Origin of the sequence: Pseudoalteromonas sp. BMB (assembly GCF_001709235.1) — a bacterium.
Lineage (GTDB): Bacteria > Pseudomonadota > Gammaproteobacteria > Enterobacterales > Alteromonadaceae > Pseudoalteromonas > Pseudoalteromonas maricaloris.
In genome coordinates this window covers 1-50352 of the sequence record NZ_MBQA01000137.1, presented here as the reverse complement: position 1 = coordinate 50352, position 50352 = coordinate 1, and the positions used below count along the sequence as shown (strand labels likewise).

At 45.1% G+C, this 50352-nt stretch carries 38 protein-coding genes; 8 read left to right on the top strand and 30 right to left on the bottom strand.

Features of this window, described 5'->3' with window-relative positions; translation table 11 throughout:
• Positions 1-528: 528 nt before the first annotated feature.
• The 18 genes from rplQ to BB427_RS09035 all read right to left on the bottom strand — a co-directional run bounded on the left by rplQ (position 529) and on the right by BB427_RS09035 (position 10371).
• On the bottom strand, positions 529-927 hold the full coding sequence (gene rplQ / locus BB427_RS09115; RefSeq protein WP_039493510.1) for a 50S ribosomal protein L17: 399 nt from the start codon (positions 925-927) through the stop codon (positions 529-531).
• A 39-nt stretch (positions 928-966) separates the two neighbouring features.
• Positions 967-1953 (bottom strand): DNA-directed RNA polymerase subunit alpha, encoded by a 987-nt coding sequence (locus BB427_RS09110; RefSeq protein ID WP_010378288.1) that lies wholly within the window; start codon positions 1951-1953, stop codon positions 967-969.
• A 24-nt stretch (positions 1954-1977) separates the two neighbouring features.
• The gene (gene rpsD, locus BB427_RS09105; protein WP_010378286.1) at positions 1978-2598 is read right to left on the bottom strand and encodes a 30S ribosomal protein S4; all 621 of its coding nucleotides are present in this window, start codon (positions 2596-2598) and stop codon (positions 1978-1980) included.
• Positions 2599-2619: 21 nt separating this feature from the next.
• Positions 2620-3006, bottom strand: coding sequence for a 30S ribosomal protein S11 (gene rpsK, locus BB427_RS09100; protein WP_010378285.1), 387 nt, complete (start codon positions 3004-3006; stop codon positions 2620-2622).
• Between the two features lie 13 nt (positions 3007-3019).
• Positions 3020-3376 (bottom strand): 30S ribosomal protein S13, encoded by a 357-nt coding sequence (gene rpsM / locus BB427_RS09095; RefSeq protein WP_010378282.1) that lies wholly within the window; start codon positions 3374-3376, stop codon positions 3020-3022.
• A 131-nt stretch (positions 3377-3507) separates the two neighbouring features.
• Entirely contained in the window at positions 3508-3621 is a 114-nt protein-coding gene (gene rpmJ / locus BB427_RS23855; protein WP_002959476.1) for a 50S ribosomal protein L36, read from the bottom strand.
• 22 nt (positions 3622-3643) lie between these two features.
• Positions 3644-4972: a preprotein translocase subunit SecY gene (gene secY / locus BB427_RS09090; RefSeq protein ID WP_010606805.1), complete on the bottom strand. Its 1329-nt coding sequence runs from the start codon at positions 4970-4972 to the stop codon at positions 3644-3646.
• An 11-nt stretch (positions 4973-4983) separates the two neighbouring features.
• On the bottom strand, positions 4984-5418 hold the full coding sequence (gene rplO / locus BB427_RS09085) for a 50S ribosomal protein L15 (protein WP_010378278.1): 435 nt from the start codon (positions 5416-5418) through the stop codon (positions 4984-4986).
• A gap of 4 nt (positions 5419-5422) precedes the next feature.
• Positions 5423-5602: a 50S ribosomal protein L30 gene (gene rpmD, locus BB427_RS09080; RefSeq protein WP_010378276.1), complete on the bottom strand. Its 180-nt coding sequence runs from the start codon at positions 5600-5602 to the stop codon at positions 5423-5425.
• 6 nt (positions 5603-5608) lie between these two features.
• Positions 5609-6115, bottom strand: coding sequence for a 30S ribosomal protein S5 (gene rpsE, locus BB427_RS09075; RefSeq protein ID WP_010606806.1), 507 nt, complete (start codon positions 6113-6115; stop codon positions 5609-5611).
• A gap of 9 nt (positions 6116-6124) precedes the next feature.
• Complete coding sequence (gene rplR, locus BB427_RS09070) at positions 6125-6475, bottom strand: 50S ribosomal protein L18 (RefSeq protein WP_010378271.1); 351 nt, start codon at positions 6473-6475, stop codon at positions 6125-6127.
• 9 nt (positions 6476-6484) lie between these two features.
• Entirely contained in the window at positions 6485-7015 is a 531-nt protein-coding gene (gene rplF / locus BB427_RS09065) for a 50S ribosomal protein L6 (protein WP_010378268.1), read from the bottom strand.
• A gap of 13 nt (positions 7016-7028) precedes the next feature.
• Positions 7029-7421 carry a 30S ribosomal protein S8 gene (rpsH, locus tag BB427_RS09060; protein ID WP_010378266.1) on the bottom strand — a complete coding sequence of 131 codons (393 nt, stop codon included), beginning with the start codon at positions 7419-7421 and terminating at the stop codon, positions 7029-7031.
• A gap of 20 nt (positions 7422-7441) precedes the next feature.
• Positions 7442-7747 (bottom strand): 30S ribosomal protein S14, encoded by a 306-nt coding sequence (rpsN, locus tag BB427_RS09055; protein WP_010378264.1) that lies wholly within the window; start codon positions 7745-7747, stop codon positions 7442-7444.
• A gap of 10 nt (positions 7748-7757) precedes the next feature.
• Positions 7758-8297 carry a 50S ribosomal protein L5 gene (gene rplE / locus BB427_RS09050; RefSeq protein WP_010378262.1) on the bottom strand — a complete coding sequence of 180 codons (540 nt, stop codon included), beginning with the start codon at positions 8295-8297 and terminating at the stop codon, positions 7758-7760.
• Positions 8298-8312: 15 nt separating this feature from the next.
• Positions 8313-8627, bottom strand: a complete 315-nt coding sequence (gene rplX, locus BB427_RS09045; protein ID WP_010378260.1) for a 50S ribosomal protein L24 — start codon at positions 8625-8627, stop codon at positions 8313-8315.
• Between the two features lie 10 nt (positions 8628-8637).
• Positions 8638-9006 (bottom strand): 50S ribosomal protein L14, encoded by a 369-nt coding sequence (rplN, locus tag BB427_RS09040; RefSeq protein ID WP_010378257.1) that lies wholly within the window; start codon positions 9004-9006, stop codon positions 8638-8640.
• 525 nt (positions 9007-9531) lie between these two features.
• A complete protein-coding gene (locus BB427_RS09035; protein WP_069020444.1) occupies positions 9532-10371 on the bottom strand; it encodes a polysaccharide deacetylase family protein in 840 nt (279 codons plus the stop codon).
• 167 nt (positions 10372-10538) lie between these two features.
• Here BB427_RS09035 and BB427_RS09030 point away from each other — a divergent pair, with 167 nt between their 5' ends.
• The gene (locus BB427_RS09030; RefSeq protein ID WP_069020442.1) at positions 10539-13091 is read left to right on the top strand and encodes a serine/threonine-protein kinase; all 2553 of its coding nucleotides are present in this window, start codon (positions 10539-10541) and stop codon (positions 13089-13091) included.
• Here the strand turns inward: BB427_RS09030 and BB427_RS09025 are convergent.
• Together BB427_RS09025 and BB427_RS09020 are read right to left on the bottom strand one after the other, a co-directional pair.
• Positions 13088-13552, bottom strand: a complete 465-nt coding sequence (locus tag BB427_RS09025; protein WP_069020440.1) for a hypothetical protein — start codon at positions 13550-13552, stop codon at positions 13088-13090. The genes BB427_RS09030 and BB427_RS09025 overlap by 4 nt on opposite strands.
• A gap of 239 nt (positions 13553-13791) precedes the next feature.
• Positions 13792-15735, bottom strand: a complete 1944-nt coding sequence (locus BB427_RS09020) for an AsmA family protein (protein ID WP_069020438.1) — start codon at positions 15733-15735, stop codon at positions 13792-13794.
• A 199-nt stretch (positions 15736-15934) separates the two neighbouring features.
• Between BB427_RS09020 and BB427_RS09015 the strand changes: the two genes are divergently transcribed.
• On the top strand, positions 15935-17101 hold the full coding sequence (locus BB427_RS09015) for a hypothetical protein (protein WP_069020436.1): 1167 nt from the start codon (positions 15935-15937) through the stop codon (positions 17099-17101).
• Positions 17102-17370: 269 nt separating this feature from the next.
• Positions 17371-18042 (top strand): TorF family putative porin, encoded by a 672-nt coding sequence (locus tag BB427_RS09010; protein WP_045987792.1) that lies wholly within the window; start codon positions 17371-17373, stop codon positions 18040-18042.
• A 140-nt stretch (positions 18043-18182) separates the two neighbouring features.
• Here the strand turns inward: BB427_RS09010 and BB427_RS09005 are convergent, their stop codons facing one another.
• Both BB427_RS09005 and purT read right to left on the bottom strand, forming a co-directional pair.
• Positions 18183-19076, bottom strand: coding sequence for an aldo/keto reductase (locus BB427_RS09005; protein ID WP_069020434.1), 894 nt, complete (start codon positions 19074-19076; stop codon positions 18183-18185).
• Positions 19073-20260, bottom strand: a complete 1188-nt coding sequence (gene purT / locus BB427_RS09000) for a formate-dependent phosphoribosylglycinamide formyltransferase (protein WP_069020433.1) — start codon at positions 20258-20260, stop codon at positions 19073-19075. Before purT ends, BB427_RS09005 begins: the two co-directional genes overlap by 4 nt.
• 161 nt (positions 20261-20421) lie before the next feature.
• Between purT and BB427_RS08995 the strand changes: the two genes are divergently transcribed.
• The 4 genes from BB427_RS08995 to BB427_RS08980 are packed head-to-tail and all read left to right on the top strand — an operon-like array spanning position 20422 to position 37084.
• Positions 20422-25404, top strand: a complete 4983-nt coding sequence (locus BB427_RS08995) for a non-ribosomal peptide synthetase (protein ID WP_069020431.1) — start codon at positions 20422-20424, stop codon at positions 25402-25404.
• A 2-nt stretch (positions 25405-25406) separates the two neighbouring features.
• Positions 25407-31718, top strand: coding sequence for a non-ribosomal peptide synthetase (locus BB427_RS08990; RefSeq protein ID WP_069020429.1), 6312 nt, complete (start codon positions 25407-25409; stop codon positions 31716-31718).
• Positions 31719-31721: 3 nt separating this feature from the next.
• Positions 31722-35834 (top strand): non-ribosomal peptide synthetase, encoded by a 4113-nt coding sequence (locus BB427_RS08985; RefSeq protein ID WP_069020427.1) that lies wholly within the window; start codon positions 31722-31724, stop codon positions 35832-35834.
• Complete coding sequence (locus tag BB427_RS08980; RefSeq protein ID WP_069020426.1) at positions 35831-37084, top strand: MFS transporter; 1254 nt, start codon at positions 35831-35833, stop codon at positions 37082-37084. Before BB427_RS08985 ends, BB427_RS08980 begins: the two co-directional genes overlap by 4 nt.
• A 34-nt stretch (positions 37085-37118) precedes the next feature.
• On the opposite strand, the gene BB427_RS08975 is transcribed toward BB427_RS08980, so the two are convergent.
• The 5 genes from BB427_RS08975 to BB427_RS08955 all read right to left on the bottom strand — a co-directional run bounded on the left by BB427_RS08975 (position 37119) and on the right by BB427_RS08955 (position 44532).
• Positions 37119-37781: a fumarylacetoacetate hydrolase family protein gene (locus tag BB427_RS08975; RefSeq protein ID WP_069020425.1), complete on the bottom strand. Its 663-nt coding sequence runs from the start codon at positions 37779-37781 to the stop codon at positions 37119-37121.
• A gap of 87 nt (positions 37782-37868) precedes the next feature.
• The gene (locus tag BB427_RS08970) at positions 37869-39065 is read right to left on the bottom strand and encodes an ABC transporter permease (RefSeq protein ID WP_039493475.1); all 1197 of its coding nucleotides are present in this window, start codon (positions 39063-39065) and stop codon (positions 37869-37871) included.
• The gene (locus tag BB427_RS08965) at positions 39055-40011 is read right to left on the bottom strand and encodes an ABC transporter ATP-binding protein (RefSeq protein WP_069020423.1); all 957 of its coding nucleotides are present in this window, start codon (positions 40009-40011) and stop codon (positions 39055-39057) included. The genes BB427_RS08970 and BB427_RS08965 overlap by 11 nt, the downstream gene beginning before the upstream one ends.
• Before the next feature lie 58 nt (positions 40012-40069).
• On the bottom strand, positions 40070-43639 hold the full coding sequence (locus BB427_RS08960) for an ABC transporter permease/M1 family aminopeptidase (RefSeq protein ID WP_069020421.1): 3570 nt from the start codon (positions 43637-43639) through the stop codon (positions 40070-40072).
• 11 nt (positions 43640-43650) lie between these two features.
• Positions 43651-44532: an ABC transporter ATP-binding protein gene (locus tag BB427_RS08955; protein ID WP_010378221.1), complete on the bottom strand. Its 882-nt coding sequence runs from the start codon at positions 44530-44532 to the stop codon at positions 43651-43653.
• Positions 44533-44683: 151 nt separating this feature from the next.
• Here BB427_RS08955 and BB427_RS08950 point away from each other — a divergent pair, with 151 nt between their 5' ends.
• Positions 44684-45361, top strand: coding sequence for a nitroreductase family protein (locus BB427_RS08950; RefSeq protein ID WP_069020419.1), 678 nt, complete (start codon positions 44684-44686; stop codon positions 45359-45361).
• A 17-nt stretch (positions 45362-45378) separates the two neighbouring features.
• On the opposite strand, the gene BB427_RS08945 is transcribed toward BB427_RS08950, so the two are convergent.
• From BB427_RS08945 to BB427_RS08935, 3 genes are read right to left on the bottom strand one after another with little or no spacing between them, the layout of a single operon-like run.
• Positions 45379-46425, bottom strand: a complete 1047-nt coding sequence (locus tag BB427_RS08945; protein ID WP_069020417.1) for an efflux RND transporter periplasmic adaptor subunit — start codon at positions 46423-46425, stop codon at positions 45379-45381.
• Entirely contained in the window at positions 46415-49720 is a 3306-nt protein-coding gene (locus BB427_RS08940) for an efflux RND transporter permease subunit (RefSeq protein WP_069020415.1), read from the bottom strand. The genes BB427_RS08945 and BB427_RS08940 overlap by 11 nt, the downstream gene beginning before the upstream one ends.
• 15 nt (positions 49721-49735) lie before the next feature.
• Positions 49736-50041, bottom strand: a complete 306-nt coding sequence (locus tag BB427_RS08935; protein ID WP_069020408.1) for an ArsR/SmtB family transcription factor — start codon at positions 50039-50041, stop codon at positions 49736-49738.
• Positions 50042-50352 lie beyond the last annotated feature (311 nt).

Sequence of the window (50352 nt, the reverse complement as noted above, 5' to 3'; positions counted from 1 at the left end):
GATTTTAGTGCAACCCTTTTTTAAAGAAAATTGCGAAAAAACGTTTGTTCGAGCAAAAATGAAGCGAAACGTCCATAAACCGCACTAAATGATGATAAAATGGACCTTCATAATGTCATTTTATGGCTGCTTTATACAGTTAACCCATTATCTGACGCTAGCACCTCTATATAGTTACCATATCGTAGCCCCGTTTCTCCTTAGATGTTTACGTGATTGGCTCATCTACACTCACCATCATCGTTAACTAAGCGACCCTTGTAACCAGAGGAGTTTATTCACCAAGTTTTGGTTAATCTGCACATTTAAATATACCTAATCAAAAGCTTGAACTTAGATAGTTCTTGATGGGAGGTTAATTTTGTAGAGTCTGAGTATTATGGTGTGGGTCTATTTGCTTATGTTCATCTGCATCTTTACGAAAATAAGCTGTGGTTTAAATCTAAGACTAGAGATTGTACTGTGCGGGTTATGAAAAAGAAAAAGCCGAGCTATGCTCGGCTTTTTTTGTGTCTTTAATAAGACTAATTACTCTGCAGACTGCGCGTCTTCTTGAACTTCTTCAGTCGCTGGGCGATCTAGTAGTTCAATGTAAGCCATTGGCGCATTGTCACCTGTACGGAAGCCACACTTAAGAATACGAGTGTAACCACCTGGACGATCCGCGAAACGAGGACCGATCTCAGTGAACAATTTACCAACTACTTCTTTATCACGCGTGCGAGCAAACGCTAAACGACGGTTTGCTACGCTGTCAGTCTTAGCCAGTGTGATTAAAGGTTCAATTACACGGCGCAGCTCTTTTGCTTTAGGCAAAGTAGTTTTGATGATTTCGTGCTTCACCAAAGAACCAGCCATGTTGCTAAACATCGCTTTGCGATGGCTGCTGTTACGGTTTAATTGACGACCACTCTTACGATGGCGCATGACCCTATCCTTCTAACTAAACTAATATAGTAACTTAGATTACTCAGCTAGACTTGCAGGTGGCCAATTTTCTAGGCGCATACCTAGAGATAGACCACGTGAAGCTAGCACGTCTTTAATTTCAGTTAGAGACTTCTTACCAAGGTTTGGTGTTTTCAGAAGCTCAACTTCAGTACGCTGTACTAAGTCACCGATATATTGAATTTGCTCGGCTTTCAGACAGTTTGCAGAACGTACAGTTAGTTCTAAGTCATCAACTGGACGAAGTAGAATCGGATCGAACTCCGGCTTCTCTTCTTTCTCTTCTGGCTCAGAAACATCACGTAGGTCTACGAATGCATCTAATTGCTCAGCAAGGATAGTTGACGCACGGCGGATCGCTTCTTCAGGATCTAAAGTGCCGTTCGTTTCCATATCGATGATTAGTTTATCTAAGTCTGTACGCTGCTCAACACGAGCTGACTCAACCGAGTACGCAATACGCTCAACCGGGCTGAATGATGCATCTAGCAACAAACGGCCGATTGGGCGCTCATCGTCATCAGAGGATAAACGACTAGACGCCGGTACATAACCGCGACCACGCTCAACACGAATGCGCATGCTGATTTCGCTATTGTCAGCCGTTAAGTGACAAATGACATGCTCAGGGTTGGCGATAGTCACATCTCCGTCGTGCTGGATATCAGCCGCAGTCACAGGGCCTACACCAGACTTAGTCAGGGTAAGGAAAACTTCATCTTTACCTTCTAGAGATACCGCTAGACCTTTAAGGTTTAACAGAATTTCAATGATGTCTTCTTGTACGCCTTCTTTCGCGCTGTACTCGTGCAATACGCCGTCAATTTCAACTTCTGTCACAGCACAACCAGGCATAGATGAAAGAAGTATACGACGTAGAGCATTACCTAGTGTGTGGCCAAAACCACGCTCTAGAGGCTCTAAAACTACTTTAGAACGCGTTGAGCTTACAGCGTCGATATCGACTAATCTTGGTTTTAGGAATTCGGTTACAGAACCCTGCATTTTATCCTCTCTTAACTCTTAACTTTACTTCGAGTAAAGTTCGACGATTAGTTGTTCGTTAATGTCCGCAGACAGATCAGAACGCTCTGGTAGACGCTTGAAAGTGCCTTCCATTTTCTTACCGTCAACTTCAATCCAAGTTGGCTTTTCACGTTGCTCAGCCAACTCTAGAGCAGCGATGATACGCGCTTGCTTTTTAGACTTCTCGCGAATTACTACTACATCTTCAGGAGTAACTACGAAAGAAGGGATATTAACAACACGACCATTAACCATAACCGCTTTGTGGCTTACTAGCTGACGCGCTTCAGCACGTGTGCTTGCAAAACCCATGCGATATACAACATTGTCTAGACGTTGCTCTAGAAGCTGTAACAAGTTTTCACCTGTGTTACCTTTAAGGCGAGCAGCTTCTTTGTAGTAGTTACGGAATTGCTTTTCTAGTACACCGTAGATACGACGAACTTTTTGCTTTTCACGTAGCTGTAAACCGTAATCAGATAGACGACCTTTACGTGCGCCGTGCTGACCAGGTGCTGTTTCTAGTTTACACTTAGAGTCAATTGCTCTTACGCCGCTTTTAAGGAACAGGTCAGTACCTTCACGACGACTCAGCTTGAGCTTAGGGCCCAAATATCTTGCCATGTTCTTTCTCCTAACCTATTGTTATACGCGACGTTTCTTCGGTGGACGACAACCATTGTGTGGAATTGGCGTCACGTCAGTGATGTTAGTGATACGGTAACCAGCAGCATTCAATGCACGAACAGCAGACTCACGGCCTGGACCTGGACCTTTGATGAATACTTCTAGGTTCTTAAGACCGTACTCTTGTGCAGCAACACCTGCACGCTCCGCAGCAACCTGTGCAGCGAATGGAGTAGACTTACGAGAACCACGGAAACCTGAACCACCCGCAGTCGCCCAAGAAAGAGCATTACCTTGACGGTCAGTGATGGTCACAATCGTGTTGTTGAAAGATGCATGAACGTGAGCCATGCCGTCAACAACCTGCTTTTTGACCTTTTTACGACGAATTGGTGCTTTTGCCATAACTTACCCCACCTTATTTCTTGATAGGCTTGCGAGGACCCTTACGAGTACGCGCGTTAGTCTTAGTACGCTGACCACGTAGTGGTAGCGAACGACGGTGACGTAAGCCACGGAAACAACCAAGGTCCATAAGACGCTTGATGTTTAGTGTAACTTCACGACGAAGATCACCTTCAACAGTGTACTTGCCAACTTCTTCACGAAGGATGTCAAGTGTTTCGTCATTTAACTCGCCGATTTTAGTAGTTTCAGCGATACCTGTCGCAGCTAAGATCGCCTTAGCGCGAGTTTTACCTACACCATAGATGCTTGTTAAACCGATAACAGCATGCTTATGATCAGGAACGTTAATGCCTGCGATACGGGCCACTAACATATCTCCTATAAATAAACTTGATTATCATCTTGCTGGAAAGCCCGTATAGGATACCCAACCGACATTCAAGTTTTACCAAAGAAACAGGCTAAGTAAAGTTACTCAGCCTGCACGACTTAATTTGCTTAGCCTTGCCTTTGCTTGTGCTTTGGCTCACTGCAGATCACACGTACAACACCTGCACGCTTGATTACTTTGCAGTTACGGCAAATTTTCTTAACGGAAGCACGTACTTTCATTACTCAACTCCGTAAACTGACCTTAACGGCCGTAGCCTTTAAGGTTCGCTTTTTTCAGCACAGAATCATATTGATGTGACATCATATGAGTCTGTACTTGTGCCATAAAGTCCATGATGACAACAACGATAATCAGAATCGATGTACCGCCGAAGTAGAATGGCGTTTGCCATGCCATAGTCATAAACTCGGGCACCAGACAGATAAAGGTTATATACAAAGCACCTGCCAATGTCAGGCGTGTCATCACTTTATCAATGTATTTAGATGTCTGCTCACCTGGACGAATGCCTGGAATAAAAGCGCCAGATTTTTTCAGGTTATCTGCTGTCTCACGCGGGTTAAACACCAACGCAGTGTAGAAGAAGCAGAAGAAGATAATAGCCGCAGCTAATACCATCGCATACAGTGGTTGACCTGGAGTCAATACTGCTGAGATAGCTTGTAGCACATCAGCGACCGGACCTTCACCTTGGCCAAACCAGCTTGCTATTGTACCAGGGAACAAAATGATACTGCTAGCAAAGATTGGTGGAATAACACCCGCCATGTTAACTTTTAGTGGTAAGTGCGTGCTTTGAGCAGCAAATACCTGACGACCTTGTTGACGCTTCGCATAGTTTACAACGATACGACGTTGACCACGTTCGAAAAACACAACTAGGTAAGTTACGGCGAATACGATTACCGCAATCAATAACAATGCTAAAATATGCAGATCACCTTGGCGCGCCATTTCTGCTGTCGAACCAATTGCAGACGGCAGGTTAGCTACAATACCAACAAATATTAGAACTGAGATACCGTTACCGATACCACGCTCAGTGATTTGTTCGCCCAACCACATAAGGAACATAGTTCCTGTGACTAAGCTCACTACAGCTGTGAAATAAAAGCCGAAGCCTGGATTCACAACTAGGCCTTCCATCATGTTAGGTAGACCAGTAGCGATACCTATCGATTGGAATGTAGCAAGCACAAGCGTACCATAACGCGTATACTGGCTGATTTTCTTACGCCCTTGCTCACCTTCTTTCTTAAGCTCTATCATCGCAGGATGTATGTGCGTTAATAGCTGCATAATAATCGAAGCCGAGATGTACGGCATAATACCTAGCGCCAATACCGATGCACGCTCAAGCGCACCACCGCTGAACATGTTGAACATCTCAACAATGGTGCCCTTTTGTTGCTCGAAGAATTCGGCAAGTACAGCGGCGTCAATCCCAGGGATTGGCACAAAAGAGCCCAGACGGTAAATAATGATAGCACCCAATACGAATAGTAATCGGCGCTTCAGTTCCGCAAGCCCACTTTGTGCACTTTGCATATCTTGACCTGGTTTAGCCATAGCGTACTTCCTTAGTCTTCTACCTTGCCTCCGGCAGCTTCGATAGCTTCGCGTGCACCTTTAGACACTTTCATGCCTTTAACAGTAACAGCGCGTGAAACTTCGCCAGATTTTACAACTTTTACGAACTGGATGTTCTTTTTAACGATACCAGCTGCCTGTAACGCGTTTAGATCTACCACATCGCCTTCAACTTTAGCGATTTCGAATAGATTCACTTCTTTAGACACAAGAGACTTGCGTGAAGTGAAACCAAACTTAGGTAGACGACGTTGCATAGGCATTTGACCGCCTTCGAAACCAACGCGTACTTTACCGCCAGAGCGTGACTTTTGACCTTTGTGACCACGGCCACCAGTCTTACCAAGACCAGAACCGATACCACGGCCAAGACGCTTACCAGCTGTTTTTGAACCTGCAGCAGGTGAAAGTGTATTCAAGTTCATCGAATTACCCCTCAACCTTAACCATGTAAGAAACTTGGTTGATCATACCGCGAACTGCTGGCGTATCTTCTAGCTCAACAGTGTGGTTGATACGACGTAAACCAAGGCCACGTAATGTAGCTTTATGCTTCGGTAAACGACCGATTGAGCTACGTACTTGAGTTACTTTTACTGTGTTTGCCATGGTGTCTTACCCCAAGATTTCGTCAACGCTAAGACCACGCTTCGCAGCAATACCTTCTGGAGAATTCATATTCTCTAGCGCTGCGATAGTTGCGCGAACGATGTTGATCGGGTTAGTTGAACCGTATGCTTTAGATAGTACGTTCTGTACGCCAGTTACTTCTAGTACTGCACGCATCGCACCACCTGCAATGATACCTGTACCTTCAGATGCAGGCTGCATGTAAACTTTAGAACCCGCGTGGCGACCCTTGATTGGGTGCTGTAGCGTGTTACCTTTAAGTTCAACAGTGATCATGTTACGACGTGCTTTTTCCATTGCTTTTTGAATAGCAGCAGGAACTTCACGTGCTTTACCATAACCAAAACCTACTTTACCAGCGCCATCACCAACTACTGTTAGTGCAGTGAAACTAAAGATACGACCACCTTTAACCACTTTAGACACACGGTTTACCGCGATTAGCTTTTCAGCCAATTCAGGCTGTTGTGCTTTTGCTTCTACGTTAGCCATTGTCTACTCCTAGAATTGCAGACCGGCTTCGCGCGCAGCATCAGCTAGCGCCTTCACACGGCCGTGATATTTAAAGCCACTGCGATCAAAAGCGATTTTTTCAACGCCTTTGTCAGCTACGCGCTCAGCGATTGCTTTACCAACTGCTTGAGCCGCTTCGATGTTGCCTGTGCCTTTAACTGTTTCAACAATTGCTTTTTCAACAGTAGAAGCAGCAGCCAGTACATTACCCTCAGCATTAATTACTTGAGCGTAAATGTGACGTGGCGTGCGGTGGATAACAAGACGTGTTGTGCCTTGTTCGATAATATTTCTACGAGTGCGCTTAGCACGACGTAGACGAGCTGTTTTCTTATCCATCGTCTTACCTTACTTCTTCTTAGCCTCTTTACGACGCACGTGCTCATCAGCGTAACGTACACCTTTACCTTTATAAGGCTCTGGTTCACGGTATGAGCGGATGTTAGCAGCTGTTTGACCAACTAACTGCTTGTCTGCGCCTTTAACAACAATTTCAGTCTGGCTTGGAGCTTCGATAGTGATACCTGTTGGGATCTCGAAGTTCACTGGGTGAGAAAAGCCAAGGGTTAAATCTAATGAATTACCCTTAACTGCCGCACGGTAACCAACACCTACTAGCTGTAGTTTCTTCTCATAACCATCGTTAACACCAACAATCATGTTGTTGATTAGCGCACGTGCAGTACCAGCTTGAGCCCAAGCATTAGCAACTTCACGAGGAGCTGTAGTGATAACGTTGTCGTTTAGTGAAACTTCAACCGCATCGTTGATTGTGCGAGTTAATTCACCGTTCTTGCCTTTAACTTTGATGTCCTGGCCGTTAATTGTAACTTCAACACCGGCAGGAACATTGATTGGAGCCTTCGCTATACGAGACATAGTTCCCCTCCGATTAAGCTACAAAGCCAATGATTTCACCACCAACGCCAGCGGTACGCGCAGCGCGGTCTGTCATCAGGCCTTTAGAAGTTGATACGATAGCGATACCTAGACCACCCATTACCTTAGGTAATTCGTCACGTCTCTTATAGATACGTAGACCAGGGCGGCTAACACGCTGGATGTTTTCGATTACAGCTTTGCCTTCGAAGTACTTAAGTTCGATAGTCAATTCTGCTTTTACGTCACCAGATACTGCGAAGTCAGTGATATAACCTTCGTCTTTAAGTACCTTAGCTACAGCTACTTTCAGCTTTGAAGTTGGCATTGAAACAGATACCTTCTTCGCAGACTGACCGTTACGGATACGTGTGAACAAATCCGCAATTGGATCTTGCAAGCTCATGTCTTACTCCCGTGATTCTATTACCAGCTAGCCTTTTTAAGGCCAGGAATTTCACCGCGCATCGCTGCTTCGCGAACTTTAATACGGCTTAAGCCGAACTTGCGAAGGTAACCATGAGGGCGGCCCGTGATGTTACAACGATTACGTTGACGTGAAGGGCTAGAATCGCGTGGTAAAGACTGTAGCTTTAACACTGCATCCCAACGCTCATCATCAGATGCATTAACATCGCTGATGATAGCTTTTAACGCAGCACGCTTTTCAGCATACTGAGTAACTAATTTAGCACGTTTTACGTCACGTGCTTTCATTGAATTCTTTGCCATAACCCTACCCTTACTTTTTGAATGGGAAGTTGAACGCTTCTAACAACGCACGGCCTTCGTCATCTGTTTTCGCAGAAGTAGTGATTGTGATATCCATACCGCGAACGCGGTCTACTTTATCATAATCGATTTCTGGGAAGATGATTTGTTCACGTACGCCCATAGAGTAGTTACCGCGACCGTCAAAAGACTTTGCGCTAACACCGCGGAAGTCACGAATACGTGGCATCGCGATAGAGACTAAACGCTCTAGGAAATCCCACATACGCTCGCCGCGTAGGGTTACTTTACAGCCAATTGGGTAACCTTCACGGATCTTAAAGCCAGCAACTGATTTGCGTGCTTTAGTCACTAGAGGCTTCTGACCAGAGATTGATTCTAGGTCTGCTACTGCGTTTTCTAGAATTTTCTTGTCAGCTAGGGCTTCGCCCACACCCATGTTAAGTGTGATCTTTTCGATCTGAGGGACTTGCATGACAGAGCTGTAACCGAACTTCTCTTGAAGCTCTTTTACCACTTTGTCTTTGTACACTTCATGCAGTTTCGCCATCGTCTACTCCAACTATTAAATAGTTTTACCGGTAGACTTGAAGAAACGGACTTTTTTACCGTCTTCAAATCTAAAACCTACACGATCCGCTTTGCCAGTTTCGGCATTGAAAATCGCTACGTTTGATACGTCGACTGACGCTTCTTTCTCAACAACACCGCCAGCTTGCTGTAGTTGTGGTACAGGCTTCTGGTGTTTCTTGATGATGTTAACGCCTTCAACAAATACTCGGCCAGTTTCAGTAACAACTGAAAGCACTTTACCGCGCTTACCTTTGTCTTTACCGGCTAGTACGATTACTTCGTCATCACGACGGATTTTTGCTGCCATGATCGACTCCTTATAGTACTTCTGGTGCTAGTGAAACGATCTTCATGAACTTTTCAGTACGAAGTTCACGAGTCACAGGGCCGAAGATACGAGTACCAATAGGCTGTAAGTTATCATTTAAGATAACAGCCGCATTGCTATCGAAACGGATTAAAGAGCCGTCTGGACGACGTACGCCTTTTTTAGTACGCACTACTACTGCGTTTTTAACATCACCTTTCTTCACTTTGCCGCGAGGAATCGCTTCTTTAACAGAAACTTTAATGATGTCGCCAACCGCTGCGTAGCGACGGTGCGAACCACCAAGGACTTTTATACACTGCACTTTGCGAGCGCCGCTGTTATCAGCAACGTCCAGCTGAGTTTGCATTTGGATCATCTTAATGACCTCCGGTGTAGTTACAACTCGCCTAGATTTCGTTCAAAATCAAGGCATTTAGGTTAAATTCCACTCAAAAAACTGTGATTATGTCTTTCAAGGGCGGGCAATTGTATCAGCAATGTCACATCAAAGATAGTTCAATTTTTAATTAATTTAACGCGTTAACATGACGTACCGATTACAGTTTGAGGATATGGCGGCAAGCAATCGAGAATTCAACCACTTGCGCAAATATTAAACAAAGTTTACAGCGGAAATTTTATTTCGATTATTGTTTAGGCATATCGCTTAGTAGGCTGTGAACAAGAATTTCTCATCCTTTTCTCACAAACAAGCTCAAGCTTTGAGCAAGCAACTATATAGAGCGACATAGAGCGACGAGAGAATTTTAGAAACCGTCAAGTCGAGATAAATCTCGACCTACGACTCTCTTTTACTTTTGATGTAATCACCCACATTGCTTACGGTGTCTAACCAATAACCGTTTTTAGGGTCCTGTGAGAAGTCGAGATAAATCTCGACCTACGGCTCTCTTTTACTTTTGATGTAATCACCCACATTGCTTACGGTGTCTAACCAATAACCATTTTTTGGGTCCTGTAAATAAGGAATAAGCTGGTCTAACATTTTGGTATCGACGGTGTACATGCCTTTTTCACCCACTTCATGTCCAGCAAGAATTATCCAACTGTTATTTGCCCTAAGATGCTCCAGCAGCCCTTTTAGTTCTTCAAAGCTAACACCGTCCATCCTGATTCCGGTGAGTTGCGCAAAGTCAGTATAAGTTGGGTGGTTAGCGGTTTCATCTAACCACGTACGGCCACTGTCAAAATGCTTCGCAATCACCGGTACATAACTTTTTACTTCAGCGCCGCGACCAACAAAGGTATTACCACAAGGGTATGCAAAGCTTCTAGGTGTTACGCCCAAATGCTTTTCAATATATTTTGTGGTGCTTACTACATCCCGTTCTATGTAAGCCAAATCAACCTGTTCCAGCCCTTTGTCCTTTTCCCTTAGCCAAGCAAAGTTACCCGTACATAAGTGTTCACTGGTGTGATTACCTATTTCGTGCCCCTGCTTCACCGCGGCTTGCCACAACGCGAGTTTTTCCTTCACCAGTGGTGGCATAACATAAAATGTGCCTTTCACCTTGTGGTGATTGAGTAGCGGCACTCCCACATCAACTTGGCTTGGCCTTGCATCATCAAACGTAAGGCTTATTGCGTTACGAGCGTTATTGGGGTAACTAAAGATTTGGCTGCTATCAGCCGCTATACTAGACGTATTCACGAGCAGAGCGCTTGCCATCATGGCGGCCAAACTGAAGTGAGAAACTAAATTAGAAGATAACTTTGCCATTTGCTTTTCCTTATTGTTGTTTATCCTTATAACCTATATGAGGCTGTGAGTATGACAAAGTGTTAAATTTTCAACTTGTTATTTGCGACTAAGCCCAACGCAAATGGTACTAATTTAGTATTTTTAGCGATACACTAACCCCAATAATAAAAGAGAAAGACAGCGCTGTGTTGAAGTTAGAAGAATACTATCAGGACGTGATCTTGCTCGCCGAAGGCGGAATGAGCAAAGTGTACCTTGCTACCGACAAAAAATTAGGCCGCCGAGTGGCGGTAAAGGTGATGTCACTAACTCAGCACACGCAATCAGATGCACTCAACGAAGCCCGACTGTTAGCGCGTTTTAACCATCCAAACATAGTACAAATTTATGATGTCTTTGAAAGCGATGGTCAAATGGCTTTGGAAATGGAATATGTGCAAGGTGCAACTTTACAGCACTACACAAAAACACACGTATTAACTACCGAGCAAAAAGTCGAGCTACTAAGCCATATTGCCGATGGCCTGGCCTCAGCTCATGGCCAGAACATTCTTCATTTAGACTTAAAACCTGGCAATATACTGGTTAATGAACAGAGCATAGCCAAAATTGCCGACTTTGGTATTTCACAATTAGAAGACAACCAAGCCTCTCGTCCACATACCAGTTACGGTAGTCTCACAGCAATGTCACCAGAGCAACTGCGTGATGAAACGCTAGACAGTCGCAGTGACTTATTCTCATTTGGGCTAATAGCTTATCAATTGTTAGCAGGACATCATCCTTATTTCGAACAAGCTGACGATGGTAGTGACAAGTCTATTGCTGAACAGATCAAGTTCCAGCCATTAAAAGCAAGTGCAAAACGTATTTTAGATATTCCCCCTGCACTGGCACAGCTCATTGATCGCTTATTGCAATACGACAAAAACGCTCGCCCAAGTAGCGCTAATGAAGTCAGTCAGCAGCTAAAGCAAATTTTACACGCCTTTAGCTACGATAACAGCGAAGCGACAGTGTCACTTGAACAAATAGAGCTACGAGATAGAGCCAGAGAGAAAACCAAAGCACGTAAAAAGCAACTAGGTATTGCAGCACTTTTCACCTTTTTAGTGTGCCTAGCCGTTGGTGGGTACTGGTACTGGCAGGAAACCAAACCTAAGATCTATATTGCAGCGCTACCGATAAAATTCACTAACTCTTTTCAACTACTTGAAGCGCATCAACAAAACATCGAGCTAGCAATTAACGACGCACTTAAACAACATTTTTTAAGTAATGATGATTACGTCTTCATTTCAGACAGTGAAGTAGAGCAAACACAGAAATTTATTGGAGTTGAAGCACCATTAAAGGCATTGGGGCGAGCGCTAAATAGTAATGAACTCATTACGATAAAACTAGACTGTAATATTCAAAGCTGTGACATCGTTATCGACTTAGTTGATGCGTCTAATGGAGCCTTGATTAATAGTGCGCGAATAATGACCTCGAGTGAAAACTACAGCCATGTTTTTGCTATTACGGACTCGGCCCTCACTTCATTAACCGGAGGCTCAACTGATTTAGCCACTGGCAATAAAACATTACTGAATAACTACGCCACACTGCATGATGCTAGCTTAGTACAAGGGGCGGACCGCGCTGCGATATTAAAAGAGTTAACAACGCTGATTGATACTGCGCCGGACTTCCTGCCGCTGTATTCACTTTACTCTGAACTCGCGACTCAGTTGTATGAAGATAGCTCAAATGATCAAATACTTCTAAACTGGGAACAAGTATTACAGCAAGCCCCCAAGAGATTAAAAGCAAGTACAATTATTCAAGGTTCCTATCTCGAGTTTTATGCGTTTGCAAAAGACAAAATCCGTGCCAAAGGAACCTTTTTAGCAATTCAGAATTCAGCCAAGGACGAGTATCAAAAGCATGCTCTGATCAGCATCTACTATCATTTAATAAACGATTACACTTCGGCACTTCATCACACTGAGCTTGCCTATGAACTTAGGCCAACCTTAAAAGTCATCCGCAATGCAGCCTTGTTCAATATGAAGCTTGGCCAATATGAAGAAGCCTTGCCGTACTTACGAGCAGCCAGCCACTACGGCCCTGATAATCTGAAAACACTGAAGGCCATTGCCGATATCTCTCTTCTACTTGGTAAGCTCCACGACGCAGAAAAATCTTATCAAGCTCTAGTTGAGCGCTCATATACAAGTACGGCTACCTTTAATAATTATGCCATTGTATTGATGCTATTAGGTGATTTAGAAGGGGCACTAGAGTTTGCTGAACGAGCCTCTCAGTTGGCGCCCAGCAATGTAGAAATCTTACTTAACTACGCAGACATTTACTCCCTAATGGGTGAGAAGGCGCAAGCCAGTGAAGTGTATCTGCAAATTTTAGCCAGTGATCCAGCAAGCCAAGTTGAAGTCGTGCGCATCCAAGCTTTAGCACACCTAGGTAAGCACCAAGAGGCATTAATAGCAATTGATGAATATTTGGCTGAGTATCCCGATTCAGCTGAAGCTTTTTACGTAAAATCGTTAATTCAAACACTGATAGAAGAAAAGTATTCCGCGATGGCTTCACTGAAAAAAAGCATTGATTTAGGCTGGAGCCCGTCTTTTTATCGCCTGTCATGGTTCAAGACACTATGTCACTCGCCATCACTTGAATTAAGAATTGGCACAGAACATTTTACCTATCTGTGCCAAGTGCAGATTACGAATTAACCAGGAACATCTGGGTTGTCAATTATCACCCTAGGATCTTGAGAAAAATAACGCACAGCACCATTTGCGGAATCATATTGAGCAACAAGTCTGAACTCAATTTTCGAGTTGTTATTCTCTACGAGTGTAACAACTCTCGCATCAGGGTTAGCTGAAAGCGCTTTGATATCATCTTCACTTAGCGTATTCGCAACATTCAATGCTTCAATCTTCACTTCAACTGTAAACTCATCTTTTAATGTGCTTATAAGGTTATAATTGAAATTGTCTTGCGCTTCGGTAAAAAAAGTACCGTTTTCAGCAAAGCTCCAGCCGGCTTCATCAGTAACGAGCTTATAAGTTAGAACAGCGCTTTCACCCTGAGCTAATTTAAGTTCAACTGGTTTATCGTCATTTGAAAATATCCAGTTACCCTCAGCTTTTGGCGTCACCGTGTATTCGAGTAAAATAGGTGTACTCATTCTTTTATCCTTCGTTTGTTTATAGAGCTATTCGCATCTATCTAAGCACATGAATAGCAGTAATTCTATTACAGCTGGTTACAACTTATAGGCATAAGCCATCATAAGCTCACTATAACTGCATATAGATAATTAACTCGCGATAAATATAGAACAAGGGCTACCATCGGCAAGCCCTTGTTAAGCTGAAATTGATTTAAAACAAACAGATGAGCTGTTTATTGAAGCGTCATAAAGATCTATCCACCAAACAAACCTTTAAGTTTGTCTTTTACCTTATCCTTAACCTTGTCTTTGGCTTTGTCTTTTGCCGCTTCTTTTAGGTCTAGACTAGTTTCAACTTTGTGGAATGGACCTTTGATCCGCACTGGAATTTTAAAACCGGTACTGTCATCGCTGCTAGCTTGCCCTTCAATGGTATCAACAATTCCAGTCACCACACGGTAATCAACTAAAGTTTGTGGTAAATCAACGGTGCCCTTGCCTGTCACTCGTAGTAACGGGCTTGCCAACGAGAAGTCATCGTTTTGACCTACGCCTTTGGTAAAGACAAAGGTGCCAGTCATGGCTGAGAAGTCAGTTTTTTGATCCGGATCGAAATTGGCATTGAGTCCTTGCGATACCGAAGAGAAGTCACCTTTGAGCATCTCTTTGCCCTTACGGATCATCTCAGCAAGGTTTGCGCCTTTTACGCCACCATCTTTGAACTCAAAACCTAATTTACCACCTAGAGCATTCACAAATTGCTTTTGACTGATACCTTGTGTGTTTAACGCCCAATTAAGACTACCTTTACCCAATACTTTGTCAAAGCCAATGGCATCGGTCAGTAGTGGCTCGGCATTAATTGCCGTTAACGCAAAGTCAGTACTGATGGCATAAGGTTTTGTTGCTGCATTTACAACAACCTTACCTTTACCCTGACCTTCATAGGCTTGGAATTTATCTAGGCTCAATGTTGCCTTACCTGAGTTAAGTACTAAGCTGATTTGGTTTTCGCCAAGCTTAATTTCTCTCGCACGTAGCCCTGTAGAGGTGATCTTCACATTCGCATTGAGGCTATTAAGTGCTGACAAATCAATTGCAGTGCCATCCCACACGATAGGCTGTGCTGGTGCGCCTTCTGACTCAGGTTGCGTTTGTGGTTTTTCCACAGGTTCTGGCAAATAAGGGTTAAGATCTAACATGCCAAGGTCAACACTCGCGGTAATATCTGGCTTACCTGAGAGGGTGACTTTACTTTGACCTTTTATTACCAATTCGTCCAAGGTTGCCTCTAAGGCAGTGAGAGTAAAGACTTGCCCTTGCATCGTCATTTTGGCGTTTAGGCCAAAGTCATTGAACGCATTTTCTTTGGCTTTTAGGTCAACGCCCTGCCACTTAGCTAGCGCTTTTACCGAGTCGCCAGTCAAGGCTAATTGACCGCGAATGGTTTTACCTTGCTCTGCAATTTCACCTTTATAGTCAAGGTTGAACAGCGCTGATTTTACTTGTTGTTCAACATTAAAGGTTTCACCTTCGATCGCCTTTGCGGGGTTATCGAGTGTAGTAACTAGGTTAAAAGTTTGACCTTGAAAAGTCAGCTTGCCGTCGACTTCTAATGGTTGGTACAGTGACGATAGCATCACGCTAATGTCTAAATCAGTTACCTGATATTCAGCGCCTGTCACACCATCAAGGTAAGTCACCGAACCACCATAAATCGCCACTTCGCCAAGGCTAACATCTAAGCCTTCTGGTAACTGCATATTACCTTTTGAGCTGGTTTGCGCCGTTGGCGTGTTTTCTGCACTGGTGGGTAGCAACTGCCAATTAGCATTACCTTGTTTGTCGGTTTCTAGAATAATTTTAGGATTATTGATCACAAAGCGCTCAAGCTTAGCTTCACCAGACAGCGCACTTAACCACGGAATATGCACGGCAAGTTGCTCCATGGCAAACATATCTGGGCGACTGCCCGTTGCCATGTTGGCAAATCGCACTTGGTTTAGCTCAATGTGCAGCGTTGGGAAAATACCGATGTCAGAGTCGCCATCGATCGACAGTTTTCTACCTGTCACTGACTCAACCTGTGACGTGACTTGGTCAATAATTGCCTGTTTGGGGATTAAAAACGGGGCTGCGATAACAAGAATAATAATAAGCGCGACAATGGCGCCTACGATTTTAACTAGCCGGTTCATTGCTTTTCCTTCGTAAGGCTTGGTTCTCTTTATGATAACGGCTGTAGTCGAATATACCATGAATAAAGGCAAATAATTTGTACTGAGCGATTGCAACCTTTTGACTAATCGGTATGATCCTCGCCCTTGCCAGTTTTTAGCGTCATTAGCTATATTTTACTGGTTGGTTTATTAATCAAACTTGGAGTATCTAACCCGCATGAAGAAACTGCTCATATCACCGTCAAACATGGCCTTGGGCGAACAAGAAAGTCAGATTTATCAAAATATCCTCAAACAAGCCACGGAGATCAGCCTTAATCTGATGGCGGTTAAGGTGGAAAATCACCCTGAAGATTTTCTTGGTTGGTGTTATGAACTGCTTGATGTGGCGAAAAATCGTATCAATTTTGATTTACTGGATGACCATCAATTACCCACAGTGAAAAAGCTGCAAGATCTGCTCATCGCAGCGATTAGCTTTTTACAACTCAAAACGTTACGCATTGCGCCTTGGCCTATGGTGGCTGCATTTATTGCTAGTCACAAAGAAGTGATTGCACTAGATGAGCAATTAAAACTGATTGAGTACCTTAAACCAATGCGCAGCACTCCACTTAAAGACATGATCAAAGAAGATCGCCTCGCCTTTAGCGGTAAGCATGCTGCAAATTTAGATACCAGCGTGTATCAGTTTGACGTAGAGTGGTTTGCCTCCACCAAAAGTGCAAAAGGCTTTCACCAGTTATTAGACGACCTTCCGGGTGCTTTTGATGAAGCGCTAGCCGTAATCCCGGCAGAAGGTGACGTGACGCTCGAACATTACCAATCATTTATGGTCGGGTATTTAAGTGCCTTTGCTGGCAGCGAGGAAAAGCCAACGCTTGCACCAGCTACTCGCCTATTAGCAATGCGTCGCCCTGATGTGTTCACGCCAATAACCTCGAGCAAGCTTGACGCTTTGTGCCAAGCATTTGGTGTTGCTAAACTTAACAATCGCGATTTTGAGCGTTACTGGACCGATGTCGTCAGCACCATTAAAGCAATGCCATGGTATACGATGGCCGCTCCCGTGGATGAGTTTGAAACGCAACTTGCTGAAATTAAAGCGCTGCTACCATGCCTGTTTTATTACGCGGATAAAGACACCGCCACTAACTCCAATTACTTTAAGCTACTGCATAAACCTCAGCGCAGCGGCACCAGTGGTGGCAAAAAAACAGTACGCCGCGGTAAAGAGTCAGCAGAAGTGTTAGTCGACCGCGCACTCGCGGATGAGTCTATTCCAGAGCATATTCGCACCAAACGTGACTCAATAGTCGCTGAAGTGGAAAAAGGCCGCAGTGTTGATGAAACCATCAGCCTAATGCGCACCATCTTTGGATAACTAACCTAAACTTCAATAACGGCTAGCGCAATCCATAGCTTGCATTAATATCGTGCAAGCTGTGGTACTTTGCACCAGCCATGTGCAACATTTATGCAAATCACTCTGTCCTACCTTCGAAACTCAGAAATTAAATTCTAACATTTTTAATAACATAGAATAAATTCTCCGCTATTTCCTGACATTGGCCTCCCCCTTGCACTCACTCTTTGCAGAAAATGCAATGACAACAACCGAATAATAACTCTGCGTTCAATGGGGAAAACAGAATGAAAAACAAACCTTTACTTATGCTACTCGGCGGCCTGACTGCGTGCTTTTGTGTCTCTGCTCAGGCGGAAGTGACCGCGAATATTGCGGCAAGCTCAAATTATTACTGGCGTGGTATCACCCAGACTGATGACGGCGCAGCGGTGTCTGGCGGCTTGGATTATAGCAATGAGTCTGGGTTTTATGCGGGCACTTGGGTCTCTAACATCGACTTTGGCGACTCAGCCAGTTACGAAATGGATCTGTACGCGGGTTACGCTGGCGAAATCAAGGGCATGAGTTTTGATTTCGGTTATATCCACTACGCCTATCCCGATGCCAGTGGAGATATTGATTTTGGCGAGATTTACGCCGCGCTTGGCTGGCAATACTTTACGTTTAAACTCAGCCACCTAGCCACAGCACAAAGCGATTCAAGCACAGAAGAAGACATGCTATATGCCGAAGTGTCGGCCAGCTTCCCCATTTTTAAAGACAGTGAATTAACTCTACATATTGGTCGCTCCAGCGGAGACACAGTGCTTGAGTGGACAGGAGAAGACGACGCTTATATGGATTACGGGGTGAGTTTATCTACGCAAGGCTTTACCTTTGGATTAGTAAAAACCGACCTAGACAGTAGCGACGATATCAAAGCATACGTAAGTTATGGATTAGATTTTAATCTGTGATGACCAAAGGTGAACGGCCCTGTGACAGCCGCACACCTTATTTTTTACTTGCTGCAACACGTAGGGCCGAAAGGCCCTTTTTTTGTGGCTAAATCTGTAAGACTGTGCGTAAATTGGCTTCAATCCACGCAGATAACACTTTATGGTACGCTATGCCCAGTAGACGCCGTCCAAATGCGATACCACTGCTCGCGGTTTATGCTAAGTGACTGTGAAGCAAACGCGCTGGCAACTCGAGTGATATTTCCCGTTCCAAGCACAGTAGCAGGTTTCGATGGATGCATCGCAAGCCATGCGTAGATCACTTGATCAATTTCAGTGCAACCAATCTCTTCACCCACTTGCTGTAGCACCGCACGCAGGCGTTTGGCTTTTTCATCTTCACTGGAGAATATTCTGCCCCCTGCTAGCGGCGACCACAGCATAGGGTTCATACCCAGTTGTTGGCACTGATCAAGCGTGCCATCGTCAAGCGCTTTCATCTCATAAGGTGAAAACTCAATTTGGTTAGTCACTAAAGCGAAATCGAGTCTCGATTGTAATAAGGCAAGCTGGCTGGGTGTAAAGTTCGAGACCCCAAAATGCAGCACATCGCCGTTTTGTTTGAGGGTATGAAACGCATCGGCAACTTCATCAGCATCCATCAGATAATCCGGGCGATGGATCAACAGCACATCTAGCCTATCCGTGCCGAAATGCTTTAGTGATTGCTGCGCTTGGGCAATGATATGCGTCTTACTCGAATCGTAGTGGTTCGCCTTTCCCGCTAATCCCAAGCTCGGAAATGCGGGCTTAATGCCACATTTAGTGATGATCCGAATGTGCTCTCGAATACTAGGCTCAAGCGCTAAGGCTTTGCCAAACTCCGCCTCACACTGATACTCACCGTAAATATCAGCATGATCAGTATCGCGTATTCCAAGCTCAATCGCTTGCTTTAAAAAGCGTAAATTTTCTTGCGGCGTAATTTGCCAATCTAATAGCCGCCAAAACCCCAATACGAATGGGTCAAGTACGCGGGTATTTGCGTTCATAACGTAATTCCTACTTGTGCAACCACTTGCTTGGCTTTCTCAACAGCACTTTCAGCCGAGTCTGAGCGCGCTAACGCCACACCCATTCTGCGCTTGCCACTCACCTCTGGTTTACCAAATAAACGAATATCCGTTAGTGGCTCTGCAAGCGCTTGTGCAAGATTGTTGAACTGTAATTGTGTTGATTCCCCTTCGACAAGGATCACGCTAGATGCTGATGGCCCATTGAAATGAATGCTGGGAATAGGCAAACCTAAAATTGCCCGAGCATGCAGCGCAAACTCACTTAAATCTTGCGAGATAAGCGTGACCATACCGGTATCATGTGGCCTTGGTGAGACTTCGCTGAAGTAAACTTCATCACCCTTAATAAACAGCTCAACGCCAAACAGACCCCGACCGCCCAGTGCTGCCGTGACTTTTTCAGCCATCGCTTTGCTGCGCTCTAGCGCGAGTGCTGACATCTGCTGCGGCTGCCAGCTTTGCTGATAATCACCGTCTTGTTGCACATGTCCAATTGGCTCACAAAAACTCGTACCATCGATATGGCGTACGGTTAGCAGCGTAATTTCGTAGTCAAAATCAACAAAACCTTCCACAATCACTCTGCCCTGACCTGCACGCCCACCTTCTTGAGCATAGTGCCAAGCCGCTTCGATATCCGCGGCACTTTTAATCACACTTTGCCCTTTACCTGACGAGCTCATGATAGGCTTAACCACACACGGCATGCCGATACGCGCGACAGCAGCATTAAAGTCTGCCAAGGTGTCAACGAATTGATAGGGTGAAGTCGCAAGCCCAAGCGTTTCAGCGGCAAGACGGCGGATCCCTTCTCGGTTCATGGTCAGTTGAGTCGCTTTGGCGGTTGGCACCACCGTGTAACCTTCAGCCTCTAATTCCACCAACTTATCCGTCGCAATGGCTTCGATTTCCGGCACGATATAATCAGGTTGCTCTTGTTCAATAATCGCTTTGAGTTTTTCACCATCCAACATAGACAAGGTATAGCTGCGATCTGCCACTTGCATCGCTGGCGCATTGTCGTAGCGATCTAAGACAATCACTTCTGCACCTAAGCGCTTAAATTCGATAACGACTTCCTTTCCTAACTCGCCACCACCGCAGAGTAATACTTTGCAAGCAGTTGCCGAAAAGGGCGTGCCCAGAGGTTTGATTTTCATGATGATTCCTTGGTTGGTTTGATGCCCCATGGTAGCGACTTTTTGTCATATGCAAAAGCTGAGAAGACGGCAATTCAACTCGAAATCACAAAATACACATTTCAAACACATTCTTTACATATTGTACACAAGAGCATTTTTATATTTAAAGGATTACTTCAATGACCGCCCAGTCTCCTATTGATTACAGCACTCAGCCGCAGATCTTATTAACGCAGGCATTCAGCCAATACGCCAATAAAGTTGCACTGGTATTTAACGGTACGCAAGTCACCTATCAAGCACTTGAAGAGCAGGTAACACGAGTCGCCGCGAATATTCAGCAACAAGCTAATCTGAGCCAATCTCAATCACCTTATGTGGCACTATATCTTGAGCGTGGCATTGATATGGTCGTGGGGATCTTAGCGGCAATCAAATCAGGACTGGGTTATATCCCTATTTCCACTGAGGCACCCAAAGCTCGCTGCGAGTTTATTCTTGAAGATAGCCAACCGGCGCTTATCGTCACCCATGGGCATTATCAAGCGCTGCCACAATTTGGCCATACACCTCAAGTGTTGATCGAATCTCCTGCAACGCAAGCCTTTGTTACTCCTGATTATAAAATGAGTGATATTGCCTATGTGATCTACACCTCGGGCACCACTGGCACGCCAAAAGGCGTAGAAGTACCTTACCAAAATTTACTTTATTTAGCCGAGTCACAAATTGGCCGCTTTGAACTAGACCAACTTGACCGCGTTATGATGTTTGCCTCTTATATTTTCGATGCCAGTGTATTTGAGCTGCTCGTGCATATCATGTTGGGCCAAACTGTATTTGTAACGACAGAAACCGAGCGACGCGATGCCAAAGCGCTAAGCCAATTGATCTCAAAAAATGCGATTCAATTTGGCGCTATCCCTCCTGCATTGCTGGCTTTGATGGATCCCCGAGATTTGCGCTCTATGCGCAAATTAATCGTCGCAGGAGAAACCCCAAACCTAGAAATGCTTTCTCGACTTTCAGAAGTCACGCGAGTGTTTAACGGTTATGGTCCTACCGAATATACCGTGTGCACCTGCGCCAATGAATATACCAATGCCGACTCCGAATTTAATATTGGTCAACCTTTTGTGAATACCAGACTTTATGTGCTAGATGAGCAATTGCAACAAGTAGCCAATGGCGCTATCGGTGAGCTCTATATTAGTGGTGCAGGTTTAGCAAAAGGATACTTAAACCGTCCTGAACTCACAAAATCTCGATTTATCGCCAACCCCTATTATCAAGCAGAAGTCGATCCTGTGCACTTCGCTAGACTTTATAAAACTGGCGACTTAGTAAGTTTTGACGGTGATAATTATCATTTTGTTGGTCGTAATGACAACCAAATTAAGCTACGCGGATTTCGTATTGAGTTAGGTGAAATAGAAAAAGTTGTTGCCCAACATGAGGCAGTAAAACTTGCAAGCTGCCAAGTAGTACAACGAGGTAATGCTAAGTTCTTGGTAGCATTTATCGTTCCTCATAGTGAACCTACAGCAGACCTTGGACAACACATCAGCCAGTTAGCAGAAAAACTACTGCCAGACTATATGCTGCCTGATCACTATCAATGTTTAGACGCATTACCCATGACCGAAAACGGGAAGGTAGATAGCCGCGCACTCGCTAATTACGAATTAAGTAGCCAACAAGACCAACCGCAAGATCAGCTTAGCCAAGAACAACAAGCTTTTTTAGCGCAGTTTCAAGGTTTCTGTTTGCCAGGTCTTGGCTGGCAACAAGATTTTTTCCAACAAGGTGGAGACTCCATCTCCGCAATCAACCTTAGCAACCAGTTATTTCAGCAGCTCGGCTTAAGCGTGCCAACACATCTAATCTATCGCTATCGTAGTGCTGGACAAGTATGGCAGGCAATGCAAACTCAACACTTTGAAACCATTGCGATTCCAAAGCGCGGTGCTGATTTTGAGGAAGTCGCCCCGCTATCACTGCAACAACGCGCGATTTGGTTTTTAGCCAAAGCCGATCCAAGCGATAAAGCCTATCATGCAAAGTGTACAATCACCTTCAGTGGCGATTTAAATGTACCTGCACTACAAGGTGCATTACAAGATATCGTTGATAACCATGCGATTTTCCGTACTAGCTACGACTTACATGAGCCGCTGCAGTATATTGCAAAGCACTACCAGCAAGACGTGCCTTACTTTGACTTTAGTGAGTATCAAGAAGCACAAGCATTAGCTGAGGTCGATAAACTCGTTAATGGTCATATGAATGATATTTTTGCGATTGACCAATTACCGCTGGCACGCTGGGCAATTGTAAAAATTAGCGAATGTAAACATGTACTTATTCATATTGAACATCACTTAGTACATGATGGTTGGTCTTCTAACATCTTCCTTGATCACCTATTTAGTTGTTATAAACAGCGCTTGAATGGCGCAAGCCAAGGTACTTTGCCTGAGATCACACAATACGCCGATTACGCAGCCTATCAGCATCAATGGTTGGGAACAGAGCAAGCCGAGTTGCAACGTCAATTTTGGAAGGCACAACTTCAAGACGCACCGAGCCGTATTAACTTGCCTGTTTCTCGTCTCAGCGAAACCGCAACCGAACGTGGTCGCGCACACCGAGTTAAACTGCCTCGTTCGCTATGGAACAATTTAAAAGCCTACAGCCAAGCGCATCAGATCACGCCATTCGCCGTTGCCCTTGCGGCATTAAATATTGTCCTTTCGCGCTTTAGTGGCGATCAGGATATTTGTATTGGTTCTGGCGTTGCAAACCGAGGCTACACCAATGTGGATGATACCATTGGTATGCTCGTCAGCACCGTAGTGGCGCGAGTTCAGCAAACACCAGAAATGTCTGTTGAACAACTGGTACAGCATTGTTTTGAAGTCAGTAACGATATGCTGGCCAATCAAACCCTACCATTTACTGAAGTCGTCGCGGACGTAAACCCTGAGCGCATCAAAGGCGTCAATCCGTTATTCCAGATCTGTTTTAGCTTCCATGATTCACCACTCCCAGAGCTCACGCTTCCGGGATTAGATGATATTGAGTATTTCGAGGCAATCAGCAGTCAAGCGGCTAAGTTTGAGATTAATATCGTGGTGCTTACCCGTATGGGGCAAGATCAGGATGATTCGGTCACTATGTTATGGGAGTTTGACTTAAATCGCTACGATCCTTGGTTTATCGATGCCTTAAGTGACAACTTTAGTCATATTCTCGCGCAACTTATCAGCGTTGATGGGCAATTACCACTTGAGCAGTTGAGTTTACAAAGCCATGTTGAGCGCGATGTTCAAATAGCGCAGCACCAAAGCCAAGATTTACTGTCACTATTTACGCATCACGCGCAGTCGCGCAACCAGCAAACTGCACTTATCACCAGTCAAACAGAGTTAAGCTATCAGGCGTTAAGTACTCGATCAGACAGCCTTGCAGCACATATTCTTAAGCAGTATGGCACACTTGAGTATATCGGCCTATACCTGCAGCCCGGCATTGACACTGTAGTTGCAATGCTCGCCATCATGAAAGCTGGCGCCGCTTATGTGCCGCTATCGCCAAGAGCGCCAGCTGCCCGCAATGCTTTTATTATTGACGATGCTCAGCTCAAGTTAGTATTAACTAACACCATAAGTCAGCAAAGCTTGAGCGAAAATGAGCAATCAAATTGGCCACTGTTAAACTTGGATAATACATTCGCGCCTTGCGATATTGCACTTTGCCAACCGTCGCCTGATTCTGCAGCCTACATAATTTACACCTCAGGTACGACGGGCCAACCTAAGGGCGTTATTCAAAGCCATAAAAATGTTGCGCGCTTGCTATCTGCCAGTCAACCGCTTTACCACTTTAATAGCGAAGATACTTGGGTGCTTTATCACGATACGATTTTTGACTTTAGTGTTTGGGAAATATGGGGAGCACTGTGTCATGGCGGTCGGTTGTTTATTCCAAGTTACGAAGAAGCAAGAGACAGTTTTGGTTTTGTAAAGCAGTGTGAGCAATTTGCTGTCACCGTGCTTAACCAAACTCCCAGTGCATTCTATAATTTTAGTGATGTTGCCATTTCTGCGGCGGCGTCGCTCGATAGCCTTAGCACTGTGATCTTTGGTGGTGAGCAGCTCAACTACGATAAACTGAGTCCTTGGTGGCAACGCTTTGGTCAGCGTATTCAATTGGTCAATATGTACGGTATTACTGAAACCACAGTACATGTCACCTATCAACCTTTACACCCTAACATGAATACCCAGATTGCTGACATTGGCGTGCCGCTCAATGATATGCAGGCTTGGGTGCTGGATAGTCAGTTACGTCCCGTACCTGTGGGTTGTCCTGGAGAGCTGTTTATCTCTGGTGCAGGTTTGGCGATTGGGTATTTGAACCAACCAGAGCTGAGCGCCACTCGCTTTTTCGAGCTAACGCTCAATGGCAAACTCACTCGCGTTTACAAAACCGGTGATAACGCCAGATTATTACCAAGCGGTCATTTAGAATACCTAGGTCGTTTGGATAACCAAGTGAAGATCAGGGGTCATCGTATCGAGCTTGGTGAAGTCGAATCCCAATTGCTCAGCTGTAGCGGTGTTAAAGAAGCAGCAGTGATCACCTATACACGCCAAAATCAAACGGCACTAAGTGGCTATGCTGTGATGGAAAACCATGCTTATTTTGACGCCGAGCAGTTACTTAACCATCTACGAACGCAGCTGCCAGCATATATGGTACCGGATAGCATCACCCAACTCACGGCGATGCCACTAACCGTAAACGGAAAGCTAGATAGCAAAGCACTACCGCTACCGCAAATGTCATCATCAAACCAATACGCCGCGCCGCGCACTGCGCTTGAACAGACGCTGTGCCAAATTTGGCAAACCACATTAGAACTGGAACAAGTCGGTATCCATGATAATTTCTATCGTCTAGGTGGTAACTCCATCTTAGCAGTGCAGCTCGTGCGCAATGCCCATAAATGGCACCAGATTGCGATCCCGTTATCAGCGATCATTGCCAACCCATCGGTTGCTGCTCTGGCGCAATACCTAGACACCATAGAGCTGGGTGATATCACCCAATCTCAAGACGCACCTGCCACCACCTCTTCGCAGGTGATGGAGCTATAGTCATGGAGTTAACATCTTTACTGAACGACCTTCACGCGCAGCAGTTGCGCGTGTGGGTGTCTGAGCAAAATACCTTGGCACTGGGATATGAGGGTAACGTAGCGCCAACTTTGCTAACGGCACTCAAAGCACATAAAGCTGGACTATTGGCGCTACTAAGCGCCCACCAGATCTGCTCCGAAGCAGCCTTTTTAAGTTGGCCATTATTAAAACCAGTGCCGCTTTCCAATGCCCAGGCAAGGTTGCTGTATGTAGACAAACGTGCACCAAAGTCCTGTGCTTATCATATTCCAATGCTGGTTGAGCTGAATGATCCAGCGCAGCAACAAGATATAATCTCGGCACTAGCACAGCTGCTTGTCCATCACCCTATCCTAACGAGTGTGATTGAAACCGATGCTGAGCATTTTAACTGCCGAGCAACCTTACAACCTCTTGCGGTCGAGTATCACCGAGCAACCACTTTGGCTCATGTACAAACACTGGTAAGAGAGCACATTCACACGCCGTTTGATCTCCATACCCAAGCTCCCTTTAGAGTCTGTATTATTGAGCTTGAGCAAAGGCGTTTTATGCTTTTCCTTTGGCATCATATCGTCTTTGATGCTTGGTCAATGCGAGTCATGTTGCGCGATCTGGTTAGCTTGCTACGAGGAGAAAGCATTAAGCCATTAAGCTATTTTGACTTTGCCAAGTGGCAACAAAGGCAAGAACAAAGCGCTGCACACAGTTATTGGCAAACGCAACTTGCAGGCGCTCATGCCACACAAATTGCACCACTGTTCGCTACACAAACACACGAAACCGAATCGCTCACGCACTATTTTGCACTTTCACCACAGCAAAGTCAGGCATTGCGTGCCCTAGCAAAATCATTAAATACCACAGTGTACAGCGTGTTGCTTGCCCATTACTGTTATATTTTGGCACTTCATAGCGGTGAAACAGACATCGTGATTGGTGCGCCATCGGATAATCGAGATCACCCGCAAACGCAAGAAATGATTGGCTTTTTTGTCAACACCTTAGTGCTTAGAGTGAAGCTAGATTATCGCCAAAGTTTTGCCAGCCTCGTGCAGCAAGTTCATGAGACCGTGCGCGCCGCAAAACAATACCAAAGTTATCCTTATGATCAACAAGTTGCCTGTTTGAGTGAGGGAAAACACTCACCTCAGCCAAGCCTGATGTTTAGTGTACAGAGATTTGCCAGCGAGCTTATGGACGAGTTTGCGTTACCATTTTCAGCGGTTGATGCTTTTACTAACGAGTCTTTATATAACCCGATTAAATATGATTTCCGTCTGGCATTTGATGATAGCAATACAAATTTGCAAGGACAGATAAGTCTTGATCCCAATAAGTTTGATGATGCGTTTGCACAGCAATTTGCCCACACCTATCAGCAATTATTGGTACAGCAGGTAGAACACAGCGACGTCGCCCTTGAGCAATTATCAACGTCTCACCCAAGTACAAAGCCACCAGCGACCACCGTTAAGCAAACTTCAACCCTATCACTATATCAACAATTTTTGGCCTGCGCCTCAGCAACTCCAGATGCACCAGCATTACAAATCAACGATGAGGTCATTACTTACCAAACACTCGCTGCGCGTGTTCAGCACCTGGTTTTGCAACTCCAAGCACAGTTAACCCACGAGCAAAATCCAGTTGTCGCGCTGATGTTTGAGCGCAGTCCAGAGATGATAGTCGCCATATTAGCAACGCTTGGAGCGGGTGCTGGATATCTACCGCTCAATCCAGAGCAAGGCCAAGCACGTAGTGAGTTTATGTTGCAAGACAGTGGTGCTAACCTGCTACTTTGTCATCAAGCAACCTTGAATACGGCTATGTGTTTTAGCGCAATCACAGAGGTGCAAAACATTGACGAGTTAGCACAACAACCAGCTCCTGTTTTCAATTCAGATCAAGCACACTCACCGTGTCATTCATCACTTGCATATATTATTTATACTTCTGGAAGTACCGGCAAACCAAAAGGCGTTATGGTAGAACAGCGGCAAGTTCAGGCTTTGGTTCAAAGCGCAACTGCGGCTTACAATTTTAACTCAAGTGAAAAAACACTGAGTCTGGCTCCGTACTTTTTCGACGCGTCCGTAGAGCCACTCTTTTTAACACTGCTCAATGGTGCTTGCTGGGTGATCATGAATGAGGCAAGTGCAAAGTCGCCAGCCGTGATACGTGACGCGCTCGTTAGCCAAAAGATCAGTCACTTAGTCTCAGTTCCGGCATTTTTAAGTGCCATCGGTACGCCGCCTGACCACCATGCCCTACGGCGTGTTATCACGGGTGGCGAGCCTTGTGACCGCAATCTCATGGAGGCATGGACGCCTCTTCTTCATATTGAATATGGCCCAACCGAAACCACGGTAACGGCAACAGCAAACCATCAGCCGCTACATTCACGCTATTTCAATAATATTGGCGCACCGCTGGCTCATGTTGATATTCAAATCGTTGATGCCAACCTCAAGGCGCTGCCACCCTTTTGTCAAGGAGAGATCCTGATTGGTGGCGCAAGTGTCGCACGAGGCTATGTTAACCTTGCAGAGCAGACGGCGTCGCGCTTTATTAACTGGCACGGAACACGTATGTATCGCACGGGCGATCAGGCGCGGTATCTGGCAAACGGCGAGATCCAATTTTTAGGACGTGCCGATGAGCAGGTAAAAATTCGTGGCTATCGCATCGAGCTACAAGAAATAGAACACTTACTTAACCTGCACCCGCAAATCAACCAAGCTTGCATCAAAGTACAGCAAAACAACCATCTCATTGCTTATTTTACTGGCGACCAAACCCTCTCTCACACCGAGATTGTGAAGTGGCTACAACCACAATTGCCAGATTATATGCTGCCAAGTGCCACGTGTTGGCTCGAACAATTGCCTGTGCTCGCCTCTGGTAAAGTAGACAGCCGCAGCTTACCAAGCGTCGCACTGGTATCACAGACACCATATCGAGCACCACGCACGCCATTAGAGCAGCAGCTTTGTGATCTATGGCAGACGCAACTTGAGGTTGAGCTAGTAGGCATTGATGATGACTTTTTTGCCTTGGGCGGCCACTCTTTAAGTGCAATGACATTGGTCGCTAAAATGCACTCTAGCTGTAACGTTGACATCAGTTTGAGTCAATTTTTGCAAAGCAAAACGATAGCGCAACTGATATCACAGCAAGCTAGCAACGCCAGTGAGCCTTTACCGGTCGCATCAACATCACAATCACTTGATGAAATCATCGTGCCCGCGCAGCAGCAAGCGATGCTCACCAGCGAGCAATTAGCAACACAATCTGGCGCTTTTCATATCCCCCTACAGCTAAAATGCCAAAGTGGGCTACAACAGCAAACGTTACAACACGCAATCTATCAGCTGGTTGAGCGTCATGCTATTTTGCGCACCCGCTATACTCAACAGCAACAAGGTCGCTGGGCATATAAAGATGAGCAAGGCATGCCAACATGCGAAACTCTAATAAACACGCCGCATAGTGAATTTATCGCTCAGACATTTGACCTTGAAAATGATGCGCCGCTGCGGCTCGGACTGTATCACCAAGGTGATGAATTTGGCGTGTTACTGGTATTTCATCACATAGCCTTCGACGGCTGGTCTACACAAGTATTGTTGGATGAGCTGAACACGCTGCTATCGGGACACTCACTTGCCCCAACCTCACTGCAATTTCGCGACTATGCATATTGGCAATCAACACAACAATACGACGATGCCGCAGCATTTTGGCAGCAACACTTGATTGATATTGATGTCACCCCATGGCCAACCGATGAGCCAAGACAGGCTTTGTTTGATCATCAAGGTGAAGCATTCCCCTTTACCCTCTCAGCAACACTAACAGCTGAGTTAAGGGCGCTGGCAAAATCACATCAGGTATCTATGTACAACTTACTACTGTGTGCTTTTCAGCTCGCATTGTGTGCATGGGATAGTCGTGAAAGTATCGTCGTTGGCTCCCCCACCGATAACCGCGATTCGGCATTTAAAGATACGCTAGGTTACTTTGTTAATACCTTACCGATGCCGCTGCATGTCGACTTAAATAAGAGTTTTTCTGACTATCTAAGACAAAGCCAAACGCTGTTACTTGCGGCAAAATCTCACCAACAATTGCCACTAGAGTCAATTGCCGCGCAACTTGGGTTGATCCGAGAAGTGGGTGTATCGCCACTGTTCCAAGTGTTTTTTACCTTTGATCAGTTCTCACTACCAACAGCGCAATATCAACATTTTGAAGTCGCCAGCGACACCGCCCAGCAAAACCAATATCACCCGGCCAAGTTTGACTGGAATTTGGTGATTAAAGATATGCCAGACCAACTGATTGGTCAGCTTATTGTTGCTCGCAGTCGTTATCAGTCTTCCCGCTGCCAACAATTTGTGCACTTTTTCTGCCGTTATCTTGAAAATCTCTGTCAGTACAACGAGAAGCCTTTACTACAATGCCCTTTAGTTAGCACTGAGTATCTACAGCAAGTCATCTCAGAAACTCGATTATCACAACCAAATGACGCTTTTTTAGTGCAATTTGCGAAGACAGTAGCAGCGTATCCAGAACGCACAGCATTAAGCTTCGCCGAGCAAACCGTGAGTTACCGCGAGCTAGACTTGTTTTCTGATCACTTAGCAACACAATTGATTGCAACCAATGACGAAGGCTCGCCAGTTGCACTTTATTTTGATAAAGGTATAGAAGCCCCCATTGCAATGCTAGCGGCGCTAAAAGCGGGCATGCCCTTTGTATCACTCTCAGCCAATCATCCCGTTGCTCGTCGCCAAGAGATTATGGCAAAAGCGCAGGCAAAACTGCTCCTTAGTCGCACACCACTCAGCTGGAATGCATTGCCAACACTGACCCTTGATGTACAGACATTACAGCAAAGTGCTCAACTACGGCCGTTCTCAGCCAACAATCATGCAACAGACAAACTGGCTTACCTCATTTTTACTTCGGGGACGACGGGAGAGCCAAAAGGGGCGATGCTGTCTTACCAGGGTCTTGCTAACCTCTGCACCGAGAAGCGCAACACCCATAAATTAGAGGGAAATACTCAGGTAGTCACTAGTCAATATGCTGAATATGTTTTTGATGCCTGTATTTGCGAGATATTCCCAGCCCTAGCTGCCGGCGCCAAACTGGAAATCATTCCAGAGCCAATACGCAAAGATCCACAACAGCTGTGTCGCTATCTCAAAGCTAAGCAGGTCAACGTCGCGTTTATTCCTACGGTATTTATCAATCAGTTTCCAAAGTGGATAGCGGATATTAACTTAACCGTATTGTATTCCGGTGGTTCTCGTTTAGACCCAGTCAGCCACAAGTTGGCAGAGCATCATTTCAATGAATATGGGTTAAGTGAAACAAGTGTTACCGCAACACTTAGTGAAGTGCACCCCAATACAGCAATCACTATTGGTAAGCCTATTCGTAACACTCGCTGCTATGTGTTGGACTCTTTTATGCGGATTTTACCGAACGGTGCGTTGGGTGAGCTATACATCGCCGGTGATTGCGTCGGTTTGGGCTATTGGCAGTCACCAAAGCAAACGGCAAAACACTATATTGACTATCGCCTTCGCGGTGACAACAACCACTTTTCTGACGAAAAGCTCTACCGCAGCGGAGACTTAGTGCGTAAAAATCAGCAAGGTGAATTCGAGTTTGTTGCCAGAGCTGACAAACAGTGGGATTTACATGGTCACCGCGTCGAGCCAGGCGAAATCGAGTATAAACTCAAAGCGCATCCAGATGTTGAGCATGCCGTTGCACACTTACATTTAAGTGAAACAGGCAAAGTGCTGTTGGGTTATGTCGTACTTAACGCCAACACTAAGTGTGATGTAAACGACCTTCGCCAATGGTTGAATCAACAACTCCCAGGCTATATGCAGCTTGCTGCGATATCACAGATTGACGCACTTCCAATGACAGTAAATGGCAAACTTGATACCACACAGCTCATCATTCCAATGCTGCAAGATAGTATTACCTATATCGCGCCAGAGACGGAACTACAACAACAACTTGCCAATGCTTGGCAGCAAGTACTTAAAGTCTCAGAGATTGGCCTACAACACGACTTTTTTGCTTTGGGTGGCTCATCCATACAGGCAGCACAAGTTACCGCCCTGTGTAGTCAAGCGCTCGGCAACGAAATTGCCGTTGCAACCTTACTGACTTACCCACAACTTGACGCATTTGCCACGCAAGTAGAACAACAGCTAAACGCGCTCGCCAGTAGCGAAGACTGCGAATTTGAAATGGAGTTATAACGCATGATCGAATCATTTATTTATGAACTAAAACAAAGTGGGATAAGCGTTTGGCAGCAAGAGGATAAATTAAAAATTGCTAGCAACGTGAATTTACAAGGCCAAGCAATTGTTGAGCAGTTAAAACAGAATAAGCCACAGTTGTTACGCTACCTCACAAGGCAAGGCATAGATAGCAAAGCTCGTTTTGATGAACTGTCTATCTTGCCGTTGGAAACGCGATGCGCTCCGCTTACCCTTGGGCAACAACAACTACTGTTTACGCAAGAAGTGAGCAACGCGGCAAGTACTTATCATATTCCATGCCTACTCAAAATCGCCAAGCACTGCGATATTGAAAAACTCACAGCAGCAATAGAACAACTGGTGATCCGTCACAGTGCGCTAGATATGGTTGTGGCCTATGATCACCAAGGAAAGACGATACAGCAGCCTGCCAATGAGGCGTTTGTCGTGACGCATCATGAGCTTGGTAATCTAAACTTGCATGAGCAGTGCGAGCATTTCTTTAACGAGCCGTTTAGCTTACAGCATTCTCGACCATTTCGTGCCTATGTCATCACCTCAAAGGAGCAGCAACATGTGTTTTTTGTCTGGCATCATATCGCCTTTGACGGATGGTCTTTGGGGCTGTTTTTACAAGAATTAACGTCACTCTATGAGGGAGAGAATCGACCTCTGAGTCTACAATTTAGTGATTATGCTTATTACATGGCAACACCCGGCCAACGTGAACGACAAGCAACAAGTCAACGTTATTGGCAAACTCAATTGGCTGATTACGAACCATTAAAACTTGCGCAAACTCAATCACGCCCAGCCACCTTTGATCATCGCGGCGCGATACAGAGCATTGTACTAGATGAAAGTACGACGCTAAAGTTACAACAAACAGCGAAAACGCACCGCATTAGTATTAATACACTTGGGCTTGCGGCTTGGTATCACACCCTTGCGCTACTCAGTCATCAACGTCAATTTGTTGTTGGTATTCCGAGTGAGAACCGTCCAACAGCACTGCAGCAAAACATACTTGGATATTTTGTTAACTCATTGCCGATTAAAGCGGATATCGATATGACGATGTTACTTGAGCGCTGGTTCACTCAAGTTAATCAAGTCGTTAATCAAGCCAAGCAACATCAGGCCTTACCGTTTGAGGCCATTAAGAATAGCTTAGACGTGCCGCTCGACACTAGTATGCACCCGATATTTCAAACGTTGTTTAGCAGTAGTCAGTTTGCTCCTGAGCAACATCATACCTTATGGCAAAGCGTTGACCTTGATCTTAGCCAGCAGTGCCAAGCGAAGTTTGATTTAACATTACACTTGAGTGCAGGGAAGACCACAGAGTTAGGGTTAACTTATGCCAGTGCACTTTTTTCCAGCTCATACGCGCAGCAGATCCTCGAGTTATATCAAACGGTTTTACAGGCATATCTAACAGCTGAAAACGCCCAACAGCCTCTCTATAGCCTACCTTTATTGAGTAACACGGCGCAGCAAAAACAATATCAATTAAGTGGAATGCAACACGCCTATCCGAGCGTGGCAAGTATCACCGACCAGTTTGCTGAAATAGTAGCGCGCTATCCAGATAAAGCCGCTATCAGTAATCGCCATCAAACCATGAGCTACCAAGTGCTTGATAACCAAGCCAAGCAACTTGCCAATGCTATCTTGACAGCCTGTCCTGAACCCAAAGTCGTCGCACTCTACATGCAAAATGACATTGAGTTTGTGATTGCCATGTTGGCGGTACTAAAAATCGGCGCGGCATACACAACGCTATCGCTCAAAGACCCAGTAGCGCGTCATCAATATCAACTGAGTGATAGTCATGCCGATGTAATTGTCACCTTGCGTGAACATAGCCAAACATTGGCAACACTCAACCACAACAATATCGCTGAAGTTTTCTGTGATACGAGTCTGGCAGATACTGATATCACGGCGGATTTTGAGCCTATGTGCATCGCACCTAGCGAAGTCGCGACGATTATTTATACCTCAGGTACGACAGGAAACCCTAAAGGCACATTGCTCTCTCACGCCGCTATTAGCTCTTTGGCACTCGATAATCATAGTTACCAGCATCAGCCCCAAGATAGCTTTATTCAACTCGCAAACCCAGCTTTTGATGCCACTCTATTTGAGATATGGAGCGCATTACTCAACGGTGCCGAGGTGCACTTAGGCTATCAGGACAGCCTTAATTCTGCAGCGCAGCTCAGTGCAACATTGCAGACGTTGAATATCACTTCGATGTTTCTAACCCGCTCACTGTTCGACACTTTGTTGCTGCAAGACGAGCATATTTTCGCTTCTCTGACTCATTTACTCGTAGGTGGTGAAGCATTAACAGAGTCGATGGTAAATAAATTGCTGGCGTCCACATCTTGTCCAAAACACTTTATCAATGTTTATGGTCCGACTGAGTGCACCACATTTACCACAGTGCAAACGATGTCTAAACAGCAGTCTGAGATAGCAATCGGCAAGCCAATCCCCGGGCGAGCGGTCGCTGTAGTCGGTCGCAATAATGAATTACTGCCACTTGGTTGCCCTGGCGAGTTAGTGGTCTGTGGGCATGGCGTGGCTGCACGTTACCTCAACAACCCAACACTCAACAGCGAAAAGTTTGTATCCCTAAATCTGTTTGGCTCTATGCAAAAGTACTATCGCACGGGCGACTTAGTGTATTGGAATGCACAACAGCAACTGTGTTATATCAACCGTGGCGATCAACAAGTCAAAGTGCGAGGCTTTAGAATTGAGTTGCCAGAGATTGAGCATCACCTTAATCAGCTGGCGGATGTAGATAGCTGTGCGGTTATTGCTAAAAAGCAGCAGACTCAAACCTTGCTACATGCTTATTTGGTCATCAAACCCGCGGCCAATCAAGCTGCGGTACTCAGCCACTGTAAAACTCAGCTTACCAAGTTACTTCCTAGTTATATGATGCCACATAGCTTCACTGTACTTTCGGCGTTACCGTTAACGCTCAACGGCAAACTCGACAAAACTAAGCTGCCAGAACCGGAGCTAAAGCAGCATCAACTCGTTGTGCCACAAACCAACACAGAGAAGGAAGTGCAAGCCATTTGGCTGGATGTTTTAGGCCAGAGTCCACTTTGTTGTGCGACGGCAGTGACTGAGCAAGGTGCCGACTCCATTAGTTTATTAAGCTTTTGTGGTGCTGCAAGCAAGCGTAATTGGCAGCTAACTCCACAACTTATCCTTGAACACCTATCAGTGCAGCAACTGGCAAGATTTATTGATAATCAGACCCGACTTGATTTTGCCACCATGAGTGAAGATCAAGCAATTGACGCTGCGCTTGCCCATGAGCATTTCGCTCCTTCACGTTTTTTCAATGCACCACAGAGTGAGTTTCTGCTTCACCTCATGCCCGCAGCAGCAACCGCTGATAGCTTTGCACCTCTGTGTGAAAAACTTGCGCCCGACCTGCGCATTCACGCATTAGAAAATATCAAACTGTTCACAGGCAAACATATCAGCTTGCATACTATGGTACGCTATTATGCTCAGCGTATTACAGAGGTATCGCCAACTGGCCCACTTTACCTAGGTGGCTTTTGTGAAGGTGCGGCATTGTCACTGGAAGTGGCACGCTACTTGGCCGAAATGGGTAGAGAAATTGTCCACTGCTTTTTGATTGACCCCGTCTTACCAAGACTTACTTTAGCAGCGCGTCAGGCCGCCGAAGAAGAGTATATCCGTTCGCAAGACGATGACGCTAAACCTATCGCCCGAGCATTTTTAGACTTTACTCAATACTTTCAAACCGCGACGGCGTTTACCTTCCCTGTGAGCTTCTTTATCGCCGATCATGTCAGTGATGAGGCCATTCCACTTCCGGCACTGAGGTTGATCCATCAAGTGGAAGACATACCTGCGCTGTATAAGCGTACGTTTGCAAGTGACAGAAATGGTTTTGAAAATTTACTTGCCAATGCAGACTATATTACGCTTGAAAGTGCACACGATGAAATCATGACCGACGCTAAAGACTTATCCATCATCGCGTCACATATTAATGCGTTAATGCAGCAAACGAATAGCGCCGCAACCACTGTGGAGCAACGCGCATGACTCGTTCACAATTTGCTACACGATACGGCATCCACCTTGGGTTAACTATGTTTGCCAGTATGCTGGTGCTCCCTATTTTTACACCTTACATGCTGAACTTAGGCCTAGCATTGCAAGATGTGGCTTTAGCTATGGTGGTCATGGCTATCACTATCGTGGTGTTTGAAGTACCAAGCGGTATTGCGGCAGATGCCATTGGTCGCCGCAAAGTATTTTTAGCTTCTTTAGTGTTTGCCGCTGTATGCAACTTACTTTTATTGTTGAGTGAAGACTTTTGGCACGTCTGCTTAGCCATGGCATGTTGGGGATTAAGTCAGGCATCGTTAACTGGCACGCTCAACGCATGGTTTGTTGAAACTTATCAAAAGCTTGAAGGAGATGAGCCACTGAATAAGGGGTTCGGTAAAGTGTATGGTATTGGCTATCTTATCGGCGCCAGTGCCGCTTTATTTGCCGCCCTCTTTTTGGCGTTTGCGACTAGCCCAACACAACAGCTCAACCACTTGTATCAAGCCTTAATCTTGATTTCGATAGCGGTATTGTGTGTGGTATTTGCATGTACTTTTGTTGTGGTGAAAGAGTCAACGAGACCTCAGCAAGAGGTGGTTGAGAAAGGCCTGATTAGCCAAGCTAAAGCCATGCTGGCAACTTGTAAGCAAAGTGGTATGCAAAGGCTGCTGTTGGTGATTGTTTTTGCAATTCCTGTTGCCAGCAGCATAGAGAAGTTTTGGCCAGCCCTAGCAGAGCGCTATAGTAGTGCACCAGTTGACTCTATAGCGTGGATATTCCCAGCAATGATGGCAGCTGGATTTTTATTAAATGGCGTCGCTGCTGCGATCAGCGCTCCGATCTGTTCTCTATTTGGTCAACGCTTAGGATATGTCATGGCGTTCGCTCATTTCGCCAAGTTAGCCTTTGTGCTGTTACTTGCTTGGGTTACGTCACTACCATTACTGATTGTAGCCCTGCTGTGCTTTTATCTTTGTATGGGACTAGCGCAACCGGCACAACTGCAACTACAACATCAACTGAGTAGCGATAACGTGCGAGCCAGTGTGGAGTCAATAATGTCACTGACCACTCGCTTTGGTGGCTTGCTCGGCTCTGCGTTAACCGCTTTACTGTTGGGCTACGTCAGCCTGACTATCAGCTGGATAATATTAGGCGCAATTTCACTTGTTGCTATCATGCTGTGCTGCTCGAGCACAATCAATCAACCGGAAGCTGAGCTCATTGCTGCGCAGTCGTAACAGACTACGCAGCGATGTACATAAAAGCGAGAATCTAATTTATCGCAACTTTGCCATGCCAAGGAGTATGGCTTTTCAGCTGTAGCGTAAGTTCATCGCCATGCGCTAGGCTCCCCACCCCTTTTGGTGTTCCTGTTAAGACAATATCTCCTGGCTGAAGCGTAAAGTAGCGAGCAATGTCCTTTAGCAACTCAGTGATTGGAAAAATCATTAAGCTAGAGTCGCCATGCTGTTTAAGCTCTCCATTTTGCCAAAAACGATATTCAATACTCTCAGCAAAGGTGTTTTCATCACATGGTACAAAAGGCGTCATTGGGCAACTATTATCATAGGCCTTTGCCCGCTCCCATGGGTGCCCTTGTGCTTTTAGCTCACTTTGTAAGTCTCGTAATGTCAAGTCGAGTGCCAGCCCAATTCCAGCGATATGCTTGAGAGGCACAGGGGTTTTTGCATCAATTTTGGTGCCTACTAATAGTGCAAGCTCGGCCTCATAATGATGTTCGCCAAGTGCGGCGTCCAACATCATTTTATTATTAAATGGTACTAAGCTCGTTGCTGGTTTGATAAACAACAACGGACTGCTTGGAATGGGATTATCTAGCTCTTTGGCATGCGCTACGTAGTTTCTACCAACACAAACGATTTTTCCCGCTGGTAGACTTATTTTATTGTTTTCATTATCAATATGTTGATACATTTCACCCTCTCTGTACGGCCATAAGCTCCGGTTATGGAGCGTACCATAACCAAAGTGTTGTGCTAGCAAGTTATCATATAAACGGTATTATTCCGGTTTACAGACCCAGCGCACCATATCCTTAATTGAGGGTTCCTTGCCATACATCACCATACCCGCTTTAAACAATCGTCCCGCAGCAACACGGATAAGGTAGCAACCAAGTAATGCGCTGACCAACGCACATAACACTTGCCAAATGGGTACTTCAATTAACGCCATTTTTACTGGCATCACCACAAATGCGGTAAGCGGGAAAAGGCTCAAAATATCCACGGCAAGGCTGCTTGGACTATCAACAATCATAAACGCGATAACAATTGGCAATATAGGGATCATCATAAACCCTGTCTTGCCACTATGGTTAGGATCGTCAATAGCTGCGGCTATTGCTGCCATAAAGGCTGTTGCCATATAAAGACCTACTATCGCAAACAGGGTAAACCAAGGCAACATTGCAAAGTCTATCATCGTAAAGTCCAAGGCTTCGTTTTTTACAACGACTTGTATAAAAGCCATCGCCAACAAAAATGAAAATAACGTACTTAACATAGCCTTTAGACAATGGAGCATTTGACCAAATATTTTGCCGTCAATCCAAGTTTGCGCACTCATACAAGAATATAATTGCTCGGTAACACGCTGCTGCTTTTCTCCGGTGATAGACACGAAGATCTGTCCAAATGACGTAAAAATACCGATGAGCATCAATAGCATCACGCCAAATGCAGTCATCGAAGACTGGTTGTGCGTCTCCTTAACCGCATCCTTTGTGTATTGATTGGAAACGCTCACAGGTTGCTGTAACAAGGCAAGCTGAGCCGCAGATAAATTAAAGCTCTGTGCGAGTTCGTTGCTGTAAAACTGCGTAAGCGCTACCTCAACTTCATTCTGCCAAGACATTTTACCTGTGGTAATCAGTTCAAACTGTAACGCCTCACCCGCTTGGGCTTGAAGTATCAAAATACCGTCAATTTCCTCTTGTTCTAACTGAGTCAGAAGTTCAGCTTTTGAAGCATCAACTCGCTTTAGAAGCAAAGGCTCAGGTAACTGAGTTAAGTTCATGGCGGATGGTGTTGCGATAACATATTGCTCAGGTTCAAAAAACGAAGTGCTTTGCCAAAAATAGATAAGCAAACCTATCGCCAGCATAATTGCTTTACCGATCAGCTCCTGCTTGAGTTTAAAAAAGTACATAAACTCCCATTTGGTCACTTGCAGTATCTGTTGCAGCTTATGAGACATGGGCATGCTCCTGAGATTGCACTTTGCCTTGATGAGACTCGATTGCTTTAAGATAGAGTTGATGCAAGTCCATCGTTTTGGTTTCTATTCCTTGCAAAGTCGTTGATTTAGACAAATCGGCGAGCAGTAAATTAAGCTCTGAGGAGTCACTCAACTCAAACTTAATTTTACTCTGACTTAATTGAGTACACGCAACCTTGTAGTTACCTAAATTGAGCGCTGCGTAGTTCGTTGCCTCACTGAAGCTCACTGTGATATCGACGCCAACACCAACGTCCTGTTTTATTTCGGCTAATGTGCCATAAAGCACAGCTTGCCCGTGATTCATTAACAGCATTCTATCGGCCAGCTTTTCTACCATCGCCATCTGATGTGCGCTTAAAATAACGGTCATGCCTTGTGCTTTTAACGCTTCTAAAAACACCACCACCTTTTCTTGGTTGATGGGGTCAAGACCAGAGAAAGGCTCATCAAGCAGTACAACCTTGGGTTTGTGCAATACTGCCGATATTAACTGTACTTTTTGCTGATTGCCTTTTGACAACGATTTCAACCGCTCATGCGCTCTATCACTTAAGTCAAACTGCGTTAGCCAAGACTCAATCTGTGCTAGCGCTACGTTTTTCTCAACACCGCGTAGCTTGGCAAAATAGAGCAAATTCTGCTGCACAGTTTTTTCAGCGTACAGCCCTCGATCTTCAGGGAGATAACCTAAACTTTGATGGGGGATTGATTGATATGCTTGCCCATCAATATTCACAGCGATTGTTCCGCTATCTGGATAGGTAAATCCAACCAACATTCTCACAAGGGATGATTTACCCGCACCATTGGGGCCCAGTAATGCAAAGATCTCACCTTGTTTAACGCTAAAACTTAGATTGTCTACTGCTTTTACCGAAACATATTGCTTCGACACCCCTGTTACTTGCAATAAATCTGGCATAACTTTCCTTTAAAACAAATGAGGGCTTTCGAAAAAGCCCTCTCCTACCATGTATAGATTAGAGTGACTTGATATTATCGGCGGTTTTCTTATCAATCAGTTTTACAAACGGATCAACTCCCGCAAATTTCGGTAACTCTGTTACTTTCAACTCAATCTTATTTTCACCCGATGTGATCGCGTGCTTTTGTAGATATAACAGCGTTTCGTCACTTTGAATGTTGTTAGGATCAGCAGAGAATAAGGCTATATCAATCTCTTGATTAAGCGGGATTTCTTCTTCGTTACCTTCACCATCTGCATGCTTTTTCGCCGCCTCAACCGTTAAGGTCACCGTATGTAGCTCTCCCGCTTGCGTCGCTTCTTGCACTTCAACACCCGCAAGCTTAAGCTCATACAATGTAATCGCATTGAACTGATCTTCGATAAATACTTGTTCTTGCTCTGAAGCCCCCGCTTTTAGGTAAGTCAAAAAGTCGAGTGTCGTTGGGTAGATATCTGTTCTAAAACGATAGTCATTTAAGAAGCTTCTTAATGCGCTATTGAGTCGCGTTTCTCCAAGTAAATCGTGCAGCGCTAACATCACGACAGAGCCTTTATTGTAGTGAATATATTGCTGACCGATTGTTCTAGATAACGCCCGCTCTTCATACGGATCAGAGCCTCGTCCACTTAAATAGGTGTCGAGTTCATACTTCAAGAATTTACGGAGATTATGCTCGCCGTACTTTTCTTTCATCACCATAATGGCAGAATATTGCGACAACATTTCCGACAGGATATTTGACCCCTCCACATTAGCACCAATCACCTGATGCGCCCACCACTGGTGTGCCAGCTCATGTGAGGTCACATAGTAAGGTACATTGATATTGTCAGGGTTACGGGTGTCCGTCAAAAAGCCAATATTTTCCGAGTACGGCACTGTATTGGCAAAACTTTGTGCAAAGTCTCGGTAACGAGGAAACTCAATAATACGCATTTGCTTATGTTGGTAAGGCCCAAACTCTCGAGTGAAATAATCAATAGAGTCTTTCGTCGACTGCAACATAGTGTCTACGTTCCAAGCATGATCTTTATGGTAGTAAACCTCGAGCGCAATGCCTTTGTACTCTTCTCGTTTCACCTCAAGATCCATCGACAAGATGTTATAGAAGTGCAGCATTGGAGCATCCATTTCATAGACATAGGTCGTGCGGCCATCTTTGCTGTGTTTTGATTGCAAATAACCCGGCACCATCGCAACTTGCGATTCATCCGTCGTCACCGTTGCGGCGAATGTGACAAAATTTTCCGCAAACAATGGCTCATGATGATAGTGTGTTTCTTCAATCTTATTACCACGCTTTAGTGGTTCAAGGCCGCGCTGGCGACGCTCACTTTTGTCTTGAATTTGCTTATAGATGTTATAACCAAATGTCGGGAACAACGTCGTGTTATCGATGAAGGTACCATTGTTCACCAAGGTTTCATCATTGCCTCTATCTACAAAGCCAAGTGTTTGCCGTACAACTGACATCGTAATTTCACGCTGCTCACCCGGTGTCATTGATTGTGAAAGCTCAAGCCAAGCATGCTTAAAGGTTTTATCCTCTTCACCAAGCGTAGCGCCAGCCATTTCAACTTGCCACTCTACTGTGTGGTCAGGTTTATTGACCAAGAAGCGAGTAATCTCTTTATCTGAGCGGTTTTCAACCAACAGCTTTACCTGCGCTTCAATACGACGTGTCTTTGGAAATATCTCAGCATTGAGCTGTACATCTAACGTGACTGGTACAGGGTCATCTCGATACTGGGCAAATTGTTGCTCATATTGCTCTGCGATATCTTCAGCTTCATCTTGCGTAATAAACTCATTGACCACTTGCGTGTTGTAGTAAATGTAGCTGCCACTACCCACGAATATTAAAGCACCACAAGCCAATAATGCTTTACCTGCATTACCTAACTGATAGCCCATCAGTGCAATGCGTGCTTTCAGCGTTTGCCCCGCACCACGAGGCCAAAGTGCATAGCTTAGTGTCGCTAACATCATGCTAAAACCAAACCAGTACAAATTGTACCAATGTGCCGCACTGAGGAAATGACCATAACCATTAATATCTGAGTACGGCACTGAGGAAGTTTCACCTAAGTGGTACATATTGTGCTCAAAGCCAAAGTTGCTCAGGACTATCGAAATAATGAAGTAAACGACATATATTCCCATACCCATATATTTGCTTGGACTCATCACCTGTATCAAAAATGCTAAGGTGGTTTGGAAGGCAAAACCTAACACATATAAATATCCCAAGCGCACAATATACTGGGCGAGATCTATCTGTGTCACACCTGACAATAATTGATAGCTAATGGTTATCAAGCTACCAAATACACATAGCAGCGTCATCACCGCAACTAGAGCGATATATTTAGAGCCCCAAAATACCCAGTTTGCAACAGGATAAGAGTCAACAATATCTCCCATTCGCGAATCACGGTCATGCCATACTAGCTCAGCGCTGTAATACACCAACACAATGACCAACAATTGCCAGAAGCTGCCGTGGATAAGCTCCACCATTCTAAAGGTCACTGGCCATACTTCTGTGCCATACCAATTAAATGAGCCAACCAATGCAGGTATTAAGGTTGCCACCGCCAAAATTAATAACACTAAGAATGGATAGCTTTTAAGCACTTGCTTTACTTCAAAAGTGGTTCTGGTGCAAAAGTGCACCCAACTACTACCTACGCTCGCTTTAAAATCAAAACGATTCAGCAATGCCGACGCCTGGCTACCATCTTCTTTGGCTTTACTCTTGGTTTTTTGTTTTTGCGGTAAATAATGAGAAGTATTTAAGGCTAAAGCACCTAAACTGAGCAGTGCAACTGACATCCAAATTAAGCGGTTATAGAGCAGCTCATCAACCAAGCTGATGACCGATGTATTGCGATCTGCAATGGTCCAATATTCTGATTGCGCCGAAATAGCTGATAGGCCAAACATGTCTACATACGCAGCAATAGTACGGTATTCAATATCTGAAAAAATACTATTTGCCACAAGATAAGTCACAAACAAACCCACAGCAACTAAGTACATTGCTATCATGGTTCTAAATTTTTGCGCCACCAGCGCAAATAGGCTCGCCATAAAGAACAGTGACGGGGCAGCAATGAAAAATAGTGGCGTTAGGTAATAGCTGAGTTTATTAGGCCCGATCAGTTCGGTATCCAGCCAACCGACTAACCCGCCGATACCAGAACCTACCCAGATCCCCACTAAACACATTGAAAATACTAGTAAAGTGACAAAATAAGCGCCGAGAAAACGACCCAATCGATATTGCGCTAAGTGCAAAGGCTTACTCAAAATAAGCTCACTAAACTTACTTTGATCGTCTCTTATCACCGCACTACCAACAAAGTTAACCACCAAAAAGACGGAAAAAATGGTCATGATGGCAACGGTTTGTAAGATGGCAAAGGGCGAGTTTACATTGACGTTACTGCCACCACCAATCTGTACCGAGTCCGAAACTGAGGCAAAAAAGGTGAGCAAAAATAGAATCAGAGAAGTCACATAAAAGGAAGGCTGACGGACAAAATACCGCAACTCAAAACGCATCATTTTAAATAGCATCTGCCTACTCCTTACGCTGCTTGATTATTTCGATGAGTATGCAGAGTAGAAAAATAGACGTCCTCTAAATCGGCAGGTACCGCTTCAAAACCTTCAGGTGCTTGATCTGCAAATACGTTAAGTAAGGTCTGTCCCGCAAATAAACGCTTAGAAATAACCGGTAAGTTTTGCTCTACTTCTTTTGCTTCCGCAAGTGTGACCGACTTACGCCAGATTTTCCCCTGTAGCTGCTCAGTGAGCGCAATTGGATTACCTTCAAGTAAAATTTGTCCGCTCGCCAGTACGGCCATATTCGGACATAGCTCAGATACATCCTCCACGATATGCGTCGATAAGATAACTACTTTACTCTCACCTAAGCCAACGAGTAGGTTGTGGAAACGATTACGTTCTTCTGGGTCCAATCCCGCTGTCGGTTCATCCACAATGAGTAAATCAGGATCACCAAGAAGTGCCTGTGCAATACCAAAGCGTTGACGCATACCTCCGGAAAATCCGCTTACCGCATTTTTACGGTGATCATATAAGTTAGTTTGTGCGAGCAATCCGTCCACGGCTTCTTTACGCTCTTTTTTATTATTTAACCCTTTTAGGATTGCCATATGATCCAATAAATCATACGCACTAACGCGCTGGTAAACACCAAAATCTTGCGGCAGATAGCCTAGACGTGCGCGGAGTGCCTTGGGCTCTTTTAAGACATTCACACCGTCGAACTGTATGGTGCCAGCATCCGCCGACTGTAATGTAGCAATCGTGCGCATCAACGATGATTTTCCAGCGCCATTGGGTCCGAGTAACCCAAACATTCCCTTTGGAATAGTCAGGTTTACACCTCTCAAAGCATGAACACCATTATCATAGGTTTTTGAAAGTCCTGATATTTCGAGCATTGTTATTTCCTTTCCGGATTTTTATTATTGTCCTTTTTATAACATTTACCTAGGTTAGTGACAATTAACATAAACATATCAATTGCAAATAAAAGTAAACACTGAAACACTAAGAAACGTTCTTAGTTTACAAAACCCAAGGAAAACTAACATGCAAGATCACGCCAACCACCCACTGACGGATTTTATTGAATACCCTCACGAAGAAATGCTAAGTCGCGCGGAAGCATTCTTGGAAAACAGTAAGAGACGTCATAGCATCCGTGCTTTTAGCGACCGCTCAGTACCGCAAGAAATCATCGAAACCTGTATCAAAGCAGCGGGCACAGCCCCCAGTGGTGCAAATCATCAGCCATGGCATTTCGTGGCGATTGGCAGCGCAGAAAAGAAAAAGCAGATCCGAGCTGCAGCCGAAGACCTCGAGCGCTCGTTTTACCAAGGCCGTGCCGGAGATGAGTGGTTGGACGCGTTAAAACCTTTGGGCACAGATGCACAAAAGCCCTACTTAGAACATGCACCTTGGCTTATCGCTATTTTTAGTCAGAAAAAAGGTGGGATCCACGCGGAAGACAAAAATACCAACTACTATGTCCATGAATCGGTTGGGATAGCTACTGGGTTTCTTATCCAAGCCCTGCATAATGCAGGACTAGCCACACTGACCCATACTCCTAAACCAATGAGCTTTTTAAGCGAGTTGTGCGGTAGAGATAAAGATAACGAACGTCCTTATATGTTATTGATTGCGGGCTATCCAAGTGAAGATGCAACTATTCCAGAGCACGCAACAGTGAAAAAATCACTCGCCGAAATCGCTTCGTTTATTTAAAAGTTCAGATCAGCTAACTATCGCTGCACAGCTAGCTGATCGCCTTCGTTTAGGCCACTAATAACAATCGTTTTATTACCAGTCTCTTCGCCCAACCTGAGATAGCGTTTGTGAAGCTGGCCACTTTCTATTACTTCAACCATCGCCAATTGACCATACTTGCTGATCATATTAGTTGGAATTTGGATAACCGCCTGCTCGCCAAGCACAAGCTCAACCAGCGCGTACATGCCAGGCACCACATTTTTCAGCAAAGGCATATCCAATTTAATAATAAAGCTGCGCGCTTGGCTGTCGGCAATTGGCACCATTTCCGACACACGTGCGGTTTGGCTTATGTCTAGCGCAGGTATGCGTACCTTAATCTCGCTTCCTAACTGAATATGCTTAACTTGGCTCTCGCGAATTGGCGCTTCAATCTGCAATTGTAACGGATTGAATAGCGAAATAATGGCGCCACCGGGGCTAACCATGCTGCCCGGCTCTTGTAAGCGCGCTACCACTTTACCCGAAATAGGGGCTGTGATTTGCGTGTAACCCAGCGCGACTTCTGCACTGCGATACGCCTCTTGCAATGCCTTATCTTGCGCTTGTAACTCGTTCACTGTGGCTTGCCACTCATCCACTTGGTTAATCGCGATAAGCCCTTTTTCATTAAGAGATTTATTGCGTACTAGCTGCTTAGTCGCTTGCTCTAGCTTGGCTGAATTCGCCGCTTGCTGCGCCGCCACTCTTTGCAGCTCTGCTTTAAGCTCGGCATCATCGAGTGTTGCTATCAACTGTCCCGCAGTGACTTTATCACCGGCTCTGACGTTAAGCGTTTTAAGCTCCGCCAATAACCGACTGGACACTAACGTATTTTCTTTTGCGACCACACTCGCGGGAACTTGTTCAATCATCGCAATCAGCGACTTTTGCACGGTATAACGTGCGCCTTGATAAGCTGGAAGTTCGGACTTATTGCCCGGAGCTAGCTTATTTTGGAATCCACCAGCAAGCCATACGACCATCAATAATAGGCAAAAAATAGCAAGAACAGGAATAGCGATTTGATTACGAGACATGAGAAGACTCCTGAACTGATAAGGCATTAAGAGATTGATTAGGTGTCGATGATGATTTGAATACTAAGTAGTAAACGATAGGCACGACCAACAATGAAAATAACGTTGAAGCAATGATCCCGAAGATAATAGCAAGGGCGAGGCCACTAAAAACGGGATCTAAGATAATCACCAAGTTGCCTAATAACGTCGTGCCTGCTGTAAGTAATACAGGTCGCATTCTTACACTTCCCGCCGCGATCAATGCGTCGATAAGTGCCATACCAGCCGCACGAGACTGATTAATAAACTCCACCAAAATCAGGGAATTTCTCACCACGATTCCGGCCAGCGCTATCATCCCTATCATCGCGGTCGCTGTAAATAACACAGGCTCTGGCGCACCTGCAACCACACGCTCACCAAATTGATTGAGTAACCAAAAGCCCGGCATAATCCCTATCATGGTGAGTGGAATTGCCGACATAATGATAAGTGATAAGCTACTAGATGCCGTTTGTATCCGCAGGATGATAAATATCGCCACCAGTGCAAATGCAAATGCGATCCCCATATCTCTAAACACATCTATGGTAATGCGCCACTCACCTTCACCTTTAAAGGTATAATGAGTTCCCTCTAACATTGACCAAGTGACTCCTCCGCCACTGTGTAAAAAGGTGCGAGATGCCCAATTGCTTGGTGTTATCTGTTGGTTTTCATCCGCAACCACATCGGCAATCACCTCAGCTGGGGTACGGCCATTTAGCTCCGCAAACACATAAATCACTTCTTGTAGGTCTTTTCGAAGGATCACGGGAGCCGTAGGGATAGCTGTTAATTCGCCAAGTTCACCAATCGCTACAAGGGGCCTCGCGGCCTGCTCTAAGCCATATTCTTGAGTGGTTTTAGCCAACTCCTGACGACCACGAACTTGCATCGCCAATACGTTTTGCCATTGATTACGCTGCGCGTAACTCACACCCAACTCGATGGGCACCGTTGCGACCTCACCTTGAGTATATAAAAAGCCTGCTGACATGCCGCTGCTTGCAACCACTAAAGATTGATTAATATCCTCTGTGGCCACACCTGATAACGCGGCCTTTTGTTTATCAACCACAAACCGCTTTAACCATGTTGGCGAAGCCATTGAGGTGTCAACCTCAACCACATGTGGCTCCTGCCTTAAACGATGCGCTAACCTTTGGGCTGCTTGCTCTTGCGTTTCACGAGCAACAAACGGATCTGCATAAACCTCAGCAACAAGTGTACTTAATACCGGAGGTCCCGGTGGCACTTCCACCACTTTTACTTGCGTCAAAGTTTGGTTAAAAGGCTGAAGCTTTTCACGCAGTCGCATGACGATGGCGTGAGATTGATGTTCGCGTTCACGCTTATCCACCAGTAAAACTCTAAGTTCGGCAAGATGCGTACCACTACGACGATAATAGCCTCGCACCATACCATTAAAATCCATACTGGAAGGCTTACCGACAAAAGCGGCGATGTCGGTCACTTCAGCTTCTGACCAAACGATTTGCTGTACTTGCCTCGTCATTGCGGCCGTTTGCTCAAGGCTGGTTCCCTCGGGCATATCTATCAATACTTGGATTTCACTTTTATTGTCAAACGGCAGCAATTTCAGTGGTACGGCTCTAAAAATAGGAAGGCTCACACTCGCAACAAATAACCCTAACACACCCCATAATAACCACTTGGCTTTACGTGGGTTTTGTAAAATTGGCAGCATGATTTTGCTGTAGTACGAGTCTTGAGGCGCGACTTCACTTGTTTTTGCATCCGCTTTGAGTAACTTTTTAGACAGCCAAGGCGTCACTAAAAAAGCCACTAACGTCGAGGCAATGACACTAATGGGGACGTTAAATGCCATAGGTGCCATATATGGGCCCATCATGCCAGTAATAAATGCCAATGGAATAAACGCCATGATGATAGTTAACGTTGACATCAAAAGCGCAGATTTGATCTCGACCATAGCAGCGACAATGTTATGATCTGTGTCAGCTGCCGCGCCGCGATGAATAAAGCGGCTAATATTATCGATCCCAGTGATTGGGTCATCGACTAACAGTCCCAGCGACAAAATAAGCGCAAACAAGGTGACCCGATTAATGGTGTAACCAAACGCAAAGTCCAACCCAAGTGTAATGCCATAGCAAATTGGCACTGCAAGACCAACAACGATGGCAGGCCGCCAACCTAAAAATACACCGACAAATATCACAACGGTAAATACCGCAAAGGCCAAGCTAGAGGTAAGATTATTGACTTTGTCATTGGCCGTCTCGCCATAGTTTCTTAGTACTTTTACCGATACCTCAGCGGGAAGGATCTCCTGTTGTAGCTGGGTTACAAGCGCTAAACTTTGCTCTGCAACCGTTACCGCATTACTTCCCTTTTGCTTCGCCACGCCAATCGTCACTAATGGTGCATCAGCCTGACTGTCGCTGCTTGCTAACCACTGATAGCTATCGGGTTCACTAGGACCATCAATAACCTGAGCAACTTCTTTTAAAACAATGACACGGCTATTGATTACATTCACCGTGAGACCTTCAAGTGCCGACTTATTACGAAGGACATCACCAGATTCAAAGGCAATCGTGTTACTGCCTGCCGTCACTTGCCCGACTCGTGTCACTAGATTACTACTTTGGATAGCACCTAAAACATCCATTGGTGTTGTTTGATGTGCGGCAAGCGCAGCTAAGTTCAACTCAACCCTAAGTGCTCTCGTGCGCCCGGTAATAACTGAAACCTCGCTGGTGTCTGCGATGCTCTGTAACTGGATAGCTAGCTCTTGTGCAAAGCGCGTTAGCGCGTAGTCATCATATAGTTGCGGCTTGGAACTTGTCAGTCCAAGCATAAGAATTGGAACGTCATCGACTTCTATTGGACGGATCTGCCACTGAGTGACAATTCCCGGCATAGTATGCTGGTTGGCATACAGCTTAGTGTAGGTGTTGAGAATGGCTTTCTCTCTGTCTTCACCCACATGAAATCTTAAAGTAACAACCGTGCCGCCGGTTTGGGTCGTAGAATAGACGTGTTCAACGCCTGGAATTTGCAGCAGTAACTTTTCAAGTGGAGTGGTGACCAATCGTGCCACTTCTGGTGAGGCAGTATTTGGTACCGACACATGAATATCCAGCATAGGCACCACTATTTGTGGTTCTTCCTCTCGTGGTGTCATTTGCAATGCAAATAATCCAAGTACCACAGCGCACAAGAAGATAATCGTTGGCAAGCTGCCTTGTAGAGCATACCGAATGACACCATCTAACTTTTGCATCTCATTCGTTCCTAGTTACTCTACACTTGAGGCACAGAACAGCTGATATAAACTATCGAGTAGTACAGCGACTCGGCTATCTTTAACATGATAATAAATCGTCGCCCCCTCACGCCTAGTCGCCACGATTTGTGCCTTTCTCATGCTGGCTAAATGTTGTGATAAGGCAGACTGCGCTAACGGCACCATTTCATTAAGCTGGCTAACACTGAGCTCTTGCTTTTGCAATGCACACAAAATCATCAAGCGATTTTTATTCGCCATAAGCTTTAACAAGGCTTCTGCCTGTTCGGCATTTTGCGCCATTTGCTGCAGTTCCATGTTGACTCCCAAAAAATAAATACGCTTAAAGTATAGACACAAACATTAGCAATGTCTAATATTAGAAAAATCTAATATTCAAGGTGACACTCATTATGACCTTACATCCTCGTTAACCTGAGGTTTGGATAAGAAATGGCTAATTCATCATTTTTAGTCAAAAAGGCTTTTCTTCTTGCCTAGCCAGCAAGATTTAGGGAAAACAAGGCGAATTTACGCACCAATAGCTGGCTATTGGAAGTGAATTCAACGCAGTTAGCGCTAAAACTGGCTGCTAGAAAGGCATTAATTATCCGCAGCTCAGGTTATTT

Bases quoted from the DNA above. Each gene is read 5' to 3' on its own strand.
- rplQ (WP_039493510.1), bottom strand. From the start codon at position 927: ATGCGCCATCGTAAGAGTGGTCGTCAATTAAACCGTAACAGCAGCCAT.
- BB427_RS09110 (WP_010378288.1), bottom strand. From the start codon at position 1,953: ATGCAGGGTTCTGTAACCGAATTCCTAAAACCAAGATTAGTCGATATC.
- rpsD (WP_010378286.1), bottom strand. From the start codon at position 2,598: ATGGCAAGATATTTGGGCCCTAAGCTCAAGCTGAGTCGTCGTGAAGGT.
- rpsK (WP_010378285.1), bottom strand. From the start codon at position 3,006: ATGGCAAAAGCACCAATTCGTCGTAAAAAGGTCAAAAAGCAGGTTGTT.
- rpmJ (WP_002959476.1), bottom strand. From the start codon at position 3,621: ATGAAAGTACGTGCTTCCGTTAAGAAAATTTGCCGTAACTGCAAAGTA.
- secY (WP_010606805.1), bottom strand. From the start codon at position 4,972: ATGGCTAAACCAGGTCAAGATATGCAAAGTGCACAAAGTGGGCTTGCG.
- rplO (WP_010378278.1), bottom strand. From the start codon at position 5,418: ATGAACTTGAATACACTTTCACCTGCTGCAGGTTCAAAAACAGCTGGT.
- rpmD (WP_010378276.1), bottom strand. From the start codon at position 5,602: ATGGCAAACACAGTAAAAGTAACTCAAGTACGTAGCTCAATCGGTCGT.
- rpsE (WP_010606806.1), bottom strand. From the start codon at position 6,115: ATGGCTAACGTAGAAGCAAAAGCACAACAGCCTGAATTGGCTGAAAAG.
- rplR (WP_010378271.1), bottom strand. From the start codon at position 6,475: ATGGATAAGAAAACAGCTCGTCTACGTCGTGCTAAGCGCACTCGTAGA.
- rplF (WP_010378268.1), bottom strand. From the start codon at position 7,015: ATGTCTCGTATAGCGAAGGCTCCAATCAATGTTCCTGCCGGTGTTGAA.
- rpsH (WP_010378266.1), bottom strand. From the start codon at position 7,421: ATGAGCTTGCAAGATCCAATTGCGGATTTGTTCACACGTATCCGTAAC.
- rpsN (WP_010378264.1), bottom strand. From the start codon at position 7,747: ATGGCAAAGAATTCAATGAAAGCACGTGACGTAAAACGTGCTAAATTA.
- rplE (WP_010378262.1), bottom strand. From the start codon at position 8,297: ATGGCGAAACTGCATGAAGTGTACAAAGACAAAGTGGTAAAAGAGCTT.
- rplX (WP_010378260.1), bottom strand. From the start codon at position 8,627: ATGGCAGCAAAAATCCGTCGTGATGACGAAGTAATCGTACTAGCCGGT.
- rplN (WP_010378257.1), bottom strand. From the start codon at position 9,006: ATGATCCAAATGCAAACTCAGCTGGACGTTGCTGATAACAGCGGCGCT.
- BB427_RS09035 (WP_069020444.1), bottom strand. From the start codon at position 10,371: ATGGCAAAGTTATCTTCTAATTTAGTTTCTCACTTCAGTTTGGCCGCC.
- BB427_RS09025 (WP_069020440.1), bottom strand. From the start codon at position 13,552: ATGAGTACACCTATTTTACTCGAATACACGGTGACGCCAAAAGCTGAG.
- BB427_RS09020 (WP_069020438.1), bottom strand. From the start codon at position 15,735: ATGAACCGGCTAGTTAAAATCGTAGGCGCCATTGTCGCGCTTATTATT.
- BB427_RS09015 (WP_069020436.1), top strand. From the start codon at position 15,935: ATGAAGAAACTGCTCATATCACCGTCAAACATGGCCTTGGGCGAACAA.
- BB427_RS09010 (WP_045987792.1), top strand. From the start codon at position 17,371: ATGAAAAACAAACCTTTACTTATGCTACTCGGCGGCCTGACTGCGTGC.
- BB427_RS09005 (WP_069020434.1), bottom strand. From the start codon at position 19,076: ATGAACGCAAATACCCGCGTACTTGACCCATTCGTATTGGGGTTTTGG.
- purT (WP_069020433.1), bottom strand. From the start codon at position 20,260: ATGAAAATCAAACCTCTGGGCACGCCCTTTTCGGCAACTGCTTGCAAA.
- BB427_RS08995 (WP_069020431.1), top strand. From the start codon at position 20,422: ATGACCGCCCAGTCTCCTATTGATTACAGCACTCAGCCGCAGATCTTA.
- BB427_RS08990 (WP_069020429.1), top strand. From the start codon at position 25,407: ATGGAGTTAACATCTTTACTGAACGACCTTCACGCGCAGCAGTTGCGC.
- BB427_RS08985 (WP_069020427.1), top strand. From the start codon at position 31,722: ATGATCGAATCATTTATTTATGAACTAAAACAAAGTGGGATAAGCGTT.
- BB427_RS08980 (WP_069020426.1), top strand. From the start codon at position 35,831: ATGACTCGTTCACAATTTGCTACACGATACGGCATCCACCTTGGGTTA.
- BB427_RS08975 (WP_069020425.1), bottom strand. From the start codon at position 37,781: ATGTATCAACATATTGATAATGAAAACAATAAAATAAGTCTACCAGCG.
- BB427_RS08970 (WP_039493475.1), bottom strand. From the start codon at position 39,065: ATGTCTCATAAGCTGCAACAGATACTGCAAGTGACCAAATGGGAGTTT.
- BB427_RS08965 (WP_069020423.1), bottom strand. From the start codon at position 40,011: ATGCCAGATTTATTGCAAGTAACAGGGGTGTCGAAGCAATATGTTTCG.
- BB427_RS08960 (WP_069020421.1), bottom strand. From the start codon at position 43,639: ATGCTATTTAAAATGATGCGTTTTGAGTTGCGGTATTTTGTCCGTCAG.
- BB427_RS08955 (WP_010378221.1), bottom strand. From the start codon at position 44,532: ATGCTCGAAATATCAGGACTTTCAAAAACCTATGATAATGGTGTTCAT.
- BB427_RS08950 (WP_069020419.1), top strand. From the start codon at position 44,684: ATGCAAGATCACGCCAACCACCCACTGACGGATTTTATTGAATACCCT.
- BB427_RS08945 (WP_069020417.1), bottom strand. From the start codon at position 46,425: ATGTCTCGTAATCAAATCGCTATTCCTGTTCTTGCTATTTTTTGCCTA.
- BB427_RS08940 (WP_069020415.1), bottom strand. From the start codon at position 49,720: ATGCAAAAGTTAGATGGTGTCATTCGGTATGCTCTACAAGGCAGCTTG.
- BB427_RS08935 (WP_069020408.1), bottom strand. From the start codon at position 50,041: ATGGAACTGCAGCAAATGGCGCAAAATGCCGAACAGGCAGAAGCCTTG.